Here is a 50,252-nt window from a genome sequence, read left to right as displayed (position 1 = left end):
GGGGGGGGCGGGGGTATGCTTTGTAGCCCGCCCCGGCCGCCAGCCCCATAGCACATTCCGGCTAGGTGCCCGCCGGCTATGCGACGATGCCCGCTCACACCATGGCCCAAACCCGCCCCTACCGCGCCCTGTGGCTCCTCGTGCTCCTGCTACTGGTGGCGGGCAGCGCGGCGCTGGGCGGGTGGTACGCATGGCGGCGGGCGCTGGGTTCGATCGGCGAGCAGGCCGGCGACCGCCTGCACTTGCACGCCCTGGCCGTGCAGCGCCTCATCGACCGCTACCGCGTGCTGCCGCGGGTGCTGGCGCTCGATCCCGAGCTGAAAGCCGCGCTCGAAGGCGCACCCGCCGCGGTGGGCACCGCCGCCCTCAACGCCAAGCTCGACCGTGCCAACGACGCCGTGCGTGCCTCGACGCTCACCCTGCTCGACCGCCACGGCCGCGCCCTGGCCGCCAACAACTGGAACACCCCCGAGAGCAACGTCGGCCTCGACTACGCGTTCCGGCCCTACTTCCGCGACGCCATGCGCGATGGCCACGCCACCTTCTATGCGCTGGGCGTCTCCACCAACGTGCCGGGCTACTTCATCGCCCAGGCCGTGGATGACGACGCGGGCCGGCACATCGGCGTGGTGGTGCTGAAGATCTCGCTCGATGCGCTGCAGGAAGACTGGGCCCCGGGTGGCGACGTGGTGTTCCTCTCCGATGCGCACAACGTCGTGTTCCTCGCGAACCACGCCGACTGGGTATACCGCGTGCTGTACCCGCTTTCGCCCGCGGATGCCGGCGCCATCGCCAGCACGCGCCAGTACGGCACGCGGCCGCTGCAGCCCATGGCCTGGAAGGTGCTTGCGCCGCAGGGGGCCGATACGCTGCGCGTGCGCATGGCCTCGCCCGCGCTGGCGCACGACACCATGTGGCGCTCGCTGGCCATGCCGAAGCAGGCATGGACGCTGCACCTGCTGGCCGATACGCGCCCTGCGGTCGCCGCCGCGCGCAACGCCGTGTTCGCCGTGCTGGCGGCGTGGCTGCCCGTGCTGCTGCTGGGCATGTTCCTGCAGCAGCGCGTGCGCCTGGCCCGCCTGCGCCAGCGCAGCCGCGAGGAACTGGAGCGCATGGTGGCGCACCACGCCTCGGCGCTGCGCTCCGCGCAGGACAGCATCGTCGCCGCGGCCAACGAAGCCGCGCAGGGTGGGCACGGCAGCCTCGAGCACCTTCCCCAGGGCGTGAGCGTCGTCGATGCGGGGCTGCGCCTGGTGGCGTGGAACTCGCGCTACCAGAAGATCTTCGGGTTCCCCGACGAGTACATGCAGGTGGGGCGCCCCATCGAGGACATGTTCCGCTTCAACGCCCGGCGCGGCCTGCTGGGGCCGGGCGATACCGACGAAGCCATCGAGCGCCGCCTGCAATACCTGCGCGCGGGCAGCCCGCACATGTACGAGCGCGAGCGGCCCGACGGCACGACGCTGGAGATCCGCGGCAACCCGCTGCCCGGCGGCGGCTTCGTCACCAGCTATGCCGACATCACCGCCTACAAGGCCGCCGCCCGCGAGCTGCGCAGCCTGGCGTCGTCGCTGGAACACCGCGTGGAAGAACGCACGCGCGACCTGATCGAAGCCAAGGCGGAAGCGGACAAGGCCAACCGCTCGAAGACGCGCTTCGTCGCGGCGGCCGTGCACGACCTGCTGCAGCCCCTGAACGCGGCGCGCATGTTCATCGGCAGCCTCGCGGGCCGGCGGCTGGACGCCGAAGGCCACGAACTGGTCGAGCGCGTGCGCAGCGCGCTCGATACGCAGGATGAACTGCTGGCCAGCCTGCTCGATATCTCGCGCCTGGAGGGCGGTGCCGTGGCGCCGCGCTTCGCCAGCGTGGCGCTGGACCCGATGCTGCGCGAGCTGGCGCGGCAATCCGCCGTGCTAGCGTCCACGCGCGGGCTTGTCCTCGGTTACGTGGGCACCACGCTCACCGTGCGCAGTGACGCGCTGCTGTTGCGTCGCGTGCTGCAAAACTTCCTCAGCAACGCCATCCACTACACGCCGCGTGGCAGCGTGCTGCTCGGCGTGCGCCGCGCCGAAGGCCACGCGCGCATCGAGGTGTGGGATACCGGCGTGGGCATCCCCGAGGCGAACACGCGGGCTATCTTCGATGAGTTCCTGCGCCTGGATAACGGCGTGGATCGCGACAGGCGAAGCGCCGGGCTGGGCTTGTCCATCGTCGACCGCATCGCACGGCTGTTGGGTGCGACGGTGGCCGTACGCTCGTGGGAGGGCAAGGGCAGCGTCTTCTCGATCACGCTGCCGCTGGCCGAGGTGGGCACCGTGGCGCCGGCACACGCCGAGCCCGCCGACGACGAGTCCCCGTTCGTCGGCAAGCGCGTCCTCGTCATCGACAACGACCCCGTCACGCGGCGCCAGGCCATGGACTTGCTCGCGGGCTGGGGCTGCGACGTGCAGGGCATCGGCAGCGAGCGCGGCGCGCTGCGTTACGCCGAGACCGACGATGCGCCGGCGCTGATCCTCATGGACGACCCGCTCGATGGCCACGAAGGCGATGCCTTGCGCGCCGCCATGGCATCGCGCTGGGGCGCCTTGCCGCCCACGGTGTTGATGGCCGCGGCGCCCCGCCAGGCCGATATCGAGCGCGCATCGGCGCACGGCCTGCGCTACCTCGTGAAGCCCCTCGCGCCGGCGCGGCTGCGCGCGGTGATGACGCGCCTGCTGATGGTGGCCGGCTAGCCCGGGTGCGAACCCTCGACGCCCTCGTCGAGGTCCAGCGACTTCACCAGCACCGCAGCCTGCGTGCGCGAGCGGCATTCCAGCTTCGACAGCACGGCGGTGACGTGGATCTTTACCGTGTTCTCCGCCAGGCCAAGCTCCGCGGCGATCTGCTTGTTGAGCAGACCCTCGGCCAGCAGCATCAGCACGCGGAACTGCTGCGGCGTGAGGCTGGCCAGCCGCGCGGCCAGCTTCGCATCGTCCTCGCTGCGTTCGGAGCGTGCGCCAATGAACGCCGTGCCGCCGCCCATCACCGTCTGCACCGCATCGCGCAGCACCTCGGCCGGCGCCGATTTCGACACGAAGCCCGCCGCGCCGAACTGCTGCGCGCGGCGCACGTTGCGCGGGTGGTCGTTCGACGACACCACCAGCACCGGGATATCCGGGTGTTCGCCACGCAGCCACAGCAGCGACGAGAAGCCCATGGCCCCGGGCATCGTCAGGTCGAGCAGCACCATGTCGATGTGTTCGCCCTTCGCCAGCACGGCTTCCATCGCGCTATGGCTGCCGGCCTCCAGCGCCTTGCCATCCACCAGCAGCGTGGCCAGCGCGTGCAGCAGCGCCCCGCGGAACATGGGGTGGTCGTCGGCGATGAGGAGGGTGAGCGGCATGGCGGGCAGTGTAGCGCGCAGTCAAAGCGCCGCCGCGCACGCCGCCACCAGGTCACGGAACCACGCCTGTGCCGGGTTCGCATCGGTGCGGCGGTGCCACAGCGCGTGGAAGGTGATGTCGGGCAGCGGCACCGGGGGCGGGAAGGTTGCGATGGTGCGTGCGGCCGGCGAGGCGCGCACCACGCGCTGCATCAGCGTCGCCGTCAGGTCCGTTTGCGCGATGACCGAGGGCACCACGAACATCTGCGGCAGCGTCATCGCCAGGCGGCGCTTCTTCCCCTGCTGCGCGAGCGCATGGTCCACGAGGCCATACCCTTCGCCTTCCGGCGAGGCCAGCACGTGCGACAGCGACAGGAAGGCCTTGATGTCCATGCCGCGCCGGGCCACCGGGTGGCCGTTCGCGACGATGGTGACGAAGCTGTCGCGCAACACCGGCCGCGACAGGATGCGGCCATCGCCATGCAGGGGTGGCACGCCGATGGCCATGTCGATGGCGCCCGCGTCGAGCAGGTCCACGGCCTCGTCGCGCCCGGTGAAGGCGTGCAGGGCTAGCGTGGCGCCGGGCGCCTGTTCGCGCAGCGCCACTGTGATCCCTGGCAGCAACACGAAGGCCGGGTAGTCGGGCAGGCCGATCTTGAAGGTCTGCGTGGCCTGCGCGGGGACGAAGGCGGTGTCCTCCACCAATACGGCGCGGATCTGCTGCAAGGCCTCGGCGATGGGCCCGGCGAGGTCGCGGGCCCGTGCCGTGGGCAGGAGGCCGGCGGCACTCCGGTGGAACAGGGGATCGCCCGCGAGCTTGCGCAGCCGCGACAGGGCGGCGCTCATGGCGGGCTGGCTCACGCCTACTTCCGCCGCCGCACGGGTGACGTTGCGCTCGCGCATCAGGGCGTCGAACGCGGCGAGCAGGTTGAGGTCGATGCCATGAAAATCCATGACATGGATATTACGTTATATCCTGTATCTGTTGGACTGATGCATTATCCCTAACCAAAATGCGTTCCATCGCCCACCCCACGATGGAAACCGCCATGAACCACCTTTCGCCCGACATGCAGCAGCGCCTCCAGGCCGAACGCCATGCCGTGGAAACCCTCTATCGCGCCTTCAGCGAAAAGAACCCCGACCTGGTCGACGGCGTGCTGGCCCCGACATGGGACGACATCCCGCTTGCCCCCGGCCAGGCACCAGGCCCGGCGGGCATCAAGGACATCATCCGCGGCTTCATCCAGGCCTTCCCCGACGTGGCCATCACCGTGCACGACATGGTGCAGGAACCCGGCAAGGTCGGCGTCCGTGCCGAGATCACCGGCACGCACCTCGGGGAAATGTTCGGCATCCCCGCCACGGGCAAGGCGGTCGCGTTCCGCCTGCATGAGTTCCACGAACTGAAGGACATGAAACTCACCACCACCTGGCACATGGAGGACTGGTTCGGCTTCTTCATGCAGCTTGGCCAGTTCCCGGAGGTGGCCTGAGATGAAAGCCGCACAGATCGTTTCGTTCGGTGGCCCGGAAACCGTGGTGGTCGCCGACGTCGCCGCACCGGCTGCGGGCCCGGATGACGTCGTCGTCGGCGTGCGCGCGGCGGGCCTCAACCCGCTCGACCTGAAGATCATCGCCGGCTACATGCAGCAGGTGTTCCCCACCGACCTGCCATACACCCCAGGCAGCGACTTCAGTGGCGTCATCGACGCCGTTGGCGAAGGCGTCACCGGGCTCGACGTCGGTGACCGCGTGTTCGGCCGCACCGCGCCAACCGCCGGCGGCGCGCTGGCCGAGCAGCTGCGCATCCCGGCGGCTGATGTCCGCCGCATCCCCGCCGAGATGAGCTTCGAACAGGCAGCGTCATTGCCGACTACCTACGGCACGGCGAAGCAGGCGCTCGCCGATGTCGCGAAGCTGCAGCCAGGCGAGCGCGTGCTGATCCACGGCGGCGCGGGCGGTGTCGGCACCATGGCCGTGCAACTGGCGGCGTTGGCAGGCGCGCACGTCATCGCCACCGCTTCCGGGCGCAACCATGCCCTGGTGAAGGAACTCGGCGCGCACGACGTGCTCGACTACCGCCACGACGACGTCACGCGCTTGAGCGACATCGACGTGGTGCTCGACACGTTCGGCGGCGAGACGCTGGAGAAGTCGTGGCGCGTGCTCAGCCCGAAGGGGCGTATCGCGACACTCGCGGATTTCTCCATCAAGGCGCGCGGCAGCAACGAAGGCAAGGCGGTGTTCTTCGCCACCGCCACGCCGTATCTCGCCGATGCCATCGCGCAGTTCCAGCAGGGCAAGCTGCAAATCATCACCGATGCGATCTTTGACCTCGCGGATGTGCGCGCCGCGCTGGAGAAGCTGGCGACGGGGCATGCGCGGGGGAAGGTCGTCGTTCGGGTAGGCCGATAACGTCTGACTCAAACTTCATCCTGCGCCTACGCAATCTAGCGGATCGCACGGACTTCGATATCGCAAGGGGCCAGATAAGGTTCGCTTCGGCGTTCGAGACAGAGGAGGCCAAGGATGGCCATCCTGGGCAGTCCGCGAAACGGTGCGATCCTGATGTGCGAGTTCGACAAGCACGAGCTTGAGCTTGCAAGCGACGGGAACATGGTCAAGACCAGGCCTGTGATCGTGCTTTCGCCCCAGCGGAATCGACGCGGGCGCCTTCTGCACGTCGTGCCGATCAGCATGACGCCGCCCCGTATCATCGAACCGTGGCATGTCGAAATTGCACTCGCTTGCTTTCCCGCGCCGCTGCAGAGAGCGGTTGGAACACGATGGGCGAAATGCGACATGGTTGTTACGGTAGGGTGGAGCAGGTTGAGCCGCTACGAGGGGCCGCGACGGGCGGGCCGGGCTTCTTACCACGACACCTATGTTGATCAGGTAACGATGCTGCGCTTGAAGCGGGCGGTCGCATCAGTATTCGGAATCGAACGCAATCTCTGGGATGCGCTATCGAAGATTGCCTTGCCCCAGTCGCCGTTTGCGAATCATCTTGGCAAAGTCACTTCATAGGACGTATCGCAGGCGCTATATAAGTTGTTGATTCACATCTTCGATAGGTCAGGGTGCTTGCACCACTTCGCGATCGCAGGAAAACTCCGTTTCGTCCAGTACACACGGACCTCGAAGACCTAGGTCAGGCCTTGATGGCGGCAACCAGGCCAGGAAGAAGGAGATGACATCCCTTCCGCAACTTCCCGCGTGGAGCCCAGGTGCTTCGGCCCTGGGCTCAGTCATTTCAGGCCTGGGAATCCAGCGAGGTGCCGGCGGGCGGACGTCGCCACGTCGAGGCCAGAACAATGGCGCAGACGCCCAGTGTCACCGCCATGCCTAAGCCGAACTCCGTGGTGATGTACGGCGCCCTGCCATTCGTGGCGGTCGATGCATCGAGTACACCTTGCACCAGCGTGTTATGCACGGCGTGCAGTATCACGCATGGCCACACGCTGCCCGATGCCATGCGCAGCCACGTCATCACGAAGCTCAGGCCCACCACCATGGCGGTGAAGCAGGCGATGGCGTACGGGGCCGGCGTGCCGGCGTTGTAGTCGGCGCCCAGCAACACGGGGTAATGCCATACCGCCCAGAGCAGGCCAACGGCCAGGCTCGTGCCCCTGAAGCCCCAGCGCGCGTAGAGCCGCGGTACCAGGAAGCCACGCCAGCCGAGCTCCTCGCCCAACGTCCACGCGAGGGTGCCGATGACGATGAACACCATGGTGGTTGGCACGCCGAACCATGCGGCGAAGGCATCGGGGTGCGACGTGATCTTGAACGTTGCCGCCAGCGGCGCGCTGAAATGCTCCCACTGGAACGCGCCGGGAATCAGCAGCCAAGCCGCCACGTAGACCGGGATGGCGTAGAGCCACGGCAGGGCGTAACTCCAGCCAACGTAACGGCCGCGCGGCCAGGCCCATCCGAGTGATCGAAAATCCAGCCGACAGATAAAGCATGTAAGCAGCGCCGCCGTACCGGGGCACCACATCAGCATGCGCGAGATCATGGGCGGCTCGCTGCCGATGGCGACCGACAGCGCGGACACCGGCGCGCTCAGCGCGACGAGCCAGAACAGGAACCAGGACAGCGGTCGCTTCGAAGATCGGGCGTCGGTCACGGGGTCATCCGCGAAGTGGAAGCCGACAGCGTACGCGCTGGGACCGTGAAGCCCATGGCCCGGAAGTCCCGGGCGTGCCCTCAGGTGGCCAAGGGCCGCGCCCTGCGCGCGGCCCCCGATGAATCGACTTACTTACCCGCGGGAACCAGGTTGGCGAGCTTGCCCTTCTTGTCGAACTCGCAGGTGAATTCCTTCTTGCCGTCCATGCCGGCATCGGCGACGCCCGCGATCGAGTAACCGGAATCGGCCGCGGCGATCGGCTGCAGCTGGATGTAGTCGTTCTTGACGTCGAACTTCTTCGCGGCGGCATCCAGGCACTTGGTTGTCAGCTTGCCGGGATCGGGGCGATCGGAAGCGAAGGCCTGGGTGGTCAGGGCGAGGCCGAGCGAGGCGGCCAGGAGCAGGGCGGAATGGCGCATGGGTGTCTCTCCGTACAAGGCACGAGGCCGGGTGGACTGCCAGCCGGAGCATGCCTCTGGGTTCCTTGCGGCTAGATGAATCCGTTGAGGTTTCCCTGAACCGACGGTCAAAAACGATTCGCCGTATCAGCCAAATCAATTACTTAGGCATGGCGTACGGGGGCTGCGCTTCCCGCCAGCGCGTCCAGCGGCGGAGCAGCTCGCCCTTGCGCAGGCCATTGCCCTCGGCCAGCACCTCGATGGAAACGATGCGGTCGGTACGGAAATGCCGGAACCCCTCGCGCAGTTCGCACCAGGCGATGAGCATGCGCAGCGTGGCGTCGTAGCCCAGCACCACGGGCCAGATGATGCGCGTGGATTCCTCACCGGATTCCGCGCAGTAGTGCATGCGCACCTTGCGATCATCGCGAATGGCTTGGCGAAGGGCGTTCGTGTCGATGTCATCGCGCGGCGGCGGCGTGAAAGGTCGCAGGCCGACGCTGGGCCGGGCGATGTGTGGCCGCAGGTTTTCGGGGATGACCGCCGCGATCTTGCCAAGCACATCCTTCGCCGCGCTCGCCAGCGTCTTGTCGCCCAGCCCCGCCACCCACTGCGAGCCGAGCACGATCGCCTCGATCTCGTCGGGCGTCAGCATCAGCGGCGGCATGTCGTAGCTGCGATCCAGCACGTAGCCCACGCCCGCCTCGCCCGTGATCGGCACGCGCTGGCCGATCAGGTCGGTGATATCGCGGTAGATCGTCCGCCGCGAGGTTTCAATCTCTTCCGCCAGCGCAGCCGCCGTCATCGGCCGCGACGAACGCCGCAGCACCTGGATGATCTGGAAGAGCCGGTCGGCGCGTCGCATGGGTCGTGGTCTCCTGTGGCCATGATGGTGGCCACAGCAGGGGACGACAATCCCCGGCGCATCCACCCGACCGGAGATAACCCCATGAAATTCGCCTCGACCCGCCTGATCGCCGCCGACATCAAGCGCATGGTCGCGTTCTATGAGCAGGTCACCGGTACCGCCGCCCAATGGCTCGCGCCGGTGTTCGCCGAGATCGTGCTGCCTGGCGCGGTGCTGGCCATCGGCAGCACCGAGTCCGTGCCGCTGTTCAAGGAAGGCAGTGCCGAGGCGGGCGCCAACCGCACGGCGATCATCGAGTTGCTCGTCGACGACGTGGATGCGGAGTTCGCGAGGCTAAAAGACCACGTCGACATGGTGAGTGAACCGAAGCTCCTGCCGTGGGGCAATCGGTCCAACCAGTTCCGTGATCCGGAAGGAACGTTGGTGTCTCTCTTCACGCCGGTGACCGACGCCGCGAAGGAACGCTTCGGCACGCGATGACAGGGGAGGCAGGCGATCAGTCCGGCAACGCGCCAGTCACCGGCTTCCCGTCCACGAACTCCCGCACCGCCTTGATGGTGACGGCCGGCGCTTCTTCCATCAGCCAATGGCCCGAGCCCGGCACGACAAGCCCCGTGACATGTTCCGCGGCATTGCGCATCACGATGGCTTCGTTGTCACCGAACGATTTCTCGCCACCGATTGCCAGTACCGGCATGGTGAGCTTGTGCGTAGTGGCGTCCTTGTTGTCGACCGCGTCGGTGCGGATGGCACGGAACTGCGCGAAGGCCGAATGCATGGCGCCTGGGCGCGCATACAACGCGGCGTAATGCTGGCGCGTGCCTTCGTCCACCTTCGCCGGCGTGCCCGCGAACTCGTTCCAGAAGCGATCGAGATAAATGCGCTCACGGCCGGCCACGAGGCGTTCCATGTCCGGGCCGCCGAAGTCGAAATGCCACAGCAACGGCGAGCGGACGATATCGTTCCATGGCGGGATGCCCGGCACCGGCGCATCCATCACCACCAGCTGGGTCGTCTTGTCGGGGTAACGCGCCGCGTAGGCGTAGGCGACCATCGTGCCGATGTCGTGGCCGACAACCACACTCGTGTCGACACCCAGCTTCGTCAGCACGGCGCGGACATCGGCGGCCTGGGTTTTCTTGTCGTAGCCGCCTTCCGGGTGGGAGGACAAGCCCATGCCACGGAGGTCGGGGATAACAACCGTGTGGTCGCGGGCGAGGTCGATGGCCAGCGGCGCCCACATGTCGCCGGTATCGCCAAAGCCATGAAGCAGCACCACGCCCGGGCCGTGGCCGCCTACGCGGACATGGATGGTCGCGCCATCGGTGGCGATGTCTTCGCTATGGAAGCTGGCGGGCAGCGGGGTCACGTCGGCGAAGGCCGGGGCGCTGGCGCCGCCAAACAGGACGGCCGCCGCGAGCAGCCAGGCCTTGGAACGGGCAGGAAGGGAGCGTGACACGGGGCATCTCCAGTCAGGGGGCGCCAGGGTGGCGCCGGTGAGTGGAGCATGCGCCGCGGCGGGGCGGCTGACGTACGTATCCGGCGAGGTAGACGTTCGATGCGGTCGAACGTCTATCCACCTGCACGGGCGGTTAGTCGTAAGCAGCCGTCGTCCAGTTGACCGGCATATGTACCTTCTCGCAGCCCTGCTCGCAGATGTAGAAGGTGTGCTGCGCCACCAGCTGGATGACCGCACCATTCGCCAGGCGCAGGCGCAGCGATCGGGGGTTACCTTTCTGCTTCTTTGCTGCACCTGCGTCGAGTAGCTCGACGTGCTCGGTGAACGACTTCGACCCCCACGACCACGTGGCCACTCCACGCCCGTCGGTGATGCGGATGTCGGCAGGGGAGGCGGTGGCCTCCGAGACCAGGTGCAGGCCGGTATCGTGCGAACAGGCGGCGGCGAGGCAGGCCAATGCGCCGACGAAGGGTGCCATGCGTTTCATTGGCCGGACCTCGGGAAGAGTCATGGGTTATCGGCCGGGCGAACGCGGGCTTGAGCCGGGACCCGCGGTTGACCGGGTTTCCGTGCGATCTACCCGCACGGCGTCTTCCTGAGGAGCGCTTATTCTCGGGAGGCTCGCTTCATCGCTCCAAGGGCGGCGAGGAGATATAAGCCGCAAAGCCCAAAAGCCGCGCCGGCCGCCGCGAAACTCACCCATCCAAAGAATATGAGGTGGCCAAATTGCGTCCCGACCTTCAACCCGCGCATATCAGAGCCATGCTCGCCAATGAGGATGATGAGGCCAACGAACGCCAGTAACGGCACCGCAATGACGGTTTGAATGGCTAAAAAGATGCCACGCACCTGCTGCAATTTCGCGGGAAGCGGAAAGCCATGGCGCGCGAGCATCCATGTCGCAGCAAGGGGCAAGATAGGGAAGACGAAGAAGTAATAGATGGCGGCCTCGTCCCCGTAGCTCGCATACAAGGCCCACCTTCGCGCCGGAATGAAAGAAGCCGCCTGGAGAATGCTTCTCGCGAAGGAGCGTCCAAGTTCCGCTTCGTGGCACAGCGTGGCTGCGAGCGCGGCAACGACGACAACGGCGAGCATGGCGATGCGTGTCCATCGCTCGACGGTACGTGCCGTCCTGGCATGGCGATAAAGATCATCTTTCATAAGGCCGTCCAGAACGACGAGCTTCCGCCACCTCTATCAGGCGCATGGGACCATCCTTTTTCCAATCGCATTGTGGTGCAAGAGTGCGCGGATGAAGGGTGGCATGCGTTTCACCGGCCGGAGCTCGCAAAGAACCATCCGTTATCGGCCCACCGAGTTGATCCTTGAGGCTCATGGTGCGCTGCGTCGAAGGCCGCCCCGCGACGTGCCTCACTACCGCATCATGTTATTGCGCCCTTCTTAGTACTATGAATATAGTAGGAGCGCTCATGCATCCGGACGAAGGCATCCCCATGAAACGTAGTCCCCGGGCCAGGCTTGTTGATTTGATTGTTACTGTTGCGATGGCGTTGTCCCCGATTTCACCCGTCCATGCGCAGGGCTTCGATGGCGTAGGCCAGTTGAGGGAAGGCGGCGTAGCCCTCGTGGTGCTGCTTGCGATGTCGGTGATCGCGCTTTGGGTGGCGATCGAGCGGCTACGCAACGTCCGCAAGGCGTTCGTGGTCCCCGAGGGGCTGGCGCGCAGGGCCGATGTCTTGTGGCAGGAAGGCAGGACGGACCAGGCCCAGGCGCTGGTCGATAGCCAGCCGAGCACGCTCTCACGCATGCTGCATTACATGCTGGCCTACCGCGCGCTCGACCTGGTGACCGTGACCAAGGGCGTCGAAGACATCGCCTCCATCGAGCTTCGCGAACACCTGCGCCGCATCTATCCCCTGGCGATCATCGCGACCGTTGCGCCGATCGTTGGCCTGCTGGGCACCGTGGCAGGCATGATCGAAGCCTTCCATGCGCTTGCGTTGAATGGCCCGATCGATCCGGCGTTGCTCGCGAGTGGCATCTCCAAGGCGCTGGTCAACACGGCCGCCGGCCTCTCCGTGGCCCTTCCGGCGTTGGCCTTCTACCACGGCTTCAAATACCGCATCACCGCGTTCGGCCTTGAGCTGGAACGGCAAGCGGGCGCCCTCTTGCGCGCCCACTTCGTCCCCGCACCGGCTGGCGTAACGCCGTGAAGATCGACCTGGGCGAAGACCAGGAGCCGGAGATCGGGCTGGTAGCGTTGATCGACTGCATTTTCTTCCTGCTGATGTTCTTCATGGTGGCGACCACCTTCAAGCAGAGCGAAGACAAGCAGCACAATCGATCCATCCCGGTCGACCTTCCCAAGGCGGCGGCGACCTTTCGCCCCGAAGAGGCCTCTTCGACAGGCGTACTCATCACCGTGGCGCGCGATGGCACCATCTACGTCGACGGTGCCGCGATAACGAAGGGACAGCTCAAAGACCGCCTCCACGACCTGGCTGCCCACGACACGCACACGGTCATCCGCATCGACGGCGACCGCCGCGCCCAGTTTCAGGACGTGGTGAGCGTCATGGACATGTGCGCGTTCGAAGGGCTCACCAACCTCGCGGTCCACGTCCGGAACTGACATGGCCACGCGATCGTAGTGGGATCCGTACCGCCCCGCCCGGAATGACAACCCGGGGCGTGATGCGCTTTGGTCCATCCTGGCGCATGTGCTCGTGCTGGGTGTGTTGTTTTACCTCGCGCAACTGCCGCCCTCGCCGGAAGCCGCACGCAAGCGGGTGGAGGCGACCCGCAACGCCGCCTTTCAGTCCGCGGCGACCCAACGCCTGAACGACCTGGCTTCGGCCGAAGCCGCGCTCGCGCAGCACTCGCATGAGGTTGCGCCACCACCGCCTCAGCCCGCTTCATCGGCACAAGCGGCACTGGCGCAGGCACGGGCGCGCTACGACGCGCTGAAAAAGAAACACGCCGACCTGCCCGCGCTACCGAAGATGCCGCACACGGAGACCGAGGCCCTCGCGCAACTGGCCCAACTCAAAACCCAGGTCGCCGCGACGCTGGCACGTGATGTACAGGCGGCTTCACCCGCTGGCGCGTCGACGGCCGGGGCGGCAGGCAAGAGCGGCCCCGGAGGCCCCCGGTTACTCGGCATGGCGGGGGACACGAGCCTGACTCCCTTTGAGGTGGCCACCGCCGGCAACCATGGCGCAGACATCGTTCCACACGGTCGCTTCTCCAAGATCCCGCCCCTCGACGCACCAGTCCACGCTGCAGCAGGCCGCAGCGCAGGCGCCGGTGGTGCGTATACCAACCGCCTGTATGTCGACACGTGGTACGTGGTGGGGCCGTTCGAGGCCGTCGGCGACCATCCCCTAGATCATCCGGAACTGCCCGAAGTAGCCGTCGATCTGGATGGAACCTACGCAGGCAAGTTCGGCACGCTGACATGGCGCTACGTCCAGGCAAGCGAATACCCGCTGTTCCTGCCCGACCCGGCAGAAAGTGCTATCTACTACGGGTATACCGAACTAAGGCTCGACCGCGACATGGAACTGTGGGCCTGGATCGGCGCGGACGACGACGCGAAGCTGTGGGTGGATGATGAGCTGGTGTGGAAGGGCGGCGCGCCGGTGAAGCCGTGGTTCATGGTGGATGCCCGTTCGATGCGGCGCGAGATTGCTGATTACAATTTGAGCGAAGGCAAGGTGCGGCTTCGGCTTGCCGCGGGGCGGCATCGGGTGTTGTTCAAGTTGTATAACGGGGCGCAGGTGATGTTTTTCTCGTTGGTGCTGAGTGATGCGCAGGCAGCCAGCACCGGCGCGCCGCGCGTCGGCGGCATGGCGATGGTGCACCATTGAGTACGCCTGGTGCTTGCGACCTAGGAAGCTTTTTTCGCGCGGGTGCGCGCGGCCTTCTTGGCAGCCGTCTTGCGAACCGTGGCGCCCTTCGTCCTGGCCGCCTTCTTCGCCGCCGCCGACTTGCTTGCTGACGTTCGCTTGGCAGCACTCTTCCTGGCTTGGGTCGAAAGTGCGCGCTTCGAAGCCGCAGCTGTACCCTCGCGCTTAAGTGCCTTCGTGCTGGCGCGTTTCCGCGTCGCCGATTTCTTGGTGGCCGTCCCAGCAGAACGGTTCTTCGCCGCCTTCGTATCCTGGGCCGCCTTCTTCTTTGTGGCCTTGCTGGCAGTCTTCGATGGCGTGGCCTTCACCCCGTCACGCCGTGCTTTCGACAGGCCGATGGCGATGGCCTGCTTGGCCGACCGGGCACCATGCTTACCCGCGCGGATGTGCTTGATCTCCTCATGCACGTATTCGCCGGCTTGCGTGGAGGCTGACTTGCCTTGGCGCCTGGCGGTGGCGGCTTTGGCTGCGGTTTTCTTCTCGGGCATGCGCGTTCCCTCCTCGGTCCACCGTCAAGGTAACGGCAACCGCCGTGATGCGGGTGTGTTGGTCGCGGTGTGGTGCGGTAAAGTGCGTTTGCCACGGGAGAGTGTCATGACCCAACAGGTAGCGACCATCGCAGGCGTCATCGGGTTTCTGATCTGCATTGCCACGGCGTTGGTCTTGGCCCTGCGTTCCCGTTCCAGGAAACGGGGTTCGCCACGTGGGGCCGGCCAACGTCGTCGAGGCGGCGTTTGACCTCCCAAGCGGGCTTGCCGAAGGCAAGTGCTCGAACCAGCGGGCTTTACCGCGCCGCGCCGCTATAAGCGTATCCTGTGGGCACACCGGCACTGCAGGAAGCACGTCATGAAGTGGCTTTGCGCGTTTGTTGTAGTCGCGATGACCTTCCTCGAAGCCGCGTCTGCGGCTTCTCAGGTTGCTTATCCCGATGAAGCTGCCCTGCGCAGGGGGCTCTCCATGCCGCCGGACACGAAGCTGCTTTACCGCGATACCAACGGGGCGTCGATCGGCGCGAAGACCTTCCTGGATCGTGTGAACACCGGAACGGGGTTTGCCTTCAAGCCTGCCAATGCAGACGGCTTCGCAGTGCTCACGCTCGACAGCCCACCCCGGACGCCACGCACTCCGCTTGGCGACCTGATCATCGGCGAACCCATCCCCGCGTTCAGTCTTACGTCGAGCACAGGCAGGCAGGTCACTTCCACCAGGTTCGACCACGATTTCACTGTCATCGATTTTTTCTTCGTCGACTGCGGTGGCTGCATCAAAGAGATCCCCGCCCTCAACGCCTTCCATGCCGCGCATCCCGACATCGGCGCCATGAGCATCACTTACGACGCGGCCGCCGAGTTACCGGCGTTCAAGAATAAGTTCGGGCTAACCTGGGAAATCGTGCCTGACGCGGTCACGTTCTATCAGAAGGCGAATATCCAGATGTTTCCCACCCTGGGAATCGTCGATCGCCACGGCAAGCTACTCGATCTCAAGGGTGGGTGGACCCTGCATCCGCCAGGCAGGACCCTTAACGGCGAAGACATCGAGCGTTGGGTCACGGATGTAAGGCACGCAACGCCTGCGCCTCGGTCGAGCGAGACTCGGTGATTGACCGGGGCAACCGTCGACCGGGTCGCGGGAAACCTCGGAATACCGATCGGAGCTGGTGCGAAGGCGCTTTTGGATGCCACCTTGATAGGACGGACCCAGTGAATGGAGTTCGTGTAATGAATGACGCCCAGGCGGCTCCACGGCAGGGGAGCACCAGTGAAATGTCGCGATGAAATGTCATCTAATTGTTTCGGGCAATAAGGCATATTGATGCCACCGCATCGTACTCAGACTTAAGTGCGATCGTGCGCAACGCGTCCAATTGTCATGACGGGAAGAAGGACGGCGGACTCTGCAACGTCATCCAGCACGCAGCGGAAGACGCGCTGGTTGAGTCCGAAGACAGTGCTATGCACTAAAACGATATGCAGTGATCGATAGTTTGACGGGATGACATGGCACAAACGTCATAGGTTGGCATCGGCATTTTGCGAGATATAGCTTCGCTGATTGAGACGACGTCTCTACCTTTGACGTTGAGTTGCCGGAGCCGGCTCGCGCAGGCATCCGGAATCCCTCCAGGTGTCTAGGAATCCGTCCTGTTGCACCACAACAAAACCCTCCCTAAATTGGTGCAATGCATGCACCCGATCAGTCAGAACTCCTGACCCTCCTCGCCACCGGCCTCGCGGTAGTCGGTGCCGACGGCCGGGTCGCCTGGCTCAACCCCGCCCTGGGCGAGGTCCTCGACGTAGGCCCCCGCACGGCGGTGGGCCAGCCCCTGGCCAGCCTCATGCGCTACGCCCCCCTGGCCGACCAGCTTGTCCGCACCCTGGCGGAAGGCCGCGGCTTCAACCTCCGCGGCATCACCTTCGGCGTGGCGCGGGGCCGTGAGGTCACGGCCGATCTGTCGATGCAGCCCATCGATGCCGGCCGCGTCCTGGTCGAGGTGCACCCCCTCGCCAGCGACCTCAACGCCGGCGATACCCCGCTGTCGGCCACGCTCCGTGGCTTTGCCCACGAGGTAAAGAACCCGCTGGCGGGCCTCCGCGGCGCCGCGCAGCTGCTTGAACGCCGCCTGGCCGATAGCGACCTGCGCCAGCTGGCCGCCATGGTGATCTCGGAGGCGGATCGCCTTGCCTCGCTGGCCGATGGCCTGCTGCGCCATGGCGGCGCGGCGCGGATCGGGCCGGTGAGCATCCATGAGCTGCTCGAACGCCTGGAGGCGCTGGTGTCGGCGGAGGCGAACGCGCCGCGCGTGCGCCACGACTACGACCCGAGCCTGCCGGATGTCACGGGCGATAACGACCGCCTGCTGCAGGTGCTGCTCAACCTCGCGCGTAACGCGATCGAGGCGGGTGCCCAGACGATCACGCTGCGCACGCGCATCGAGCACGGCGCGCGGCTGGGCGATCGCACGGTGCGCGCGGCGCTGCGTGTCGACGTGCTGGACGATGGCCCTGGCGTGGCGGACGAGCTCCGCGATGTGCTGTTCCACCCGCTGGTGAGCGGCCGCCCCGATGGCACGGGCCTGGGCCTGGCGCTGTCGCGCGAGATCGCCCACGACCACGGTGGCGACCTGCGTTACGTGAGCCGCCCGGGTGACACCGTGTTTTCCCTTTACCTCCCCATGGACCGCCCGCATGAGTGAGATCTGGATCGCCGATGACGACCGTGGCGTGCGCTTCGTGCTGGCCGAGGCCCTGCGCGACGCGGGTCACGCGGTGCGCGAGTTCAGCGCCGGTGACGCGGTGCGCGCGGCGCTGGAAGAAAGCCGCCCGGCGTTGCTGGTCACGGATGTGCGCATGCCGGGTGAGAACGGCCTGCGCCTGCTGGAGGACCTCACCCGCCGCAACATCGGCCCGGTGATCGTCATGAGCGCGTTCACCGACGTGGCGACGACGGCCGCGGCGTATCGCGCGGGCGCGGCGGATTACCTCGCCAAGCCATTCGACCTCGATCAGGCGGTGGAGACGGTGGAGCGCGCGCTGGCCGCCGCGCGCGAGGAAGTCATCGTGCCACCGACGCGCGCCGATGCGCATGCGCTGATCGGCGAGAGCACCGCCATGCGCGAGGTGTTCCGCCTCATCGGCCGCGTGGCGGCCAGCGACCTCAACGTGCTGATCACGGGCGAGACGGGCACGGGCAAGGAACTGGTGGCGCGTGCGTTGCACGAGGAATCGTCGCGCGCCGGCAAGCCCTATGTGGCGCTGAACACGGCGGCGATACCCGCCGAGCTGTTGGAAAGCGAATTATTCGGCCACGAGGCGGGCGCGTTCACCGGCGCGACGCGGCGCGTGGCGGGCCGTTTCGAGCAGGCCGATGGCGGCACGCTGTTCCTCGACGAGATCGGCGACATGCCGCTGGCCTTGCAGACGCGCCTGCTGCGCGTGCTGGCGGGTGGTGAGTTCTACCGCGTGGGCGGGCGCGAGCTGATGCACGGCAACGTGCGCATCATCGCGGCCACGCACCAGGACCTGGAGGCGCGCGTGGTGCAGGGCATGTTCCGCGCGGACCTGAAGCACCGGCTGGATGTGGTGCGCATCCCGCTGCCGTCGCTGCGCGAGCGGCGTGGCGATATCCCGCTGCTGGCGCGCCACTTCCTGGCGCAGGCCGCCGCCGAGCTGGGCCTGCCGCCGAAGCGTTTCTCGCGTGGTGCCATGAAGCTGATCGAGCAGCGCGATTACCCGGGCAACGTGCGTGAGCTGGAGAACCTGTGCCGTCGCCTCGCTGTCATCGCGCCGGGCGTGGAGATCCAGGCCGCCGACCTCGGCGCGCTGCCCGCACGCGCCACGCGTAGCGGCGAATGGACCGAAGCCTTGCGCATGTGGGCGCAGGATGCGCTGGCGCAGGGTGAGGCGGATATCCACGCCCGCGCGCGCGAGTCGCTGGACAAGACCTTGTTGAACGCCGCGCTGGTCGCCAACGATGGCCACCGCCAGCAGGCGGCCATTGCGCTGGGCGTGGGCCGCAACACCCTTACGCGTAAACTTGGGGCCTCGCGCAAACGCCGCCCCAACGTGGATACCCGTCATGAGTCTTGAAGTACGCCGCGCCGCCGTCGAGGACGCGGACCATATCGCCCGGTGGAACATCGCCATGGCGTGGGAGACGGAAGCGAAGCGGCTGGACCCGGCCACCATTGGGCGGGGCGTGCGCGCGGTGTTCGACGAACCGCGGCGTGGTTTCTACCTCGTGGCCGAGCTCGATGGCGTGCCGGTGGGTTGCCTGCTCGTCACGTATGAGTGGAGCGACTGGCGCTGCGGGGATTTCTGGTGGGTGCAGAGTGTTTACGTCGCCGCGGAGGCGCGCCGGCACGGGGTGTTCCGGGGGATGTATGCGCATGTGAAGCGCATGGCCGAGGGGGCCGGGGCGGTGGGGCTTCGGTTATATGTCGAGACGGAGAATGAGCGGGCGCAGGCGACGTATGGGGGGCTGGGGATGGAGAAGTGCCATTATTTTATGTTTGAGGCACCGTTGAAGGGTTAAGAGCATCGCCCACGGGTGTGGGCTCCTACCACGAGCGCCCTGTAGGAGCCCACACCCGTGGGCGATGCTCTCCCCACCATCAAACGGTAGGCACGCCCTGGTCCACCTGCGCGATCCGCGCCTCGAAATCCTTCGCCGGCACGGCACGCCCGAACAGGAACCCCTGCATCTGCGTACACCCGGCATGGCCAAGGAACGTCGCCTGCTCGACGCTCTCCACGCCTTCGGCCAGCACCAGCTTGTTCATCCCCTTGCCCATCGTGATGATGGCGCTGACGATGGCGGCGCTGTCGTTGTCCCAGGCCACGTCGCGGACGAACGCGCGGTCGATCTTCAGCGTATCGACGGGGAAGTGCTTCAGGTACGAGAGGCTGCAATAGCCCGTGCCGAAATCGTCGAGGCTGAGCGAGACGCCTTCGGCCTTGATCCGGTGCAGCAGGTCGGCGATGTGGTCGCCGCCTTCCATGACCGTGCGCTCGGTGACCTCGAGCTCGAGCAGGGTGGGGTGCAGGCCGGTTTCGGTCAGGATGCCGCGTAGCGATTCGAAGAAGCGCGTGTGCTGGAACTGCAGCGCGGAGACGTTCACCGACACCGAGATGGGCCGGTAGGCCTGCGCCCAGGCATGGGCCTGGCGGCACGCCTCGCGCAGCGCCCATTCGCCGATGGGCACGATCAGCCCGCAATCCTCCGCCACCGGGATGAACTGCTCGGGTGTGTACACATCCTCGCCATCCACCTGCCAGCGCAGCAGCGCTTCGGCACCGACGATGGTGCCGAGGTCCACATCCACCTTGGGCTGGTAGTGCAGGCTGAGTTCGTTGCGGGCCAGCGCTTTGCGCAGCTCCACTTCGATGCGCACGCGCGCGGTGTTGCGCTCGTTCATGCTCGCGTTGAAGAAGCGGTAGCCGTTGCGGCCCTGCATCTTCGCCTCGTACATGGCGGTATCGGCGTTGCGCAGCATGCCTTCGGCATCGTACGCGTCGTCGGGGTACAGGCTGATGCCGATGCTGAAGCTGATGGCCAGCGCGGCGGCTTCCAGGCCAATGGCCTCCTTGCACGCCTGCAGCACCTTCTCGGCCACTTCGGCCGCCTGCTCGCCGTCTTCCACGTGCGGCAGCAGCACCACGAACTCATCGCCGCCGAGGCGGCTGACGGTATCGTCCTGGCGCACCGCGCTGCGGATGCGGCGGCCCACTTCCTGCAGCAGCGCATCACCGGCGGCGTGGCCCATGGTGTCGTTGATCTGCTTGAAGTGGTCGATGTCGACGAACAGCAGCGCGCAGCGCTGCTTGCGCCGCGTGGCCACCGTGGTGGCGAATTCCATGCGCGATTGCAGCAGCGCGCGGTTGGGCAGGCCGGTGAGCGTGTCGTGGTGCGCCAGGTGCGCCATCTTCAGCGCCAGCGCGCGCGTTTCGCTCACGTCGTGGAACACCACCACGCCGCCGACCACGTTGCCGGCGTGGTCGTGGATGGGCGCGGCCGAATCCTCGATGGGGCTGTCGAAGCCGTTGCGGTGCACGAGGATCGCATCGGTGGTGAGGCCGATGATGACGTTCTTCTGCACCGCGGTGAGCAGCGGGTTGGCGATGGGCCGGCGCGTGAGTGGATCGCGCAGCTGGAACACATCGTCCATGGGCCGGCCCACGGCTTCGTGGCTGGCCCAGCCGGTCATGGCCTCGGCGATGGGGTTCAGCGAGGTGATGCGCATCTCGGGGTCGGTGGTGATCACCGCGTCGCCGATGGATTTAAGCGTGACCTCGGCCAGCTCGCGCTCGCGGAACAGGGCATCCTCGAACGCCTTGCGCTCGGTGATGTCCTGGATCTGCGAGACGAAGTACAGCGGCTCGGCGTTTTCGTCGCGCACCAGCGAGACGGTGAGCAGCGCATGCACCACGCGCCCGTCACGGTGCAGGTAGCGCTTTTCCATGTGGAACGATGCGCGCTCGCCCGATAGCACTTGCTGGGTGAGGCCCAGGTCGGTGGCGAGGTCGTCGGGGTGGGTGATCTCCTGGAAGCTGCGCGCGAGCAGCTCATCCTCGCTGTAGCCGAGCATGGTGCAGACCGCGTCGTTCACCTGCAGCCAGCGGCCATCGGGCAGCACCAGCGCCATGCCGATGGCGGCGTGGCGGAACGCCTGCGAGAAGCGGCGCTCGCTTTCCTTCAGCCGTGCCTCGAGCGCGCGGCGGTCGGAGATATCGGCGAGCACGACGAACGCGCCACGCACGTTGCCGTGGTCGTCGGTATCGGGCGTGACGCTGGCCTGCGCGAAGCGGTGGATGTCCTCGCGGCGCAGTTCGCGGTCGGCGATGCTGGGCGTGCCGGCGAACGCCGCGCGTAGCGCGGGCTCGATGCGCTGGAACACCTCGGCGGGTAGCAGCGCATCGACGGGCTGGCCTTCCACCGGCACCTGGCCCATGCCCATCCACGTGCGGTACGCCGGGCTGGCGTAGCGAAAGCACATGTCGGTGCCGATGTACGCCACCATCGCCGGCGCGCGTGCCATGAGGAACGCGGGCCAGTCGGCGGGGCTGAGCTCGTCGGGTGAAGCCGGGAAAGGCATGGTGCGACCGGAAGGGCGATAAGCCACTCTAATGCGTTGGCCAACCGCCGTATATGTGGGTTGGTGAACCGGCGTTTAGTGCACCGACGGCGCCGGCGCGGTCAGCCCGCCGTGCTCGTCGAGCAGCATGCGGCCCAGCGTGTGCACCGCCGGTTCGGTGCGGTAGCGGCTGGCCAGCGCCTCGAGCATCGGCGCCAGCGCGTTGGGCTCGAGCGGGAACCCATGGGCCAGCACGCGGGCCTTGCCGGGCGCGGGCTGCGCCACGGTCACCGCGGCCATGCCCAGGCCCGCGGCCTCGTGCGCATAAAGTTGCGGCGCGGGCAGCGCCGGGTCGGCCTCGGCCACCGCTTCGACCAGGTAGCCGGCCGACGAGGCCGCATCGCCCTCGAGGTGCAGCGGCACGTGGTGGGCGGCGAGCAGGGCGGCGTACTGGCGCAGCTCGAACAGGGTGCCGGCCAGCTCGTGGGCGGCGTTGCCGCGCTGGGTGCCTTCGCGGGCGAACCACCCGGCCACGCCCGGCACGCTGACGCGCCCCCCGGCGTAGTGCAGCGGCAGGCCGCGCGAGCCCAGGGCCGTCTCTTCCTTATAAGGGGTGAGCAGCGCGGCCTCGAGCATGGTCCACAGCGGCGCCAGGTTCACGTGCTCGTACTGCACGCAGGTGAGGGCCAGCAGGTCGTCGCGGGTAAGATAGCGGGCGTGCTCCAGGCGGATGCCCAGCGTGCGCATGAGGAAATCGGCGGTGCGCGGGCCGGCCTCGCCCTTGGCGGCCAGCTCGCGCTCCATGGCCTGGGCCAGGTCGTCGGCGCCCTCGGCCGGGGCCAGCAGCATCCACGGCACCAGGCGCATGGGGCCGCCCGCGTAGCGTGGATCGGGCACCAGCGGCTGGGCCGGCATGTGGCCCTCGTGGGTGCCGAAGGCCACCACGCCACCCTGCGTGGTGACGCGCGGGATGCGCCGGGCCAGCTCGTCCAGCGTGGCGAACACGGGGAAACCGGGGCGCAGCAGCTCCACGCCATCGAACAGCGCGCCGGCCACGGCGAAGCGCGAGGCCTCGACGCCGGGCAGCAGGTCGCGCAGGTCGTCGGCCATCAGGCCGGCCAGCGCCTGGGCCTCGTCGCGGGTGAGCTCGAGGCGCGCGGGCGCTTCGCCCGGGGCCAGTTCCAGCGCCAGGACGGCGGGGCAGGCGATCAGCGGCTCGGACACGGGGGTTTCCACAACGGCAAAGGAACACGATTCTATCATTGGGCGCCTTTCCCCTTTCGTTGGGCCGGGATGCGGGTTAGCCTTGCCGATACCCGGTTCGTCGGCGAACGTCGGCGTCCGCGATCCCTTTGGCTTCGATTTTCGGACAGTCCCCAAACAGCATGGAAAAGTCGCAAAAGCGCGTGGGTGTGGTCGGTGGCGTCCGCATTCCCTTCTGCCGCAATAACACGGCCTACGCTGACGTCGGCAACTTCGGCATGTCCGTGAAGGTGCTGGGCGCCCTGGTCGAGAAGTACGGCCTGCACGGGGTCGAGCTGGGCGAAGTGGCCATGGGGGCGGTCATCCGCCACTCCTCGGACTGGAACGTGGCCCGCGAGGCCGTGCTTTCCTCCGGCCTGGCCGCCACCACGCCGGGCATCACCACCGCCCGCGCCTGCGGCACCTCGCTCGATAACGCCATCATCATCGCCAACAAGATCGCGGCGGGGCAGATCGACGCCGGCATCGCCGGGGGTTCCGACACCACCAGCGACGTGCCCATCGTCTATGGGCAGAAGTTCCGCAAGCGCCTGCTGGCGGTGAACCGCGCCAAGACCCTGAAGGAGAAGCTGCAGGTCGCCACGCGCGGTTTCTCGTTCAAGGAGCTGAAGCCCTCGTTCCCCGGCGTGGCCGAGCCACGCACCGGCAAGTCCATGGGCGATCACTGCGAGCTCATGGCGAAGGAATGGCACATCGGCCGCGCCGAGCAGGATGAACTGGCCCTGGCCAGCCACCGCAAGCTGGGCGCCGCGTACGATGCCGGCTTCATGGACGACCTGGTGGTGCCGTTCCGCGGCCTCAAGCGCGATGGCTTCCTGCGCCCCGATTCCACCCTCGAGAAACTCGGCTCGCTGAAGCCGGCGTTCGACAAGACCTCGGGCCAGGGCACGCTCACCGCGGGTAATTCCACGGGCCTCTCCGACGGCGCGGCCGCCGTGCTGCTGGCCAGCGAGGCCTGGGCGGCCGAGCGCGGCCTGCCCATCCAGGCGTATTTCCTCGATGCCGAGGTCTCGGCCGTCGATTTCGTCCACGGCGAGGGCCTGCTCATGGCGCCCACCGTCGCCGTGCCGCGCATGCTCAAGCGCCACGGCCTCACGCTGCAGGATTTCGACTTCTACGAGATCCACGAGGCGTTCGCCGCGCAGGTGCTGTGCACGTTGCGTGCATGGGAAAGCGCGGACTATTGCCGCGACCGGCTGGGCCTCGACGCCCCGCTGGGCGCCATCGACCCGGCGAAACTCAACGTCAACGGTTCCAGTCTGGCGGCGGGGCACCCCTTCGCCGCGACCGGGGCACGCATCGTCGCCGCGCTGGCGAAGATGCTGGAGCAGAAGGGCTCGGGCCGCGGCCTTATTTCCATCTGCACCGCGGGCGGCATGGGTGTCACGGCGATCCTCGAACGCCCCTGAGCTTTTCGCAGCATGCTTGCACTACGCACCAGCACCTCGCTTAGCGCCTTCGGGCTGCTGATCGGCATCGCCGGCACCACGTGGCTCACCGCGCTCACCTACGAGCGCGCGCCAGCCACGCGCCGCCTGGCGGAAGTGTCGTTGCCCGGCACCGCACCCGCGCTGTTGGCCAAGACCATCGCCGACCACCCGCTGGGTGGCCACGCCGCGCCCGTGCCGCGGCCGGCGCCGGAGGCCACGCCCGTCGAGCGGCTGCGCACGCGCGCCGTAGTCGACCTCGCCGCGCGGCCCGTCGTGCGCCGCCCGGCCGTGGCGCAGCAGCAGGCGGCGCCCGCGCCGAACACGCAGCCGTTGGTGCCGGTGTACATGCCTTCGCCGCGTTACCCGATGGAAGCCCTGCGCGCGCATCGCGAGGGCCAGGTCATCCTTAGCGTCACCGTCACGCCCGAGGGCGATGTCACGAACGTGGCCGTGGGCCACACCAGTGGCGACGCGCTGCTCGACCAGGCGGCCGAAGAGGCCGTGCGCAGCTGGCGCTTCGCCGCGGCCGAGCGGCCGGCGCAATACACCGCCGACCTGCCCGTGCGGTTCGAACTCACCGATCCGCTGTAAGCCCTAGAGGATGCCCGATGACGCCGAGCCGAAGGCCGTGATCATCCGGGTGTAGATCAGCTTCAGCGACACATCCACTTCCGGGAAATCGCCCACGGGCTTGTAGCACTCGAAGAATTTCGGGTCGGTCCAGCGCATGGGGACGCAGCCCGGCTTGAGCTCGTAGCTGGTGGCGTAGCGGAACGGCCACAGGTCGAAGAACGGCAGGCGCTCGGAGACATCGCCGATGAACTCGTTCACTTCCGACAGCACGGGGATCGTCTTCTGCCGCGGCCCGATCACCCACGCGTTGCCGGGCTCGGTGTCCTGCATGATCGACCCACGCAGCCGGTCGGCGAAGCGCTTGTCGTAGATGATGACGCCCGATTCGGTGTTGTAGTGGTCCGAGCGCGGGTCGAAGTTGTGCGTGCCCACCATGGCGAACGTATCGTCGACCACGATCGACTTGGCATGCAGGCCGAAACGCACGCCCGCGGTGAGCAGGGGCGCGGGGCGGTGCCGCGCGCTGGGCCCGTAACGGCGCCCGGCCGAGAGGAAGCCCGAGGTTTCTGATGGCCCGGTATCCACCCCGGATACAGCGCTGCTGCGCGTGCCACGCCGGCTGCCACCGCCCGAGCCCACCACGCGGTTGACGGGTGGCGTGGCCACGTCGTGCGGCTGGCCCTCGAGCGCGTCGCGGTCGGCGTTCGAGGGGCGCGGCTTCAGCTCGTAGATCTCGAAGCCGTAATCGGTGAGGTAGCGCTTGCGGTGCTTGTACGACATGGCGTACACCGCGAACGCGTCGGTGGAGGCCAGCGAGTTGGTGGAGACGACGACGCGCGGCGGGTCGGGCTGCTTGTGCAGTGTGCTGAAGATCTTCTTCGCGGGGCGGCTCATGACGAGGTAGGGCGTTTGCAGCACCACCTCGCTTTTCGCGTTGCGCACCAGGCCCATGATGTGGCGGGTAAGCGCGCGGGATTCGCGGCGCTTGGGTTCGTCGGTCTTGCCGGGCAGGTCGCTGAGGTATTCCACGCGGTTGAGGCGCAGCGACGCCTGCAGCAAGCGCTCGTCGATCCAGGCCGGGTCGGCCGCATGGGTGAGCAGCTCGGCCACGCGCGCCGGGTTGTCGTAGGTGGGCGGCTTCCACTGCTTCAGGTCGTCGGTATCGGCCACCAGCTCGCGGTTCACGTCACGCAGGTGGGTGAGCGGCACCGCGCGCTTGTGCGCCCAGAACTGCGCGAAGCTGGCGCCCATGGCCCTGGCGGCCGGCCCGCCGATCATCACGTCGCGGTCGACGTAGTCGAACGCCGGGTCCCAGTCGAAATAGCGGTCCTCGTAGTTGCGGCCGCCGGTGATGCCGACGAGGTTATCCACCACGATCAGCTTGTTGTGCATGCGCTGGTTGAAGCGGAAGAAACAGCACACGATGCCCGCGGCGAACTCCAGCGGCGGTGTTTTCGCGCTGGCGAACGTGGGGTTGTAGAGGCGGATCTCCATGTGGTCGCTGGCGCGGGCCAGGCCGGCGAGCAGGCCCGGGTCGCGGAACGAGAACAGCTGGTCGGCCAGGATGCGCACGCGCACGCCGCGGCGGGCGGCGGCCACCAGCTCGTCCAGCACCAGCTTGCCAGCGTCGTCCTGTTCCCAGATGTAGGTCTGCACGTCGATGCTCTGGCGCGCGGCGCGGATAAGGTTGATGCGGGCGGCCAGGGCCGATTCGCCATCCTCGAGCAGCGTGGCCACGTGCACCGGCGTGCTGTCGGTGGAGGCGGCGTTGGCTTCCATGGCCGCGTCGATCAGCGCCGAGGGCGTGGCGCAGTGGTCGGCCTGGTCGCAGGTGCTTTGCCGGTCGACGGTGAGGGCCACCACCGCGTCGGCTTTCTGGATGCGGGCCGCCGAAAGCGAACAGCCGCCGGTAGCCAGCGAGGCGGCAAGGGTAAGGAGCAAGAGGAGGCGGCGCATGCCGCGCATTCTAGGTGACGCGGTGCAACGCCACGTGAGTCAGATCGCCTCGATGACGATGGCCAGGCCCAGGTTCACGCGATCGGACAGCGCGCCGCGGCGGCCGAGCATGCCGAAGTCGGTGCGGTCGATCATGCCCTGCAGCTGCAGGACGCAGCCGGCCATGGCCTCGGCACGGCAGCGGTTGCCCTGCAGCTTGAAAGTCACGGGCTGGGTGATGCCCCGGATGGTGAGGTCGCCGGCCACGTCGCCGCCCCGGGTGAGCACCGGTAGCGGGGTGGGTTTGGAGACGAAGTGGATGCGCGGGTGGTTTTCCGCATCGAAGAACTCCGGCGCCAGCACCCAGCGGCGCAGGCGCGCGGATTCCATCTCGATGCTCTCGGTGTCGATATCGGCCGTGACCACGGCGGTGCCGGCGGCCGTGTCGGTGGCCAGGTCGCCGCGGATGGCCTTGAAGCTGCCCGTCACCGTGGTGACCCACAGCAGGCGGACGCTGAACTCGGCCTTGGAGCGGACGGCATCGATGCGCAGGTCGGCAGCGCGCAGGGGCGCCGCCGACAGGAGCAATGCGATGGCCAGTAACAGGAGGCGCATCAAGTGGGCTCGACGAGGACGGCTAGTTGGGCGGCGACCAGAAGGTTTCCAGCTTGGCCGAGCCGGGCTGCAGGCTGCCGGCGAACGACAGGCGTGCCATGCCGGCGGGCGGCATGCCGCGGTAATCCTCGGAGCGGCCCTCGACGAGGAAGGCCACCAACTGCTCGATGCCGGGGTTGTGGCCGACGAGGACGACGCGCTCGGCATCGCCTTGCTTGTCGAGCAGGTCGTACAGGTCGCCTACCGTGGCGTCGTAGATGGCGTCCTCGTACACCGGTTCGACCTGGCCCAGGGCCAGCGCGGCGGTTTCGCGGGTGCGCTCGGATGGGGAACAGAGCACGCGGTCGTAGCCGACCTTGTGCTCGGCCAGCCACTGGCCGGCGGCGCGGGCTTCGCTGCGGCCGTGCTCGGTGAGTTTTCGCTCGCGGTCGTCCTTGCCTTCCTTGCCGCTGGCATCCGCCTCGGCATGGCGCAGCAGAATGAGTTCACGCATGGGTACCGTCCTCCGCTAAGGCCACCGGTAGGTGGCGGATACTGCTGTCGCGGTTGCCCTTACGCCTCAGGTGCTTCGCTTTATCCAGCGGAGCAGTTTCGCCCAGTCGTCCTGGTGGCCGCGCACGTTTTCCGAGTGATAGTCGAAGATGCCTTTACCGAGCGCCGTGAGCAAGACGTACGCTTGTGAATCGCGAAGTTCCGCCACCACGGGGAAGGGCGCCCGTTCGGCCAGCTCGGCCATGGCCTGCTGGCTGGCGTTCGTCCACGGCTTGAGGCGGTTGCCCACCAGGCCCACGGGCAGCTTGCCACGCTTCACCCGGCTGATGCCTTGTAGAACCTTGAGGAAATCCAGCGTCGCGTCCAGGTCGAACGTGGAGGGCAGCACCGGGACGAGGATGACATCGGCCTTGTCGAGGTAGGGCTCCATGTCCTTCTCGTCCACGCCGGCGGGCGTGTCGACGATGGCGCGCTGGGTATCGCCCGGGAGCCGGTCGAAGGCCTTGCGGCTGCCCTCGATGGCGGTCACGGCGGGCACGTTCTCGGGGCGGCGGCCGGCCCAGCGCAGGCTGGAGTGCTGCCGGTCGGCATCGATGATGGCCGTGTGCTTGCCGGCCTGCGCCCAGTGCGTGGCGAGCTGGGTCACCAGCGTCGTCTTGCCGCACCCACCCTTGCTGCTTGCCACCAGCGTCGTCAGCATCCGCGCGCACCTGCCGTTGGGAGGCACCTAGCCTACACAGGCCGCGTGAGGATCAAAACAGCTTCGTACGAACCTTCGGTAACAGCACCAGGATGAGGGTGGCGATGGGGCCGAGGATGAGCGAGAGGAGGAACCACACCAGGCCACTGCGGTTCTTGCCCTGGGCCAGGCCGGCGTTGATCAGCGTGAGGGTGCCCCAGCCGACGAAGAAGCCAGCACGCTCGCTGGCGAAAATGGCGAATTGATCCATTGTAAGCTCCTGTTCTTTCGCAGGATTGGTGCGTCGGTCATGCGGCCCTTGGTGGGCATGTTCCCCCCGCGCTGCCGGTGATGGTAACAATGTAGCCCGCGTGTGAAACCGGCGGCCCGCAGCTTCCGTTCATGCTTTGGCCGTATCCTTGTCGTTTTATTTCACGGAGATGTCGCATGCGGGGATGCCGCGTCGTGACCCTGGCGCTCGCCAGCCTGCTTTCCCTGCCCGCGCTTGCCGCCAATACATGGCCCGGCGCCCCGGCCGCCGCCCCCACCAAGGCCGAGCAGAAGGCGCAGAAGGACCAGACCAAGGCCTTGCTGCAGTTCCAGAAAGACCTGGCCAGTGTGCTGGCGCTGCGCACCGAGGCCGAACCGCTGCTCGGCGCCGCCCTGCTGGCGCGCCCGCTGGATAACCCGCCCGAGGTGCTCAGCTACCACGCGTTGCTCGAGCGCGCCTCGCGCAATGCCGACGCCGGCCCCCGCGTCACCTGGGTGCGCCTGGCCGATTGCGATGCCAAGGCGGGCAGCTGCCCCAATGCCGATGCCGTGGCCCAGCTCCAGCAGCAGGCCCCGGATAACGCCGCGGTGTGGCTGCTCAAGCTCGGCATCGACGACCACGCCAACGATGCCAACGCCGCCCGCGCCGACCTGGCCAAGGCGGCCAACGCCAAGACCTACGACGACTACCTCGGCGCCAGCATGAAGGCGCTGGCCAACTCAGTGAGCCAGTTGCCGCCGCCGCCCAACACCTTCAACGCCCTGCAGGGTGCCGGCGCCGCCGGCGTGCAGATGGTGATCGTGTTCGGCCTGGCCAGCGCGCAGCCCATGCCGGGCTTCCAGGCCACGGCCCGCTTCTGCGACGCCAACAAGGAAAACAAGGCCATCGTGGGCGATTGCCTGAAGCTGGCCAAGGTGCTCGAGTGGGGCAGCAGCCCACTGGGCCGCTCGCTGGGCCTGCACCTGCGCGAAACCCTCTCGCCGGAGACGGCCGACCAGCAATCGGCCAAGACGGCCCGCCTCAACCTCATCTGGCAGATGCAGCGCTTCGCGCAGCTCAACGTGCAGGCGCAGGGCGACAAGGCCACGGCGCAGAAGCTGCTGGCGCTGGCCCGCAGCGGCGGCACGGAGATGAGCGTGGTGCTGGCGGCGCTGCGCGCCTACGGCATGCCGGCTGAGGCGCCGGCCGGGTGGGAACCCGCCCACGTCGAAAGCAGCAAATAAAAAAGGGCGCCCCAGGGCGCCCTTTTTTTCTTGCTCGTTGTAGGAGCCCACCCTGTGGGCGACAGCTCCTCGCGAAGAGCTGTCGCCCACGGGTGTGGGCTCCTACAACAGCCTCTCTTATTCGCCCAGCGCCTCGCGCATGAACTCCGGCTGGGCCAGCGCGCCCTTGTGGATATCGGCGTTGTAGTACTTCGTGGGGAAGCCCTTGCTGATGGCGCCGCGCTCGCGGAAGCCCGACAGGTCGCCGTCCTTGCGCGCCATGGTGCAGCTCCACCAGCCGGTGGGGTAGCACGGCTGCGGGAACGGCAGGGTGCGGACGGCCTTGAAGCCGGCGGTGCGCATGGCCGAGCGCATCGACTTGATCAGCTCGATGTGGGCGATGGGCGATTCCGACTGCTGCACCAGGATGCCGCCGTGGCGCAGGGCCTTGAAGCAGCTGGCGTAGAACGCGGCGTTGAACAGGCCTTCGGCCGGGCCCACCGGGTCGGTCGAGTCGACGATGATGAGGTCGATCGATTCCGGCTCGGCTTCGGCCATGTACTTGATGCCGTCGATGAACAGCAGCTCGGCGCGCGGGTCGTTGTTCGAATCGCACAGTTCCGGGAAGTATTCCTCGGCGAGGCGGGTGACGCGCTCGTCGATCTCCACCTGGGTGGCCTTCTCCACTTCCTCGTGCTTGAGCACCTCGCGCAGCGTGCCGCAATCGCCGCCGCCGATGATGACGACGCGCTTGGCGCGGGCGTGGGTGAACAGCGCCGGGTGGGTCATCATCTCGTGGTAGAGGAAGTTGTCGCGGCTGGTGAGCATGACGCAGCCGTCGATCACCATGAGGTTGCCCCAATCGGTGGTCTGGTAGACCTCGATGGTCTGGAACGGGGTCTTCTCCGCGTGCAGGAGGCGCTCGACGCGGTAACCGATGGAGGAGCCCGAAGCCTGGTGGGCCTCGGTAAACCAGCTGAGCTGCTGCTGCGACATGCGCTTGATCCTGGAAACGGGTAGGGGCGAAAAAGGGGGATTGTACCGGCTCCGGGCAAAAATCGGCCAAACGGGGCGATACACGGATGTCATGGCCGCCCGCTACAATAGAAGGTCAGCCGCCGTCCGTCTTGGATGGCTGGCCCGCCTGGTCGGCCCCGCGGCGTGCGAGGCTCCCGGCCGCCCAGGCCCGTTCCACGTCAAAGTTCGCCGCTGCGACTGTTCCATCACCTGGAGAAAGCCCACCCATGGCGAACTGGACCATCGATCGCGCCAAGCTCACCTATGCGATCCCCCACTGGAGCAACGGCTACGTCGACGTGGCCGGCAATGGCCACCTGCTGATGCGCCCGCGCGGCGACGAGGGCCCGGCCCTCGACCTGGCCGATATCGTGAACAAGGCCACGGCGGAGGGCCTACGCCTGCCGCTGCTCGTCCGCTTCCCCGATATCCTGGCCGACCGCCTGCGCCGCCTGCGCGAGGCCTTCGCCAAGGCCATCGGCGATGCCGCGTACGGCGGCAGCTACACGGCCATCTACCCCATCAAGGTGAACCAGCAGCGCGGCGTCGTCAGCGAGCTGGTGGCGGCGGGTGACGAGGGCTTCGGCCTCGAGGCCGGCTCCAAGCCCGAGCTCATGGCGGTGCTCGCCTACGCCCGCCCCGGCAGCATGGTGGTGTGCAACGGCTACAAGGATCGCGAATACGTCCGCCTGGCCCTCATCGGCCTGAAGCTGGGCCTGCGCGTGCACATCGTGGTCGAGAAACTCTCCGAACTCGACCACGTGCTGGCCGAGGCCAGGGCGCTCGACGTCGAGCCGCTGCTGGGCGTCCGCGTGCGCCTGGCCTCCATCGGCGCCGGCAAGTGGCAGAACACCGGCGGCGACAAGGGCAAGTTCGGGCTCAGCCCGGGCCAGGTGCTCGAGCTCATCGAGCGCCTCGACGCCGCGGGCCTGAAGCACACCCTGCGCCTGCAGCACTTCCACATGGGCTCGCAGATCTCCAACGTGCGCGACATCGCCGCGGGCATGCGCGAGGCGGTGCGCTACTTCGTCGAGCTGCACCAGCTGGGCGTGCCCATCGATGTCGTCGATGTCGGCGGCGGCCTGGGCGTGGATTACGAAGGCACCCGCTCGCGCAGCTTCAATTCCATCAACTACAGCATGGGCCAGTACGCGGCCAGCATCGTGCAGCCGCTGGCCGAGGCCGTGGCCGAGTACGGCATGCCCGCGCCCACCATCTTCACCGAATCGGGCCGTGCCATGACCGCGCACCACGCCGTGATGGTGGTGAACGTCAGCGAAGTGGAAGAGGTGCCCACGGGCGCCATCAACGCCCCGCGCGCCGACGAGCCGGCCGTGCTGCGCCACCTGCGCGAGACGCACGCGGAACTGGACGAGCGCCCGCCGCTTGAACTCTTCCACGAGGCGCAGCACCACTTCGCCGAGGGCCAGGCACTGTACGCGCTGGGCCAGCTCGGCCTGCGCGACCGCGCCACGCTCGACGACCTGTTCTACGCCATCGCCAACGCCGTGCGCCCGCGCCTGCTGCCGGCGGAGCGCGCGCACCGCCAGGCGCTCGACGACCTCGACGAGAAGCTGGTCGACAAGTACTTCGTCAACTTCTCGGTGTTCGAATCGGTGCCGGATATCTGGGCCATCGACCAGATCTTCCCCATCGTGCCCGTCTCGCGGCTCGATGAAGAACCCACGCGCCGTGGCGTCATCGCCGACCTCACCTGCGATTCCGACGGCCGCATCGACCACTACGTGGATGCCGAAGGCGTCGATGTCAGCCTGCCGCTGCACTCGCTGAAAGAAGGCGAGTCGTACCGCCTCGGCATCTTCATGGTGGGCGCGTACCAGGAGACCCTGGGCGATATCCACAACCTGTTCGGCGATACCGATGCCGTGAACGTCCGCGCCACGCCGGGCGGCTACGAGTTCGCGCACATCCGCCGCGGCGACACCACCGACCTCATGCTCGATTACGTGGGCTACGACGTGAAGGCCCTGCGCCAGACGTACGCCGACCGCATCGCGGCGGCGGGCATCCAGGGCGCGGTGGCCGACGAACTCGCCGCCACGCTCGACAAGGGCCTCACCGGCTACACCTACCTGGCGGAGACCACGCGATGACCTTGAAGGCAGCCTTCATCGGCCTTGGCGCCATGGGCGCGCCCATGGCCGGCCACCTCCACGCGAAGGGCCTGCTGGCCGCCGTGGGCAACCGCACGCAGGCCCGCGCCGATGCACTGGCGGATGAACTGGGCGTGCAGGCGCCCCATCTCGCCGGCATCGCCTCGGCGTGCGACATCATCGCGCTGTGCGTCAGTGCCGATGCCGATGTCATCGGCGTCGTCGAGGCACTGGCACCCACCCTGAAGAAGGGCGCGGTGGTGGTCGACCACTCCACCGTTTCGCCTGATACGGCGAAGAAGGCGGCACGCATCATCGGCGATGCCGGCGGCGCGTTCCTCGACGCACCGGTCTCCGGCGGCGTCGAAGGCGCGAAGAACGGCAAGCTTTCGGTCATGGTGGGCGGCGAAGCCAGCGTGCTGGAAACCGCGCGCCCCGTGCTCGAAGCCTACGCGGCGCGCGTCACCCACATGGGCCCGGTCGGCAGCGGCCAGGCCACCAAGGCGGTGAACCAGGTGCTGGTGGCCGGCATCGCGCAGGCGGTGACCGAGGGCCTGGCGCTGGGCGAGGCCCTGGGCCTGGATGCCGACCGCCTCATCCCCACGCTGGGCGCGGGCGCGGCGGGCAACTGGTTCCTCGAGAAACGTGGCGCCACCATGCTGCGCAATGAGTTCTCGGTGGGCTTCAAGCTGGCGCTGCTGCACAAGGATCTGGGCATCGTCCGCGGCATCGCGGCCGACGCCGGCACCGACCGCACCATCATCGAGCAATCGCTGGCGGATTTCGCGCAGCTGATGTCCGAGGGCTACGGCGACGACGACATCTCCGGCCTGATACGCCTTAAGCGCAAGAGCTAAAAAAAACCCGCCAACCGGCGGGTTTTTTTTCTTGCTCCCTGTGGGAGCGCGCTTGCGCGCGATGGCCCTTGCGAAAGAGCATCGCGCGCAAGCGCGCTCCTACATGTCAGGAGCCTTCCTTCAGCGCGATGGCGTTGATGCCCGCCGACTGCAGGCGTTGCTTGGTGCCCTCGAGCTCGGTGGCCGACTTGAACGGCCCCAGGCGCACGCGGTTATACGTCTGCGCACCCACCTTCACCGACTGCACGTTGGCGATGAAGCCCTGCAGCGCCAGCTTGGCCTTGAGTGCCTCGGCATCGGCGGCGCTGGGGAACGCGCCCACCTGGAGCAGGTAGCCACCGCCACCAGCCGCCGCGGGTGCCTGTGCCGGTGCCGCCGTGACCGTCTGCGTGCTGGCCTTGGGCAGGTTGTTGGCATTGGCGGCGGCCTGCTGCTGCGCCTGTTGCTGCTGGGCGGCCGCGGCCTGCGCCTGCTGCGCCGCCTGGGCCTGCTGCTGCGCCGCCGACGGCTGCTGGCCCTGCGCCTCGGCCTTGGCCTGGGCGTGGATCTCGGCGTCGGGGATGCGCACTTCCTTCTCGGAAAGCACCGAATAGAAATCGTAGGAGGGCTTGCGAGGCTTATCGCTTTTCTCGGGCTCGGCCTGGTCGGCCACGCCCGGCTCGCTGCCCTTCTGCGCGGTGGCCTGCGGGTTGGGCTCGGGCCCTTCCTTCTTCATGGGCATGAAGCTGCCCTTCATGGCGAAAGCCATGAGCAGGGCGCCGGCAAGGATGCCGATGAGCGCCCAGCCCCAGCCCGGCATGCCGCCGGAGCTGTTGCGGACGGCCTGGCGGCCTTTGCCCTTCTTGCGTGTCGCCATTACATGCTCTCCGGGGCGCTGATGCCCAGCAGGTCGAGGCCGTTGCGAAGGACCTGCTGCGTCGCGGCCACCAGCGTGAGGCGGGCGTCGCGCAGGTCTGCGTCGTCAACGATCCACTTGTGCTCGTGATAGTAACTGTGGAGCGCGCCCGCGAGTTCGCGCAGGTATTGGGCGATCAGGTGCGGTTCCAGATTGGCGGCGGCGGCTTCCACCACCTCGGGGTAGCGCGAGAGCTCGACCATGAGCGCCTGCTCGTGCACGGTATCGAGCGTGGCGAGCCTGGCGATGCCGTTGGCCCGCGACGTGGCCAGGCCACGATCGGCCAGCTCGCGGAACACGCGGCAGGCGCGCGCATGCGCGTACTGGATGTAGTACACCGGGTTGTCGTTGCTCTGCGAGCGCGCCAGGTCGATATCGAACACCAGCTGCGAATCGGCCTTGCGGGCGATGAGGAAGTAGCGCGTGGCGTCGCGGCCGGCTTCGTCGATCAAATCGCGCAGGGTGACGTACGAGCCGGCACGCTTGGAGATCTTCACCTCCTCGCCGCCCTTCATCACCGTGACCATCTGGTGCAGCACGTATTCCGGCCAGTTCTTCGGGATGCCGGCGTCAAGCGCCTGCAGGCCGGCCTTCACGCGGGCCAGCGAGCCGTGGTGGTCGCTGCCCAGCTCGGTGATGGCGCGCTCGTAGCCGCGCTGCCACTTGGTGCGGTGGTAGGCCACGTCGGGCAGGAAGTAGGTGTAGGTGCCGTCGGATTTGCGCATGACGCGATCCTTGTCGTCACCGAAATCGGTGGAGCGTAGCCACAGCGCGCCGCCTTCCTCGTAGGTGTGGCCGTGGGCCTCGAGCTCGCGCACGGTTTCTTCCACCTTGCCTTCGGCATATAGCGAGGATTCGAGGTAGTAGACATCGAAGCCGACCCCGAACGCCTTCAGGTCGAGATCCTGCTCGTGGCGCAGGTAGGCCACGGCGAAACGGCGCACGTCGTCGAGGTTGTCGGCATCGCCCGTGGCGGTGACCACCTCGCCATCGGCCTCGACCGATTCCTTCGCCAGGAACGCGCGGGCCACGTCGGCGATGTAATCGCCGCGGTAGCCGGATTCCGGCCAGCCGGCGTCGTCGGGGCCGATGCCCCGGGCGCGGCACTGCGTGGAGAGGGCGAGGTTGGCGATCTGGACGCCCGCGTCGTTGTAGTAGAACTCGCGGAACACCTTGTAGCCGCTGGCGGCCAGCAGGCGGCCGATGCTGTCGCCGATGGCGGCCGCGCGGCCGTGGCCCACGTGCAGCGGGCCGGTGGGGTTCGCCGAGACGTACTCGACGCCCGCCGTGCGGCCGCCGCCATCGCGGTTGTGGCCGTAGCGGTCGGTCTCGGCCAGGGCGCGCTGGATCTCGGCGTGGAACGCCGCCGGGGCCAGGAAGAAGTTGATGAAGCCCGGGCCGGCGATCTCCACCTTGCCCACCAGGGGCGAGGCGGGCAGGGCGCCGACGAGCTCGCTGGCGATGTCGCGCGGCTTACGGCCAGCGGCCTTGGCCATCATCATGGCGGCGTTGGTGGCGAAATCGCCGTGCTCGCGGCTGCGCGTGCGCTCGATGACGAACTCGGGGGCCACGAAATCGGACGGCAGGGTGCCGGCCTCGCGCAGCGCGCCGATGGCCTGGAGGACGAGGTGTTTGAGCTCTTGTTTCACGGGCTTCGCGACGCGGAGATGGAACCGGCAATCCTAGCAGAAAGGGGCTGCGGGCCTGCCGCGCCGGGGCCGCCCGGGTTCTGCACAGGCCTGTGGATAACTCTGTGGGCAAGACGGGCCGCAGCGGCGACGGCCGTGTGCGGGCGTGCGGTGACATCGTCGTGTAACAGGTGAAACCCCCGTCAATCAATAAGTTGGGGCGCTGACCTGTGCCGGGACAGCAGCTGTGACGGGCAAATGGCAAAAAAGGGCAATGTGCATAAGTCAGAACTTGCAAGTGCCGATGCCGGCCGAAAGCGGCAAGTCACGGCGCTGTCATCGGCCGCCGGCATACTCCCCGACGTGCCCGGTGTCTCCCCGGCCCATGGCACGCCCGGGTTATCGACGCCCCTCCCTCGATAGATGGCCCATGACGGCGCGAGCGGCACTCGCGCCGTCTTTCTTTCTGGCGCCCTGCGCCTAGATGAGGCCGCGCTCGGCCATCGAGACAGGCTCCTTGGCGCCGACCACCACGTGGTCGATGAGCTCGACATCCAGCATCGCCAGCGATTCGCGCATCGTCCCGGTCATGAGAGCGTCCTCCTCGCTGGGCGTGGCATCGCCGGAGGGGTGGTTGTGAGCGAGGATGACGGCGCTGGCGTGGTGGCGGATGCACGCCATGACCAGCTGGCGCGGGAACAGCGTGGCGGCGTCGATGGTGCCCTGGGCCAGGATATCGAACGCGATGACCCGGCTGCGGGCGTCGAGGAAGATGCAGCCGATGGCCTCCGTTTTGAGGTGGCGCAGCCGCGCCTTGAGGAAATCGAAGCAATCCTCCACGCAGTAGATGGCCGGCCGGGCCTCCAGGCCCTCGCCGATGGTGCGGCGGGCCAGCTCCAGCGCCGCGACCAGCCGGGCCCGCTTCACCGGGCCCACGCCGTTGACGTGGGGCAGCTCCACCTCGCCCGAGAGCAGGTTGCCCAGGCTGCCGGCGGTGCTGAGCAGCGTGCGGCTGACACTGACCGCATCGACCCCGCGCGTGCCATGGCCGATGAGGATGGCGAGCAGCTCGGCATCGGTGAGGGCGCCGGCGCCCTTCTGCTGCAGGCGCTCCCGCGGGCGCTCGCGGACGGGCCACGCGCTGATGGGGCGGAGCGTGGCCGTGGCGGGTTCGCCGGCATCGGCCACCGTGGCGGGCTTGCGGCGCCTGGCGGGCTTGCGGGCCGCGGCGGCGGGGTCGGTGTGGGCAGGGGGCATGGTGCGATTCCTTCGACTGGGGCGCGGCGCGCGGGGGAGCACCCACGTTACGGTCGCGGTCCACCCGCTGACGATAGAAGAATTCTGAAAAATGGCTTCCGTTCGCCCACGCGGTTGCGTCGGGGAAATCCGTTAAGCTAGCCCGTCCCGCCGCTACGCCCGTTCCGCCATGACCCTCCGCCAGCGTCGCATCCTCATTGGCGTTACCGGCGGCATCGCCGCCTACAAGATCTGCGAGCTCGTGCGTCGCCTTCGCGACCTCGATGCCGAGGTCCGCGTCGTGATGACCGAGGGCGCCACGCATTTCGTCACCCCCACCACGTTCCAGGCGCTTTCCGGGCAGCCGGTGCGCGTGAGCCTGTGGGACGAGGCGGGCGAAGCGGCCATGGGCCACATCGAGCTGGCGAAGTGGGCCGAGCGCATCCTCGTGGCGCCCGCCAGCGCCGATACCATCGCCCGCCTGGCGCACGGGTTCGCGAACGACCTGCTGTCGACCGTCGTGCTGGCCACGGCGGCGCCGGTCTATGTCGCGCCTGCCATGAACCAACAGATGTGGGCGAACCTGGCCGTGCAGGCCAACGTGGGCACGCTGCGCACGCGCGGCGTGCAGGTGCTGGGGCCGGCCGATGGCGACCAGGCCTGCGGCGACATCGGCTCGGGCCGCATGCTCGAACCGCACGAGCTGCGCGACATCCTGGTGGCGTCGTTCGGCGGGCAGCGCCTGCGCGGCCGCCGCGTGGTGGTCAGCGCGGGCCCCACGTACGAAGACATCGACCCGGTGCGTTTCATCGGCAACCGCAGCTCGGGCCGGATGGGCTTCGCCGTGGCCGCGGCGGCGCGCGACGCCGGCGCCGACGTGACGCTCGTGGCGGGGCCCGTCGCGCTGCCCACCCCGCAGGGCGTGCGCCGCGTCGATGTGCGCAGTGCGCGCGAGATGCACGATGCGGTGCTCGCCGCCGCGAACGGGGCCGATATCTACGTGGGCGCCGCCGCCGTGGGTGATTACCGCCCCGCGGGCGCGGCCGCGCACAAGCTGAAGAAAACCGATGGCGAGCCGTTGCGCCTCGAGCTCACCGAGAACCCCGACATCATCGCCGCCCTCGCCGCCAGCCCCACGCATCCGTTCCTCGTCGGTTTCGCGGCCGAGACGCGCGATGTCGAGGCCTATGCCCGCGAGAAGCTCGCGCGCAAGGGCCTGGACATGATCGCGGCCAACGACGTGGGCGGCGGGCGCGGCTTCGAAGTGGCCGATAACGCCCTTCACCTCTTCTGGGCCGACGGCGACGTAGCGTTGCCCAGCGCGCCGAAGACCGCGCTGGCGCACCAGCTCATGGCCCACGTGGCCGATCGTTACCTTGCCACCCACGGGCCCCGTCCTTGATCGATATCGAACTGAAAATCCTCGACCCGCGCCTCGGCGACAGCATCCCGCTGCCCGAGCCGGCCACCGATGGCAGCGCCGGCATGGACCTGCGCGCCGCCGTGGAGGCGCCGGTGGTGCTGGCGCCGGGGCAGAGCCTGCTGGTGCCCACGGGCATGGCCATCCACATCGGCGACCCGGCCTGGTGCGCGCTGATCGTGCCGCGCTCGGGGCTGGGCCATAAGCAAGGGCTGGTGATGGGCAACCTGGTGGGCGTCATCGACGCGGATTACCAGGGCCCGCTGATGATTTCGGCCTGGAACCGCGGAACTGCCGAATTGACCATCGCGCCCGGGGACCGTATTGCGCAATTATTGCTCGTGCCCGTGGGGCGGGCACGGTTGCGGGTGGTGGAGGCGTTCGCGCCGTCGCATCGTGGCGAAGGCGGTTTCGGTTCCACCGGCGTCAACTAGGTTCAATCCGAGAGGGTAAGGGGAAACATGGCTCGGAAAGCAGGCGGCGCGGGGCGGGGGCCTCGCATGGATGCCAGGAAGCTCATCACGCTGGTGGTGGCTACCGTGCTCCTTGTCCTGGGCGCGTTCTGCGCCTGGCAGGCGTGGCTTATCGCCGATGAAGAAAGCGCGGCGGCCGACGTGCGTTCGGCGCAGGCCGAGCTCACGCGCGCGCTGACAGCCGATTACGCTGGCCTGCACCGCCAGTTCCAGGGCGCCCTGGCCGATCCGGCCGTGGTCGCGGGCATCGACGACCATGCCGCCGCCGCGGCGCGCCTGAAGGCGCTGCTGCCCGCTGCCGTGGCCATCGAGGTGTATTCGCCGGGCCTCGACGAAGTGGTGAAGGCCAACTATCGCGAGTTTGGTTATGCCAAGGCCGCCCAGCTCATGGCGGCGCTGGGCGCCACCGAGCCGCCGGTCGCCAGCACGCAATCGCAGGGCGCCGCGCGGCGCCTCAGCGTGGTGGAGCCCGTGCAGGCCGCGGGCGCCATGCGCGCGTGGGCATGGATCGAATACCCGTTCGATACGCTCGCGCAGCGTTTCAACGCCGCCTCGCCCCATGGCGGCCGCCTTGAGCTGCGCCAGGGCGATGGCCCCGACAGCCTCGGCCTTCTCGCCTCAGGCAGCGCCAGCGGTGAACTCGAGTCCGCCGGCCAGCATGTCGCGGGCACGGCGCTCTACGTGTACGCGGCCATGCCGCACGCCTTCATCATCATTCCGCATTCGGAGGTGCTCGCCGCGCTGCTCGCGCTGATCGGGCTCGGTGGCGGCGCCTTCCTGCTCTGGTCGCGCAGCCGGCCCGCCCCCGTCGTGGCGGCGGCGCCCGTCGCCGAAGAGATCCTGGTGGCGGATGTGCCGCGCAAACCGCGGCTGCCCGCCATCCCCACGGGCGATGCTGGCCTGGCGGAGGCGCCGGCCGCGCCGCCCGTGGCGGTCGCCGCGCCCGCCAGCGACACGGTCGACCCGGCCATTTTCCGTGCCTACGACATCCGTGGCGTGGTGGGCACCACGCTGACCGCGGCGGTGGCACGGCAGGTAGGCCAGGCCATTGGCGCGGCCATGAAGGAACGCGACCTGCACGAAACCGTGGTGGGGCGCGATGGCCGGCTCTCGGGTCCGGAACTGGCTGGCGCGCTGATGGATGGCCTGCGCGATGCCGGCGTCGATGTCATCGACCTGGGCCTGGTGCCCACGCCGCTCGTGTACTTCGCGGGGTTCCAGTACGGCACGGGGTGCGGCATCGCCGTCACCGGCAGCCACAACCCACCCGACCATAACGGTTTCAAGATCGTCATCGGCGGCGAGACACTCGCCGAAGACGCCATCGCGGATCTCTACCGGCGCATCCAGGCGGGTGGCCTGCCGACCGGCGGGCATGGCGCCTGGCGCGAGCAATCGGTCATCGATGCCTATGCCAACCGCGTGGCCGACGATGTCTCCACCCAGCGCCGGTTGAAGGTCGTGCTCGATGCCGGCAACGGCGCGGCGGGCGTGGTGGCCCCGCGGGTGCTGGAGGAAATCGGCTGCGACGTGGTGCCGCTTTACTGCGATGTGGACGGCCGCTTCCCGAACCACCACCCCGACCCGGCCGACCCGCGCAACCTGGGCGACCTCATCGCGGCCGTGCACACCATCGGCGCCGACCTCGGCATCGCCTTCGATGGCGATGGCGACCGCATCGGCGTGGTGACGCCCGCGGGCGAGATCATCTACCCCGACAAGCTGTTGATGCTGTTCGCGCAGGACGTACTTGCGCGCAACCCGGGCGCGACCGTCATCTACGACGTGAAATGCACGGGCCACCTGCGCCCCGTGATCCAGGAGGCCGCCGGCGTGCCGCTCATGTGGCGCACGGGCCATTCGCTGATCAAGGCGAAGATGCGCGAGACGGGCGCCGCGCTGGCCGGCGAGATGAGCGGGCATTTCTTCTTCGCCGACAACAACCGCTGGTATGGCTTCGACGATGGCGTATATGCCGCGGCGCGGCTGATGGAAATCCTGGCGGCCGACCTGGAGGACCGCAGCCCCGCGGCCATCTTCGACGCCCTGCCGAAGAGCGTCGCCACACCCGAGATCCGCCTGCCCATGGCGGAAGGCGCGGCGGCCCGCTTCATGGAGGCCTTCCGGGCCGGGGCGGCGTTTGACGACGCACGCGTGAGCACCCTCGACGGCCTGCGCGCCGACTGGCCCGATGGCTGGGGCCTGGTGCGTGCGTCGAACACGGCGCCGGCGCTCATGTTCCGCTTCGACGCGGATACCGCGAAGGCGCTCGAGCGGGTGAAAGAGGCGTTCCGCGCGCAACTCCGCGCCGTGGACGCGAAGCTGCAGCTGCCGTTCTGAGGCGCGGGCGGCCTAGCCGCCGTTCGCGTCCGCGCGTGCCTTGAGCTGGCGGTAGCGCACGATATCCGCTTCCATGGTGGCCTTGGCCGATGCCTCGGACGCCTGCTGGCGCTGCAGCGTGGTGCGCAAGCCGCTCACCGTGGCGCGCTGCTCGTTGATACGGTCGGTGAGGTACGGCGGCACCGGCTGCTTGGCGCGCTCGAGGTCGCCTGCGCGGTTGAGCAGGTCGGCCAGGGTCTTTTCCTGGCCGCGCAGGTTGATCTGCGTGGTGCCGACGGCCTGGTGATAATTATCGAGCTGCGACTGCCGGGCCGCGGCGAACGCCTGCTCGGTGGGGTAGGCGTTGAGCATCTGGGCATCGTCGCGGGCCCGCTGGTCGGCGATGGCCTTGGCGGCCGCCTGCTGGTCGGCCAGCTTCTTCGCCGCGGCGCGCTCGTCCGCTGTCAGCTGGCGGTCGACGTGCCGCACGACCATGCCCTGCGCATTGACGATGTCGTAGCCGGCCTTGAGGGCATCGGTGTTGAGGCTGTCGCTGAAGTACGACTGGCCGGACGCATCCTTCCAGCGGTACCTGTAGCCCTGGTTCGACGACGCCTGGTAGGCAATGGCCGACGTGGCCAGCAACAAGGCCGCACCCGCCATGATGTAACGCACTGCTCGCATGGTTTCCCCTCCTGTGGGCGGAGTATAGCCAGCGGCGATACCTTAACGGCGCCCGGCGGCCGGGCGCGTGACCGGGTCGTGGGTTTCGGTCAGCCCTTGACGCCGTATTCGGCACGGTAGGCGAGCAGGCGTTCATGTTCGGCCGCCAGCTCGGGGCGCTCGCCCGCGTAGGTGAGCACATCGGCCAGGCTGGCGATGGCGATGACCGGGATGCCGAACTGCGCGGCCACTTCCTGGGCGGCCGAGAGCTCGCCCTGGCCACGCTCCTGGCGGTCGAGCGCGATGAGCACGCCCGCCGGCTCGGCGCCCTGGGCACGGATGAGGTCGAGCGATTCACGCACGGCGGTGCCGGCGGTCATCACGTCGTCGACGATGAGCACGCGCCCTTTCAGCGGTGCGCCCACCAGGGTGCCGCCCTCGCCATGGGCCTTGGCTTCCTTGCGGTTGTAGGCCCAGGGCACGTCGCGGCCCTGCCCGTCGGCCAGGGCGATGGCGGTGGCCGCGGCCAGCGCGATGCCCTTGTAGGCGGGCCCGAACAACATGTCGAACGCCACGCCCGAGCGCACGGCCGCCGCCGCGTACGCGCGGCCAAGCCGGGCCAGCGCGGCGCCGGAATCGATGCGGCCCATGTTGAAGAAATACGGGCTCACGCGCCCCGATTTCAGCGTGAACTCGCCGAAGCGGAGCACGTCGCGGGCCAGGGTCAGTTCGATGAATTCGCGCTGGTAATCGTGCACGGCGTGGTCTCGGTGGAAGCAAAGGGCACCATGGTACCGCGCTATCATGGTCCCTCGCTGACTGGCACGAGACCCCATGCGCATTATTTCCCTGAACGCCAACGGCATCCGTTCCGCCGCCACCAAGGGCGTGTTCGAATGGCTCCGCCAGCAGGACGCCGACGTGGTGTGCCTGCAGGAAACCAAGGCGCAGGAGGCGCAGCTCACCGACCCGATGTTCCGGCCCGATGGGCACCACTGCTTCTACCACGATGCCCGCAGCAAAAAGGGCTACAGCGGCGTGGCCATTTATTCAAAGCGCGAGCCGGATGAAATCCGCACCTCGCTGGGCCGCGAGGATTTCGACTGCGAGGGCCGCTATATCGAAGCCCGCTACGGCAACCTCAGCGTGGTGTCGTTCTACATCCCGTCGGGCTCGTCGGGCGACGAGCGCCAGCAGTACAAGTTCCGCATTATGGAATGGCTTACCCCCATCTTCCGCGAGTGGGCCGCCAGCGGGCGCGATTACGTGCTGTGCGGCGACTGGAACATCGTCCACACGAAGGACGACATCAAGAACTGGAGTTCGAACCAGAAGAACAGCGGCTGCCTGCCCGAAGAACGCGCCTGGCTCGACCTGCTGTTCAAGGACATCGGCTGGGTCGACAGCTTCCGCGCGCTGAAGCCCGATGCCGTCGAGTACACGTGGTGGAGCAACCGTGGCCAGGCTCGCGCCAACAACGTGGGGTGGCGCATCGATTACCAGATCGTCAGCGCGGGGCTGCGCGAGCGCCTGCGTGGCTGCTCCATCTACCGCGACGAGCGCTTCTCCGACCATGCGCCGTTCACGGTCGACTATGCCGACTAAGCCCTCGCTGTGGCGGGCGTTCACCCAGCCCTCCGCGTGGACCATGGCGTTGCTCGGCTTCTCCTCGGGCCTGCCCTTCCTGCTGGTGGCGGGTACGCTGGCCTACTGGCTGAAAGAGAACGGCATCCAGCTGAAAGACATCACGATGATCGCGAGCGCGGGCATGACCTACGCGTTCAAGTTCGTCTGGGCGCCGCTGCTCGATCACTGGCAGCTGCCGCTGTTCCGCCGCCTGGGCCTGCGCCGGGGCTGGCTGCTGTTCGCGCAGTTGTGCGTCACGGCTGGCCTATTGGCCATGGCGGCGCTCACGCCCGCGCAGCTGCCGCTGTTCGTTGCCGCGACGCTGGTGGTGGCGTTCTTTGGCGCCACGCAGGATATCGCCGTGGACGCGTACCGCATCGAGATCGCCCCCGTCGAGGCACAGGGTGCCCTGGTGGCCACCTACTCGCTCGGCTACCGCATCGCGCTCATCGTCACGGGCGCGCTGGCGCTGATCATGGCCGACCACGTGGCGTGGCCCGTGGTGTACGTCGCCATGGCCGCGACCATGCTCATCCCCATCGCCACGACGCTGCTGGCGCGCGAACCCCGGGTGCAGCGCGAGCGCCCGCGCGGCTGGGCCGAGGCCATGCGCGAGAGCCTCGTCCACCCCTTCACCGATTTCTTCCATCGTTACGGCTGGGTGCTCGCCCTCACCACGCTGGCCTTCATCCTGCTGTTCAAGATCCCCGAGCAGGCGACCATTGGCGGCGTCATGAGCCCGTTCTACCGCGACATGGGCTTCGACAAGACGCAGATCGCCACGGTCACCAAGATCTGGGGCATCTGGGTCGGCATCGCCGGTACGTTTGTCGGCGGGGCCCTGGTGGCACGCTGGGGCGCGTGGCGGCCGCTGGGTGCGGCCATCGTCGTGGCCGGTGCCAGCAACCTGCTTTACTTGTTCCTTATCCAGCACCAGGGCAACGTCGCGGTGCTCACGGCGGTCATCTCGGCCGAGAACTTCACCCTGGGCATGCTGGGGCCGCCCACCGTGGCCTTCCTGTCATCGCTGGTGAACAAGCAACACACCGCCACGCAGTACGCCCTGCTCAGTTCCATGGTGAACCTGCCGGGCAAGGTGCTGGGCTTCTTCGCCGGTGGCATCGCCACCGCGCTGGGCTACCAGATGTTCTTCATCATTACCGTGGTCTCCCTGCTCCCCGCCATGCTGCTGTTCGCCTGCCTGTGGCCCCGCCACGCCGGCCGGGTGCCCGCCGACGTGAAGGCCTAGCCCGGCCGGCTACATGCACCCCTGCGGAACTTCTGTGTAAGATCAGGCTCACAGGGGGCATGGGCGCTACGGAGACTACGCACGTGCCAGATATCGTGGTGCGACACATCGACGAGCAGATGGCCGAGCGGATCAAGCATCTTGCCCGGGAACGCCGCTGGTCGATCAACGAGGTGATCCTGCACGCGTTGCGGCACGGGCTTGGCTTGAGCCCCGGCGACGTGTTCGGTGAACTGTTGCTGCAGCCCGGCGACATCGCCCACCTTACCGGTGCATGGGATGCCGACGAGACCGCCGCGTTCCAGGAAGCCCTCGCGGCACTGGCGCAGGCATCGCCGGCCTCGCTGTCCGAGGCCGCGAAGTTGCACGGCAGTACCCCTTTCGAGGAAGAGAAGGCCTAGGGCGCGGCGTACAGCGCGCCCAGCAGCCGGGGCCCCCGCGCCCCCGTCACCGCGGGCAGGTTCCCTGGCTCGCCACGCAGCCGGCGGAACGCCAGCCACGCGAAGCCCATGGCTTCCATGTAATCCGGGTCGATGCCGAAATCGCCGCTCGCGCGCAGCGCACGGCCTTCGAGCCGTGCCGCGATCGCGTGCATCAGCGCCGCGTTATGCACCCCGCCGCCACACGCGACGACGTCGGTGGCATCCGCCGCGTGGAGGCGGATGGCGTCGGTGATCGACACCGCGCTCAGCGCCATCAGCGTCGCCTGCACGTCCTCGGGCGCGAGCTCGGCCACGCGCGGATGCGCATCGAGCCAGGCCAGGTGGAAGTGTTCGCGGCCGGTGCTCTTGGGCGGCGGCAGCAGGAAGTACGCATCGTCGAGCAGCTCGGCGAGCAGATCGGGGTCCACGCTGCCGCTGGCGGCGAAGCGGCCGTCGCGGTCGAAGGCTTCGCCCTTGTGGCGCAGGCACCAGGCATCCATCAGCCCGTTGGCGGGGCCGGTGTCGAAGCCGGTGACGCCGCCCTCGGGCGTCAGCCGCGTGACGTTGGCGATGCCGCCCAGGTTCAGCACCACGCGGGCGCCGGCGTCGGGCCGCAGCACCGTGGCATGGAACGCCGGCACCAGCGGCGCGCCCTGGCCGCCGGCGGCGACATCGGGGCGGCGGAAATCGGCGATGGTGTCGATGCGCGCTTGCTCGGCGATGACCGAGGGGTCGCCGATCTGCAGGGTGAAGGGGTGTTCGCCGTCGGGGCGGTGGCGGATCGTCTGGCCATGCGAACCGATGGCGCGCACGTCGCCCGCGTTCACGCCGGCCTTCGCGAGCACGGCCTGCGCGGCACCGGCGAAGGCCTGGCCCACGGCGACATCGAGGCGGCCATAGCCGTCGAGGTCGAGGCGTTCCTCGTCCTGCGCCACGGCGAGGATGCGCCGGCGCAGGTTTTCTTCCCATGGATGCACGAGCCCCGCGACGAGCGCGGGGCGGGTGTCGGTGAAGCGGACCAGCGCGGCGTCGATGCCGTCCGCGCTGGTGCCCGAGATGAGGCCGAGGTACAGGCCGTCCGAGGCGTGGGGCATGGTTTTAATCGTCGCTGGTGGTGGCGTTCGGCGACTTGGCGGCGGCCAGCTTGTAGTTGCTGTCGAGCTGGTTGAGGCGCGCGAGCTGCGGGCCCACCACTTCCTTCTTGAACTTCGCCAGCTGCGCGGCCGGCAGCGGCTCGGGCTTCGGCAGGGTTACCGACTGCGGATCGCGCTGCACGTTGTTGACGCGGAATTCGTAATGCAGGTGCGGGCCGGTGGCGAGGCCGGTCATGCCGACGTAGCCGATGGTGGCGCCCTGGCTCACGTGCTGGCCGACGCGCAGGTTGGCGAAGCGCGACATGTGGCCGTATGCGGTGCTGATGGTGCCGTTGTGCTGGATGACCACGAAGTTGCCGTAGCCATTCATCCAGCCGCGGAACTTGACGACGCCATCGCCGGCGGCATGGATGGGCGTGCCGGAGGGCGCGGCGTAGTCGACGCCCTTGTGCGCGCGCATCTTGCCGAGGATGGGGTGCATGCGGCCCGCGCTGAACTGCGACGAGATGCGGGTGAAGTCGACGGGGATGCGCAGGAACGAACCGGCGAGCGGGCGGCCCTCTTCGCTGAAGTAACCGACCTTGCCGTCGGCGTTCTTGAAGCGATAGGCGGTGTAGCGCTTGCCCTGGTTCACGAACTCGGCGGCGACGATGTCGCCTTCGCGCAGGTACGCGCCATCGCTGTACACGTCGTCGTAGATGACGGTGAAGCTATCGCCCACGCGCAGGTCCTGCACGAAGTCGATGTCGTACTTGAAGGCTTCCGCCAGCTTCAACACCATGGCGTTGCTCATGCCGGCCTTCGACGCGGCGGCGAACAGCGAACCATCGATGCTGCCGTGCGCGATGTGCTCGCGGCGCTGCACGTCGCGCACCTGCGTGGTGAGCTTCGCCGCATCGCCATCGAGGCGCAGCGTGGCGATGGTGGCTTCATCCTTGTCGAAGCGCACGCCCTTCAGTGCGTGGTCGCCGCCGATGAGGAACTGGAATTCCTGGCCCGGCTTGATCTGGTGAAACACCTTGGTGCCGCCCGCGCCGTCGATGACGTGCTGCAGGTCGGTCATGTTGAGGCCCTGCGCCAGGAAGATGTCGGCGAGGGTCTGGCCTGCCTCGACCTGCACCGTCTGCCATTCCTCGGTCGGCACGAGCGGCTTGATGGTGGCCGGGTCCATCTTCGGCACGGCGATGGAAACGGTGTTGTGCGGGATATCGCTTGCGATGGCGGCGACGGCGATGGGCGCGCCGGTGAGCTTGCGCGCGGTGCCCGCCGGCGTGGCGGTGATGCGCGACGACTTCATGGCGCCGGCCCACGCGGGGATCACCAGCGCGGAAAGGATGACGAGCAGGAACGCGGTGCCGGCAAGGATCCAGCGCTCGCGCGACCAGCTCAGCGGCTCGGACGATGCGTTGCGGCTGAACGACCAGTGCGCGGCGCGATTGTCATAGAAGTGCGAATGGCGACGCTGCGCCTTGCGGCGAATCGCCTGCTTGCGCGCACTATGCTGCGCGCCTCGAATCTGATCACCCATTGTCTTTCTTGTATCCGCTCGCCCCGTGTTGTCGCGTACCATAACGGCCTCGTGCAAAAGACGTCAACGCCTTTCACATCAAGGCTTTGCATCGCAACATGCGGTTAACGCACAATTAACCGCCACGCCTTCTTCACTAACATTTGTGAAGCAGGGCAAACCCATACATACGTACGTAAACAAGAGAGTGAGCATGAACGACCTGCAGCAGTCGCTGGCGCTGATCGCGCGCGGCGCCGACGAGATCATCAAGAAGGAAGACCTCGAGGCGCGCCTCAAGCTGGGGCGCCCGCTGCGCATCAAGGCAGGCTTCGATCCCACCGCGCCCGACCTGCACATCGGCCACACCGTGCTGCTCAACAAGATGCGCCAGTTCCAGGACCTGGGGCACCAGGTCATCTTCCTCATCGGCGATTTCACCGGGATGATCGGCGACCCGACGGGCAAGAACGCCACCCGCAAGCCGCTCACCCGCGAGGATGTGCTCGCCAATGCGGAAACCTATGCCGAGCAGGTCTACAAGGTGCTCGACAAGGAGAAGACCGAGCTGCGCTTCAATTCCGAGTGGTTTGGCAAGATGGGCGCGGCTGACATGATCCGCCTCGCGGCCCAGCACACGGTGGCCCGCATGCTCGAGCGCGACGATTTCGCCAAGCGCTACAAGGGCGAGCAGCCCATCGCCATCCACGAGTTCCTCTACCCCCTGGTGCAGGGCTACGACTCCGTGGCCCTCGAGGCCGACGTCGAGCTGGGCGGCACCGACCAGAAGTTCAACCTCCTCATGGGCCGCGGCCTGCAGGAGCACCATGGCCAGGCGCCGCAGGTGGTCCTCACCATGCCGCTGCTCGAGGGCCTGGATGGCGTCAACAAGATGTCCAAGTCGCTGGGCAACTACATCGGCATCAACGAGCCGGCCATCGATATCGTCACGAAGACCATGAAGATCGGCGACGACCTCATGTGGCGCTGGTTCGAGCTCCTTAGCTTTGAGGTCTCGCTCGACGAGCTGGCGCGCATGAAGGCCGAGGTGGCCGCCGGCGCCAACCCCCGCGACGCCAAGCTGCGCCTGGCCCGGGAGCTGGCCGCGCGCTTCCACGATGCCGCCACGGCCGAGCAGGCCATCGCGGGCTGGCACGCGGTGGTCACGGGGCAGGGCGATACCAGCCTGTTGCCCCTTTCCGATATCCAGGCCCCCGCCGAGGGCTTCCGCCTGGCCGCGCTGCTGACGGCGGCAGGCGTCACGCCGAGCAATTCCGAGGCGAACCGCAAGCTCAAGGAGCGTGCCGTGCGCATCGATGGCGAGGTGGTGGAGGACGCCGCGCGGGTCTTCACGGCCGGTTTCGAGGGCGTGCTCCAGGTGGGCAAAAGGAACTTCGCCCGTATCCGCCTGATTTAACGGCGCTTTCAAAAAAAGTTCACAAAAGGGGTTGCGGCCCCTTCTGAAATCCGTATTATTCGCCTCCCCGCTGACACGGAACGCGCTTCGCGAACGGTGTCCAAGGTCTTCGGATCCGGCAGCAACCTCGAAAATTTCTTCTTCGCAGGGTGTTGACAGAAACGAAATTTGATCTAGAATGGGCGGCTCACTCAGGAC

General features: G+C 67.8%; 48 protein-coding genes. 24 read left to right on the top strand and 24 right to left on the bottom strand.

Translation table 11 applies throughout. From position 1 onward, the window contains the following. Positions 1-101 precede the first annotated feature (101 nt). On the top strand, positions 102-2,732 hold the full coding sequence (locus tag VI08_RS16935; RefSeq protein ID WP_045830800.1) for a hybrid sensor histidine kinase/response regulator: 2,631 nt from the start codon (positions 102-104) through the stop codon (positions 2,730-2,732). On the opposite strand, the gene VI08_RS16930 is transcribed toward VI08_RS16935, so the two are convergent. Both VI08_RS16930 and VI08_RS16925 read right to left on the bottom strand, forming a co-directional pair. Beyond that, entirely contained in the window at positions 2,729-3,382 is a 654-nt protein-coding gene (locus VI08_RS16930; protein ID WP_045830799.1) for a LuxR C-terminal-related transcriptional regulator, read from the bottom strand. The genes VI08_RS16935 and VI08_RS16930 overlap by 4 nt on opposite strands. 21 nt (positions 3,383-3,403) lie before the next feature. Beyond that, on the bottom strand, positions 3,404-4,315 hold the full coding sequence (locus VI08_RS16925; protein WP_045830798.1) for a LysR family transcriptional regulator: 912 nt from the start codon (positions 4,313-4,315) through the stop codon (positions 3,404-3,406). A 95-nt stretch (positions 4,316-4,410) separates the two neighbouring features. Between VI08_RS16925 and VI08_RS16920 the strand changes: the two genes are divergently transcribed. The 3 genes from VI08_RS16920 (at position 4,411) to VI08_RS21055 (ending at position 6,391) form a co-directional block, all read left to right on the top strand. Further along, on the top strand, positions 4,411-4,857 hold the full coding sequence (locus VI08_RS16920; RefSeq protein ID WP_045830807.1) for an ester cyclase: 447 nt from the start codon (positions 4,411-4,413) through the stop codon (positions 4,855-4,857). Position 4,858: 1 nt separating this feature from the next. Continuing rightward, a complete protein-coding gene (locus tag VI08_RS16915) occupies positions 4,859-5,779 on the top strand; it encodes an NADP-dependent oxidoreductase (protein ID WP_045830797.1) in 921 nt (306 codons plus the stop codon). Between the two features lie 114 nt (positions 5,780-5,893). Continuing rightward, positions 5,894-6,391, top strand: coding sequence for a type II toxin-antitoxin system PemK/MazF family toxin (locus VI08_RS21055; protein WP_052698031.1), 498 nt, complete (start codon positions 5,894-5,896; stop codon positions 6,389-6,391). 226 nt (positions 6,392-6,617) lie between these two features. Here the strand turns inward: VI08_RS21055 and VI08_RS16905 are convergent, their stop codons facing one another. The 3 genes from VI08_RS16905 to VI08_RS16895 all read right to left on the bottom strand — a co-directional run bounded on the left by VI08_RS16905 (position 6,618) and on the right by VI08_RS16895 (position 8,753). Then, complete coding sequence (locus VI08_RS16905; RefSeq protein ID WP_045830796.1) at positions 6,618-7,490, bottom strand: CPBP family intramembrane glutamic endopeptidase; 873 nt, start codon at positions 7,488-7,490, stop codon at positions 6,618-6,620. 128 nt (positions 7,491-7,618) lie between these two features. Next, positions 7,619-7,909, bottom strand: a complete 291-nt coding sequence (locus VI08_RS16900; RefSeq protein ID WP_045830795.1) for a hypothetical protein — start codon at positions 7,907-7,909, stop codon at positions 7,619-7,621. 139 nt (positions 7,910-8,048) lie between these two features. Beyond that, positions 8,049-8,753 (bottom strand): helix-turn-helix transcriptional regulator, encoded by a 705-nt coding sequence (locus VI08_RS16895; RefSeq protein ID WP_045830794.1) that lies wholly within the window; start codon positions 8,751-8,753, stop codon positions 8,049-8,051. An 84-nt stretch (positions 8,754-8,837) separates the two neighbouring features. Here VI08_RS16895 and VI08_RS16890 point away from each other — a divergent pair, with 84 nt between their 5' ends. Continuing rightward, on the top strand, positions 8,838-9,236 hold the full coding sequence (locus VI08_RS16890) for a VOC family protein (RefSeq protein ID WP_045830793.1): 399 nt from the start codon (positions 8,838-8,840) through the stop codon (positions 9,234-9,236). Between the two features lie 16 nt (positions 9,237-9,252). On the opposite strand, the gene VI08_RS16885 is transcribed toward VI08_RS16890, so the two are convergent. The 3 genes from VI08_RS16885 to VI08_RS16875 all read right to left on the bottom strand — a co-directional run bounded on the left by VI08_RS16885 (position 9,253) and on the right by VI08_RS16875 (position 11,376). Continuing rightward, entirely contained in the window at positions 9,253-10,215 is a 963-nt protein-coding gene (locus tag VI08_RS16885) for an alpha/beta fold hydrolase (protein ID WP_232309581.1), read from the bottom strand. A gap of 133 nt (positions 10,216-10,348) precedes the next feature. Further along, positions 10,349-10,693, bottom strand: coding sequence for a hypothetical protein (locus tag VI08_RS21850; protein ID WP_045830792.1), 345 nt, complete (start codon positions 10,691-10,693; stop codon positions 10,349-10,351). A gap of 128 nt (positions 10,694-10,821) precedes the next feature. After that, positions 10,822-11,376 carry a hypothetical protein gene (locus VI08_RS16875; RefSeq protein WP_157006877.1) on the bottom strand — a complete coding sequence of 185 codons (555 nt, stop codon included), beginning with the start codon at positions 11,374-11,376 and terminating at the stop codon, positions 10,822-10,824. A gap of 269 nt (positions 11,377-11,645) precedes the next feature. On the opposite strand from VI08_RS16875, the gene VI08_RS16870 reads away from it, so the two are divergent. The 3 genes from VI08_RS16870 (at position 11,646) to VI08_RS16860 (ending at position 14,045) form a co-directional block, all read left to right on the top strand. Next, entirely contained in the window at positions 11,646-12,389 is a 744-nt protein-coding gene (locus VI08_RS16870; protein WP_198148985.1) for a MotA/TolQ/ExbB proton channel family protein, read from the top strand. Continuing rightward, positions 12,386-12,808, top strand: a complete 423-nt coding sequence (locus VI08_RS16865; protein WP_045830790.1) for an ExbD/TolR family protein — start codon at positions 12,386-12,388, stop codon at positions 12,806-12,808. The genes VI08_RS16870 and VI08_RS16865 overlap by 4 nt, the downstream gene beginning before the upstream one ends. An 88-nt stretch (positions 12,809-12,896) precedes the next feature. Beyond that, complete coding sequence (locus VI08_RS16860; protein ID WP_045830789.1) at positions 12,897-14,045, top strand: hypothetical protein; 1,149 nt, start codon at positions 12,897-12,899, stop codon at positions 14,043-14,045. A 20-nt stretch (positions 14,046-14,065) separates the two neighbouring features. Here VI08_RS16860 and VI08_RS16855 read toward each other — a convergent pair whose 3' ends face one another. Continuing rightward, the gene (locus VI08_RS16855) at positions 14,066-14,572 is read right to left on the bottom strand and encodes a DUF6496 domain-containing protein (RefSeq protein ID WP_045830788.1); all 507 of its coding nucleotides are present in this window, start codon (positions 14,570-14,572) and stop codon (positions 14,066-14,068) included. A 358-nt stretch (positions 14,573-14,930) separates the two neighbouring features. On the opposite strand from VI08_RS16855, the gene VI08_RS16850 reads away from it, so the two are divergent. From VI08_RS16850 to VI08_RS16835, 4 genes are all read left to right on the top strand, one after another. After that, the gene (locus tag VI08_RS16850) at positions 14,931-15,686 is read left to right on the top strand and encodes a TlpA family protein disulfide reductase (protein ID WP_045830787.1); all 756 of its coding nucleotides are present in this window, start codon (positions 14,931-14,933) and stop codon (positions 15,684-15,686) included. Between the two features lie 580 nt (positions 15,687-16,266). Then, positions 16,267-17,280 carry a two-component system sensor histidine kinase NtrB gene (locus VI08_RS16845; RefSeq protein ID WP_045830786.1) on the top strand — a complete coding sequence of 338 codons (1,014 nt, stop codon included), beginning with the start codon at positions 16,267-16,269 and terminating at the stop codon, positions 17,278-17,280. After that, entirely contained in the window at positions 17,273-18,673 is a 1,401-nt protein-coding gene (gene ntrC, locus VI08_RS16840; RefSeq protein WP_045830785.1) for a nitrogen regulation protein NR(I), read from the top strand. Before VI08_RS16845 ends, ntrC begins: the two co-directional genes overlap by 8 nt. Beyond that, positions 18,663-19,118, top strand: a complete 456-nt coding sequence (locus VI08_RS16835; RefSeq protein WP_045830784.1) for a GNAT family N-acetyltransferase — start codon at positions 18,663-18,665, stop codon at positions 19,116-19,118. Before ntrC ends, VI08_RS16835 begins: the two co-directional genes overlap by 11 nt. Positions 19,119-19,197: 79 nt before the next feature. On the opposite strand, the gene VI08_RS16830 is transcribed toward VI08_RS16835, so the two are convergent. Both VI08_RS16830 and VI08_RS16825 read right to left on the bottom strand, forming a co-directional pair. Next, complete coding sequence (locus VI08_RS16830) at positions 19,198-21,678, bottom strand: sensor domain-containing protein (RefSeq protein WP_045830783.1); 2,481 nt, start codon at positions 21,676-21,678, stop codon at positions 19,198-19,200. A gap of 75 nt (positions 21,679-21,753) precedes the next feature. Beyond that, positions 21,754-22,881, bottom strand: a complete 1,128-nt coding sequence (locus VI08_RS16825) for a hypothetical protein (RefSeq protein WP_232309580.1) — start codon at positions 22,879-22,881, stop codon at positions 21,754-21,756. A gap of 161 nt (positions 22,882-23,042) precedes the next feature. On the opposite strand from VI08_RS16825, the gene VI08_RS16820 reads away from it, so the two are divergent. Together VI08_RS16820 and VI08_RS21050 are read left to right on the top strand one after the other, a co-directional pair. Continuing rightward, entirely contained in the window at positions 23,043-24,329 is a 1,287-nt protein-coding gene (locus VI08_RS16820; protein WP_045830781.1) for an acetyl-CoA C-acetyltransferase, read from the top strand. Between the two features lie 12 nt (positions 24,330-24,341). Beyond that, complete coding sequence (locus VI08_RS21050) at positions 24,342-24,941, top strand: energy transducer TonB (RefSeq protein WP_052698029.1); 600 nt, start codon at positions 24,342-24,344, stop codon at positions 24,939-24,941. 3 nt (positions 24,942-24,944) lie between these two features. On the opposite strand, the gene VI08_RS16810 is transcribed toward VI08_RS21050, so the two are convergent. The 5 genes from VI08_RS16810 to VI08_RS16790 all read right to left on the bottom strand — a co-directional run bounded on the left by VI08_RS16810 (position 24,945) and on the right by VI08_RS16790 (position 28,915). Continuing rightward, positions 24,945-26,879 (bottom strand): phospholipase D family protein, encoded by a 1,935-nt coding sequence (locus VI08_RS16810; protein WP_332308658.1) that lies wholly within the window; start codon positions 26,877-26,879, stop codon positions 24,945-24,947. 39 nt (positions 26,880-26,918) lie between these two features. After that, positions 26,919-27,473 (bottom strand): YceI family protein, encoded by a 555-nt coding sequence (locus VI08_RS16805; protein WP_045830779.1) that lies wholly within the window; start codon positions 27,471-27,473, stop codon positions 26,919-26,921. A gap of 22 nt (positions 27,474-27,495) precedes the next feature. Beyond that, positions 27,496-27,966, bottom strand: coding sequence for a SixA phosphatase family protein (locus VI08_RS16800; RefSeq protein WP_045830778.1), 471 nt, complete (start codon positions 27,964-27,966; stop codon positions 27,496-27,498). 66 nt (positions 27,967-28,032) lie between these two features. Continuing rightward, on the bottom strand, positions 28,033-28,665 hold the full coding sequence (locus tag VI08_RS16795; protein ID WP_045830777.1) for a ParA family protein: 633 nt from the start codon (positions 28,663-28,665) through the stop codon (positions 28,033-28,035). Between the two features lie 52 nt (positions 28,666-28,717). Then, a complete protein-coding gene (locus VI08_RS16790) occupies positions 28,718-28,915 on the bottom strand; it encodes a hypothetical protein (protein WP_045830776.1) in 198 nt (65 codons plus the stop codon). A gap of 176 nt (positions 28,916-29,091) precedes the next feature. On the opposite strand from VI08_RS16790, the gene VI08_RS16785 reads away from it, so the two are divergent. Next, positions 29,092-30,138 carry a hypothetical protein gene (locus tag VI08_RS16785; RefSeq protein ID WP_045830775.1) on the top strand — a complete coding sequence of 349 codons (1,047 nt, stop codon included), beginning with the start codon at positions 29,092-29,094 and terminating at the stop codon, positions 30,136-30,138. 117 nt (positions 30,139-30,255) lie between these two features. Here the strand turns inward: VI08_RS16785 and speE are convergent, their stop codons facing one another. Then, positions 30,256-31,113, bottom strand: coding sequence for a polyamine aminopropyltransferase (gene speE / locus VI08_RS16780; protein ID WP_045830774.1), 858 nt, complete (start codon positions 31,111-31,113; stop codon positions 30,256-30,258). Between the two features lie 248 nt (positions 31,114-31,361). Here speE and speA point away from each other — a divergent pair, with 248 nt between their 5' ends. Further along, a complete protein-coding gene (speA, locus tag VI08_RS16775; RefSeq protein ID WP_045830773.1) occupies positions 31,362-33,248 on the top strand; it encodes a biosynthetic arginine decarboxylase in 1,887 nt (628 codons plus the stop codon). Continuing rightward, positions 33,245-34,105 carry an NAD(P)-dependent oxidoreductase gene (locus tag VI08_RS16770; protein ID WP_084621586.1) on the top strand — a complete coding sequence of 287 codons (861 nt, stop codon included), beginning with the start codon at positions 33,245-33,247 and terminating at the stop codon, positions 34,103-34,105. Before speA ends, VI08_RS16770 begins: the two co-directional genes overlap by 4 nt. A 106-nt stretch (positions 34,106-34,211) precedes the next feature. Here the strand turns inward: VI08_RS16770 and VI08_RS16765 are convergent, their stop codons facing one another. The 3 genes from VI08_RS16765 to radC all read right to left on the bottom strand — a co-directional run bounded on the left by VI08_RS16765 (position 34,212) and on the right by radC (position 37,885). Beyond that, entirely contained in the window at positions 34,212-34,961 is a 750-nt protein-coding gene (locus VI08_RS16765) for an SPOR domain-containing protein (protein ID WP_045830772.1), read from the bottom strand. Continuing rightward, entirely contained in the window at positions 34,961-36,649 is a 1,689-nt protein-coding gene (argS, locus tag VI08_RS16760; protein WP_045830771.1) for an arginine--tRNA ligase, read from the bottom strand. Before argS ends, VI08_RS16765 begins: the two co-directional genes overlap by 1 nt. Positions 36,650-37,108: 459 nt before the next feature. Next, positions 37,109-37,885 (bottom strand): RadC family protein, encoded by a 777-nt coding sequence (gene radC / locus VI08_RS16755; RefSeq protein WP_084621585.1) that lies wholly within the window; start codon positions 37,883-37,885, stop codon positions 37,109-37,111. Positions 37,886-38,054: 169 nt separating this feature from the next. Between radC and coaBC the strand changes: the two genes are divergently transcribed. The 3 genes from coaBC (at position 38,055) to VI08_RS16740 (ending at position 42,097) form a co-directional block, all read left to right on the top strand. Beyond that, positions 38,055-39,266: a bifunctional phosphopantothenoylcysteine decarboxylase/phosphopantothenate--cysteine ligase CoaBC gene (gene coaBC / locus VI08_RS16750; protein ID WP_045830770.1), complete on the top strand. Its 1,212-nt coding sequence runs from the start codon at positions 38,055-38,057 to the stop codon at positions 39,264-39,266. Continuing rightward, positions 39,263-39,718, top strand: a complete 456-nt coding sequence (gene dut, locus VI08_RS16745) for a dUTP diphosphatase (RefSeq protein WP_045830769.1) — start codon at positions 39,263-39,265, stop codon at positions 39,716-39,718. The genes coaBC and dut overlap by 4 nt, the downstream gene beginning before the upstream one ends. Before the next feature lie 66 nt (positions 39,719-39,784). Beyond that, positions 39,785-42,097: a phosphomannomutase/phosphoglucomutase gene (locus tag VI08_RS16740; RefSeq protein WP_198148983.1), complete on the top strand. Its 2,313-nt coding sequence runs from the start codon at positions 39,785-39,787 to the stop codon at positions 42,095-42,097. 12 nt (positions 42,098-42,109) lie between these two features. On the opposite strand, the gene VI08_RS16735 is transcribed toward VI08_RS16740, so the two are convergent. Together VI08_RS16735 and pyrE are read right to left on the bottom strand one after the other, a co-directional pair. Beyond that, positions 42,110-42,760, bottom strand: coding sequence for a hypothetical protein (locus VI08_RS16735; protein WP_045830767.1), 651 nt, complete (start codon positions 42,758-42,760; stop codon positions 42,110-42,112). Between the two features lie 89 nt (positions 42,761-42,849). Then, positions 42,850-43,497, bottom strand: coding sequence for an orotate phosphoribosyltransferase (pyrE, locus tag VI08_RS16730; RefSeq protein WP_045830766.1), 648 nt, complete (start codon positions 43,495-43,497; stop codon positions 42,850-42,852). A 76-nt stretch (positions 43,498-43,573) separates the two neighbouring features. Here pyrE and VI08_RS16725 point away from each other — a divergent pair, with 76 nt between their 5' ends. The 3 genes from VI08_RS16725 to VI08_RS16715 all read left to right on the top strand — a co-directional run bounded on the left by VI08_RS16725 (position 43,574) and on the right by VI08_RS16715 (position 46,015). Then, complete coding sequence (locus VI08_RS16725) at positions 43,574-44,344, top strand: exodeoxyribonuclease III (RefSeq protein ID WP_045830765.1); 771 nt, start codon at positions 43,574-43,576, stop codon at positions 44,342-44,344. Then, positions 44,334-45,614, top strand: coding sequence for an AmpG family muropeptide MFS transporter (locus tag VI08_RS16720; protein WP_428992165.1), 1,281 nt, complete (start codon positions 44,334-44,336; stop codon positions 45,612-45,614). Before VI08_RS16725 ends, VI08_RS16720 begins: the two co-directional genes overlap by 11 nt. A gap of 83 nt (positions 45,615-45,697) precedes the next feature. Beyond that, entirely contained in the window at positions 45,698-46,015 is a 318-nt protein-coding gene (locus VI08_RS16715; protein WP_045830763.1) for a ribbon-helix-helix protein, CopG family, read from the top strand. Here VI08_RS16715 and VI08_RS16710 read toward each other — a convergent pair. Both VI08_RS16710 and VI08_RS16705 read right to left on the bottom strand, forming a co-directional pair. Further along, positions 46,012-47,130 carry an anhydro-N-acetylmuramic acid kinase gene (locus tag VI08_RS16710; RefSeq protein ID WP_045830762.1) on the bottom strand — a complete coding sequence of 373 codons (1,119 nt, stop codon included), beginning with the start codon at positions 47,128-47,130 and terminating at the stop codon, positions 46,012-46,014. The genes VI08_RS16715 and VI08_RS16710 overlap by 4 nt on opposite strands. A 4-nt stretch (positions 47,131-47,134) precedes the next feature. Continuing rightward, positions 47,135-48,658: an OapA family protein gene (locus VI08_RS16705; protein ID WP_045830761.1), complete on the bottom strand. Its 1,524-nt coding sequence runs from the start codon at positions 48,656-48,658 to the stop codon at positions 47,135-47,137. Positions 48,659-48,851: 193 nt separating this feature from the next. Here VI08_RS16705 and tyrS point away from each other — a divergent pair, with 193 nt between their 5' ends. Further along, the gene (gene tyrS, locus VI08_RS16700; RefSeq protein WP_045830760.1) at positions 48,852-50,054 is read left to right on the top strand and encodes a tyrosine--tRNA ligase; all 1,203 of its coding nucleotides are present in this window, start codon (positions 48,852-48,854) and stop codon (positions 50,052-50,054) included. Positions 50,055-50,252 lie beyond the last annotated feature (198 nt).

It is taken from the genome of Luteibacter yeojuensis (assembly GCF_000964085.1).
Lineage (GTDB): Bacteria > Pseudomonadota > Gammaproteobacteria > Xanthomonadales > Rhodanobacteraceae > Luteibacter > Luteibacter yeojuensis_A.
This window is presented reverse-complemented; position numbering and strand designations above follow the sequence as displayed.

Excerpts from the sequence above, each read along its gene's own strand:
- VI08_RS16725 (WP_045830765.1), top strand. The coding sequence starts at position 43,574 with ATGCGCATTATTTCCCTGAACGCCAACGGCATCCGTTCCGCCGCCACC.
- VI08_RS16890 (WP_045830793.1), top strand. The coding sequence starts at position 8,838 with ATGAAATTCGCCTCGACCCGCCTGATCGCCGCCGACATCAAGCGCATG.
- VI08_RS16820 (WP_045830781.1), top strand. The coding sequence starts at position 23,043 with ATGGAAAAGTCGCAAAAGCGCGTGGGTGTGGTCGGTGGCGTCCGCATT.
- VI08_RS16805 (WP_045830779.1), bottom strand. The coding sequence starts at position 27,473 with ATGCGCCTCCTGTTACTGGCCATCGCATTGCTCCTGTCGGCGGCGCCC.
- VI08_RS16735 (WP_045830767.1), bottom strand. The coding sequence starts at position 42,760 with ATGCGAGCAGTGCGTTACATCATGGCGGGTGCGGCCTTGTTGCTGGCC.
- VI08_RS16710 (WP_045830762.1), bottom strand. The coding sequence starts at position 47,130 with ATGCCCCACGCCTCGGACGGCCTGTACCTCGGCCTCATCTCGGGCACC.
- VI08_RS16740 (WP_198148983.1), top strand. The coding sequence starts at position 39,785 with ATGGATGCCAGGAAGCTCATCACGCTGGTGGTGGCTACCGTGCTCCTT.
- VI08_RS16790 (WP_045830776.1), bottom strand. The coding sequence starts at position 28,915 with ATGGATCAATTCGCCATTTTCGCCAGCGAGCGTGCTGGCTTCTTCGTC.
- VI08_RS16875 (WP_157006877.1), bottom strand. The coding sequence starts at position 11,376 with ATGAAAGATGATCTTTATCGCCATGCCAGGACGGCACGTACCGTCGAG.
- VI08_RS16930 (WP_045830799.1), bottom strand. The coding sequence starts at position 3,382 with ATGCCGCTCACCCTCCTCATCGCCGACGACCACCCCATGTTCCGCGGG.
- VI08_RS16795 (WP_045830777.1), bottom strand. The coding sequence starts at position 28,665 with ATGCTGACGACGCTGGTGGCAAGCAGCAAGGGTGGGTGCGGCAAGACG.
- VI08_RS16705 (WP_045830761.1), bottom strand. The coding sequence starts at position 48,658 with ATGGGTGATCAGATTCGAGGCGCGCAGCATAGTGCGCGCAAGCAGGCG.
- VI08_RS16895 (WP_045830794.1), bottom strand. The coding sequence starts at position 8,753 with ATGCGACGCGCCGACCGGCTCTTCCAGATCATCCAGGTGCTGCGGCGT.
- VI08_RS16800 (WP_045830778.1), bottom strand. The coding sequence starts at position 27,966 with ATGCGTGAACTCATTCTGCTGCGCCATGCCGAGGCGGATGCCAGCGGC.
- VI08_RS16770 (WP_084621586.1), top strand. The coding sequence starts at position 33,245 with ATGACCTTGAAGGCAGCCTTCATCGGCCTTGGCGCCATGGGCGCGCCC.
- VI08_RS16830 (WP_045830783.1), bottom strand. The coding sequence starts at position 21,678 with ATGCCTTTCCCGGCTTCACCCGACGAGCTCAGCCCCGCCGACTGGCCC.
- VI08_RS16835 (WP_045830784.1), top strand. The coding sequence starts at position 18,663 with ATGAGTCTTGAAGTACGCCGCGCCGCCGTCGAGGACGCGGACCATATC.
- VI08_RS16855 (WP_045830788.1), bottom strand. The coding sequence starts at position 14,572 with ATGCCCGAGAAGAAAACCGCAGCCAAAGCCGCCACCGCCAGGCGCCAA.
- speE (WP_045830774.1), bottom strand. The coding sequence starts at position 31,113 with ATGTCGCAGCAGCAGCTCAGCTGGTTTACCGAGGCCCACCAGGCTTCG.
- VI08_RS16915 (WP_045830797.1), top strand. The coding sequence starts at position 4,859 with ATGAAAGCCGCACAGATCGTTTCGTTCGGTGGCCCGGAAACCGTGGTG.
- VI08_RS21850 (WP_045830792.1), bottom strand. The coding sequence starts at position 10,693 with ATGGCACCCTTCGTCGGCGCATTGGCCTGCCTCGCCGCCGCCTGTTCG.
- VI08_RS16920 (WP_045830807.1), top strand. The coding sequence starts at position 4,411 with ATGAACCACCTTTCGCCCGACATGCAGCAGCGCCTCCAGGCCGAACGC.
- VI08_RS16925 (WP_045830798.1), bottom strand. The coding sequence starts at position 4,315 with ATGGATTTTCATGGCATCGACCTCAACCTGCTCGCCGCGTTCGACGCC.
- VI08_RS16850 (WP_045830787.1), top strand. The coding sequence starts at position 14,931 with ATGAAGTGGCTTTGCGCGTTTGTTGTAGTCGCGATGACCTTCCTCGAA.
- VI08_RS16765 (WP_045830772.1), bottom strand. The coding sequence starts at position 34,961 with ATGGCGACACGCAAGAAGGGCAAAGGCCGCCAGGCCGTCCGCAACAGC.
- VI08_RS21050 (WP_052698029.1), top strand. The coding sequence starts at position 24,342 with ATGCTTGCACTACGCACCAGCACCTCGCTTAGCGCCTTCGGGCTGCTG.
- VI08_RS16900 (WP_045830795.1), bottom strand. The coding sequence starts at position 7,909 with ATGCGCCATTCCGCCCTGCTCCTGGCCGCCTCGCTCGGCCTCGCCCTG.
- VI08_RS16935 (WP_045830800.1), top strand. The coding sequence starts at position 102 with ATGGCCCAAACCCGCCCCTACCGCGCCCTGTGGCTCCTCGTGCTCCTG.
- radC (WP_084621585.1), bottom strand. The coding sequence starts at position 37,885 with ATGCCCCCTGCCCACACCGACCCCGCCGCCGCGGCCCGCAAGCCCGCC.
- VI08_RS16845 (WP_045830786.1), top strand. The coding sequence starts at position 16,267 with ATGCATGCACCCGATCAGTCAGAACTCCTGACCCTCCTCGCCACCGGC.
- VI08_RS16785 (WP_045830775.1), top strand. The coding sequence starts at position 29,092 with ATGCGGGGATGCCGCGTCGTGACCCTGGCGCTCGCCAGCCTGCTTTCC.
- VI08_RS16720 (WP_428992165.1), top strand. The coding sequence starts at position 44,334 with ATGCCGACTAAGCCCTCGCTGTGGCGGGCGTTCACCCAGCCCTCCGCG.
- VI08_RS21055 (WP_052698031.1), top strand. The coding sequence starts at position 5,894 with ATGGCCATCCTGGGCAGTCCGCGAAACGGTGCGATCCTGATGTGCGAG.
- ntrC (WP_045830785.1), top strand. The coding sequence starts at position 17,273 with ATGAGTGAGATCTGGATCGCCGATGACGACCGTGGCGTGCGCTTCGTG.
- VI08_RS16870 (WP_198148985.1), top strand. The coding sequence starts at position 11,646 with ATGCATCCGGACGAAGGCATCCCCATGAAACGTAGTCCCCGGGCCAGG.
- coaBC (WP_045830770.1), top strand. The coding sequence starts at position 38,055 with ATGACCCTCCGCCAGCGTCGCATCCTCATTGGCGTTACCGGCGGCATC.
- tyrS (WP_045830760.1), top strand. The coding sequence starts at position 48,852 with ATGAACGACCTGCAGCAGTCGCTGGCGCTGATCGCGCGCGGCGCCGAC.
- VI08_RS16810 (WP_332308658.1), bottom strand. The coding sequence starts at position 26,879 with ATGCGCCGCCTCCTCTTGCTCCTTACCCTTGCCGCCTCGCTGGCTACC.
- speA (WP_045830773.1), top strand. The coding sequence starts at position 31,362 with ATGGCGAACTGGACCATCGATCGCGCCAAGCTCACCTATGCGATCCCC.